Source organism: Luteibacter sp. TLI7-4A, assembly GCF_056754745.1.
This window is the reverse complement of the sequence record NZ_JBPGWO010000001.1, coordinates 1,880,936-1,936,999: the sequence shown is the minus strand read 5'-3', so window position 1 is coordinate 1,936,999 and position 56,064 is coordinate 1,880,936. Positions and strand designations below refer to the sequence as shown.

Genomic DNA, 56,064 nt, shown 5'->3' with positions numbered 1-56,064 from the left:
GGAACCAACTCGCCACGACCCGCAATGCCATGCGCATGCCGCGGTACTTCGATGGCTGGTGACGAGCCACGATCACGCTGGTCAGCGCCACCACGAGGCCGACGGCGAGCGAAAGAGCCGCTAGCGACGCGTGCATCCCGTTCATGCCCTGGCGGCCTGCATGATGAAATGCGCACCCGTCACGGCGATGCCGATGCCGATAGCGCGCAATGCCAGCATGCCCCGCGGCCATCGCGCGGCCACGCCGAGCCCGATGCCCAGGATGTGCAGCGAGCCCGTCGCCAGTACGAACCCCGTGCTGTAGCCGATCGGGTCCGCCGCTGAAGGCAGTTCCTTGCCATGTGCGTACCCATGGAAGAGGCCGAACACGGCGACGACGATCATCGCCATGCCCACGCCGGGCCGGAGTGCGCAGGCGATGCAAAGGCCGAGCGCGCACACCGAAAGCGCGATGCCCCATTCCACCGGTGGCAACGGCACGCCGGCCATGCCGAGCATCGCACCCAGCACCATCACGCCGGGAAAGACCATCGGCAACAGGTACACCAGAGGTTCGCCGAGCACGGCGCCCCATAGTCCCACCGACACCATGGCGAGCAGGTGATCCATGCCGCCGAAGGGGTGCGCGAAACCGGCACCGAAGCCGCCCGCCAAGCCGGTGCCGGCATGCGCGATGGCGGGGTTGGCGTACGACAACGTCGACACCGCCATGCAGACGAGGACGACGAACGAAGCGCGCGGGTCATTCATGGTAGTCGGCCGCGGCGCTCGATGCCGTGGTGGGTGCGGCGTGCGCGGGACGGGCGTCGGCTGCCGCTGCGAGGAACGGGAATCGCGTCGTGGAATGGGTGCGATCGTCGCGATGGACGCCGTCGTCGATGCGGCCGAGGTCGCCCGCCGCGAGCAATGACCGGTAGATGTTCGACGCATCGTAGTTCGGCGTACGGCCGCCGCAGTCGGCGGCGAGATCGTGGCGACCGGAGAGCCGGGCCAACTCCACGGCGAAGAGTGTCGTGCACCTCGTCGACGCGCTGTTCACCCATAACCGATCGTCGGCCAGCAACGTCGCCAACCGGCGATAGCGCAGCCCCGGCGCCGCGTGCATGTCCGCGAGCCACTGATTACCGCGCACGCCGTCGTAGCCATCGTAGAGGCCGAGCGTGCGCTGGATGTCTCCGATGAATTGCGCGGCGCGTGCCGGTTCGGCGCGGTTGTAACGTTCCTTGAGGCGGTCGCCCCGGGCTTCGTCGAGTGGCGACAGCAAGGCGTTGCCTGTGAGCGGGCGGCCTGCGCGGTCGATGCGGCCGTGCGGCGATGCGGTCTCTCCCCACACCGCGAGCAGCGGGCCGCCACCGTTCACCAGTCCGAGATCCACTGTCACGACGATGCATGCAGGTATCCATCCCGCGAGGAAGTTCTGGCCCGGGCCACCGTCGGTCTGGTGCCACTCCTTGCGGATCGACGCCACCGTGGCGGCGTCGAACTGCGGAAATCCGTCGGCGTCGACGGGCGTTCCGTGTTCGAGCGCACGCGCCGCCACGTCGAACGCGCTCCGGGAACCCTTCACGTTGTTGAAGAAGGGATCGTCGCGGCGGCCTGCGAATACCCTGAGGCGCCCGCTATGGGACGCGAAGCCATCCGTCGAGTCGACCAGGCCTCCGGCGTGCTCGTCGGCGACGCTGCATTCGCCGACATACGAGGCACTGAAGCGACAGGTCACATCGGTGGTCCTGGTCGTGGCGCCGAAGGCCTTGCCGCTGTCGACGTGGAAGGTGTAGCCGATGGCGTCGGAGAAGCTATGGCCGACGATCGTCATGACCAGGTTCAGGTGATGGCCGTCCGAGGATGTCCAGGCGTAGATGTCGCCGATGTCCGCGCGCGGATCGGCGGCGACCGTGGGTGTATCGAGGTGGTCCGAGGCGTAGGCGCTGGAGGCCTGCACGAGGGAAATGGTCGCCGCGACGAGCGACACGATGGCGAGGGGAAGACGCAGGTTTCGCATGGGAGCCGTACCAGAATGGACTGGTGGCAGTACACCCGAACCCGTTATCGGCGGCTGTCGGAATCTTTAGCGATCCGCACGGCGTGGTCTGGTCCTCGGACTTCCTTCTGAAGACGCATGGCACGACATATCCACACGCCGTGTGGATACTCGATGCATAACCGTGTGGACAAGTCCGATTCGCCCATGCGTGGCGACCACTTGCGTCGTGCTGATCACTTCGTGACCACGCACGCCGGAAGCGCATCGCGATATCCACAGCGTGTGTGGATACTCACTGCATAAGCATGTGGACAACTCCATTCCGTCCTTTGGTGGCATGGACTTGCGTTGCGCTGCTCAAGAACTGACCAGGGCGATGGTCATCCGTGACTGCGACGATATCCACAGCTGGTGTGGGTAATCGCTGCATAACCGTGTGGATAACTGCGCTTGCCCCTTGCGTGGCGTGCACTTGCGTCGCGCTGGTCAAACCTTGGCCGCCGTTATCACCGCATGTCGCCCGGGTGCGCTAACCTTGCGATCGTTCGATCGCCCACCGCGTGCATGATTTTCGACAATCGCCCCCTTGCCGTCTTCCTGATGGGCCCGACCGCATCGGGCAAGACGGCACTCGCCTGCGCGCTGGCGGATCGCTTTCCCGTCGGGTTGGTGAGTGTCGATTCGGCGCTGGTCTATCGCGGCCTGGATATCGGTTCGGCGAAGCCCGATGCCGCCACGCTCGCTCGCTACCCGCATGCCCTGGTCGACATCCGCGATCCCGCGCAACCTTATTCGGCGGCGGACTTCCGTGAGGACGCGTTGGCGGCGATGCAGCGCATCACCGGCGAGGGGAGGGTGCCGCTTCTGGTCGGCGGGACCGGGCTTTACTTCCGCGCCCTTCAGCGTGGCTTGTCCGACCTGCCCGAGGCCGATCCGGCGTTGCGTGAACGGCTCGCGGCCGAGGCCGGGTCCATCGGTTGGGCGGCCATGCACGCCCGCATGGCCGCCCTCGATCCGGTGGCGGGTGCGCGGATTCGGCCAGGCGACGCGCAACGGATCCAGCGCGCGCTGGAGGTCATGGCACTCAGCGGGCGCCCCCTGAGCGAGTTGCAACAGGGCGGCACGGCGATCCGCTTTCCCTGGAGGGTCCTCAAGCTCGCGTTGCTGCCGGTGGACCGGAAGCCCTTGCACGAGCGCATCGCGCTCCGCTTCGATGCCATGCTGGCCGAGGGCTTCCTCGACGAGGTTCGCCGCCTGAGGGCCCGTGGCGACCTCCATCCGGACCTGCCGGCGATCCGCGCGGTCGGCTACCGGCAGGCCTGGGAGTACCTGGATGGCCAGGGGGATGCCACGGACTTCCGCAACCGTGGTATCTATGCCACTCGTCAACTCGCCAAACGCCAGATCACCTGGCTGCGTGGCGAGTTCGACGCGCGTACGTTCGACCCGGACCGGGGGGATCCGTTGCCCGAGGCCGCGCGTGCGGTGGAACAGTTCGTCGGAATGCCGAGATCGTCACGATCTTAAGCTACCAGCGGGCGTTTAAAAGCAGTTAAGATTCAAGACACTTGGGCTGGGGCGTCGCAAGGCGTTTTTTACCCGGACCCGTACGAGAGGCGTAGGGGAGAAGAAGAATGTCCAAAGGGCAATCGTTGCAGGATCCGTTTCTGAATGCGCTGCGGCGCGAGCGCGTGCCGGTCGCCATTTACCTGGTGAACGGCATCAAGCTGCAAGGCACGATCGAGTCGTTCGACCAGTTCGTGGTGCTCCTGCGCAACCAGGTGAGCCAGATGGTGTACAAGCACGCCATTTCGACGGTGGTGCCGAGCCGGAACGTCCGGGTCGGCGGGCACGAGAACCACGGCGATGCGGCATCGGGTGACGGCGAGGGTTGAGGGGCCCTGGCTTTGTCCCATATAGGAGTGAGTGGGTGCGCGTATGCTTCCGGCTGCGTGCGCCCCTTCTTTTTCCATGAGGTGATTCCCCTAAGTGTTCGATAGACAAAAGAAAGGCGATCGGGCCATCCTGGTGCTGCCGCATTCGCGGGGCGAGGGCGACGCGATCCGCCGTGGCGAGGAATTCGCCGAACTGGTCGCTTCGGCCGGTGCCGAGATCCTCGCCAGCATTTCGGCCCGCGTCGTCGTGCCGAATCCCCGTTTCTACATCGGTAGTGGCAAGGCGGAGGAAGTCGCCGAAGCCGTTCGTGCGCTCGAGGCCGACCTCGTCCTGGTCGACCACGTGCTCAGCCCGGTGCAGGAGCGCAACCTCGAAAAGCACCTCAAGACCCGGGTGGTGGATCGCGCCGGACTGATCCTGGACATCTTCGCCCAGCGCGCTCGCTCGCACGAAGGCAAGCTCGAGGTCGAACTCGCCCAGCTGAAGCACCTGGCCACGCGCCTGGTGCGCGGCTGGACCCACCTGGACGCCCAGCGCGGCGGTGCCATCGGCAACCGCGGCCCGGGCGAAACCCAGCTGGAAACCGACCGTCGCTTGCTCGCCGAGCGCGTGAAGATGCTGACCAAGCGTCTGGATAAGGTACAGGTCCAGCGCGATCAGCAGCGCCGCGCGCGCCTGCGCAACACCGTGCCGCGCGTGGCCCTGGTCGGCTACACCAACGCGGGCAAGAGCACCCTTTTCAATGCCCTGACCACCGGCGGCGTCTACGCGGCCGACCAGCTGTTCGCCACCCTGGACCCCACCGTGCGCAAGGTCGACGGCCTGTCCTGTGGCCCGGCGGTGATCGCCGACACCGTGGGTTTCATCCGCGAGCTTCCCCATGACCTGGTCGCGGCCTTCCGCGCGACCCTGGCCGAGGCGCGCGACGCCGACCTCCTGATCCACGTCAGCGACGCCGCGGACGAGGAGCGCGAGCTGCTGGCCCGGGTGGTGAACGAGGTACTGGAGGAAATCGGTGCCGGCGACGTGCCCCAGCTGTCGGTGATGAACAAGGTCGACCTCGTCGACATGGCGCCGCGGATCGATCGTGGCGACGACGGCAAGCCGCGCCAGGTCTGGCTTTCGGCCGCCACGGGTGCCGGCGTGGACGGCTTGCGCGAGGCGCTGGGCGAATTGCTCGGTGGCGACCGCATCCGGGCGGGTCTTGAGCTTCCTCTCAGCGCCGGACGCCTGCATGCGCGGCTCAAGGCGGCGGGAGCGATCGCGGGTGAGGCCGTGGACGAGCACGGTTGGCACCTCGACATCGACGCGCCGCGATCCGTGCTGGCGCCCCTGTTGGGCGACGACGTGCACGCGGGCTCCCTGCGCGCACTGATCGATCCACCCCACGCCCGTTACTGATCGAGCACTCATCGGTACCCATCTGATAGAATTCACAGCGTTTGCGTGCCCTATCGGCGCGGCGAAGGGCGCTTGTGCGTCCGACGTCCATCCCCCGCCGCGGCGGGTCCACCTCAAGGCTTGCCAGCCGCCCACCCTCCGGTCCCCGAAGGAGACTGTCGCCCATGGCTTGGAACGAACCCGGTAACGGCCAGAAGGATCCCTGGAACCGCAACCGGTCGAGCGGGCGCAAGCCCGACATCGACGCGGCGATCAAGAGCCTCAGGGCCCGGTTGGGCAAGTTCGGCGCGGGCAGCGGCGGTGTCTTCGCCATCGTGCTGGTCTTCATCGTGGCCTGGCTGCTGGTCTCCAGCTACACGGTCATCGATGCCCGCCAGGTCGGCGTGGTGCTGCGCTTCGGCCAGTTTTCGCGCATCCTGCCGCCGGGTTTCCATCTCAAGGCGCCCAGCCCGGTAGAGACCGTGACCAAGGTCGAAACGACCCAGGTGCGCTCGGTCTCGGACAACGTCTCGATGCTCACCCGCGACGAGAACATCATCGCGATCGACTTCAACGTGCAGTACCAGGTGTCCGACGCCCGGAAGTTCCTCTACTCGAACGCCGACCGCGAAGAGAACACCATCCACAACGCGGCCGAGGCCGCGGTGCGCTCGGTGGTCGGCGCGAACATCATGGACAACATCCTCACCACGCCGGGCGTCGACACGCCGGCGCCGGACCAGGCGCCCGTCACCGGCGTCGCGCCGGCGGCGAAGGAAACCCTGCAGCAGCAGACGCGCGACATTCTCCAGGCCACGCTCGACAAGTACGATGCAGGCATCCTGGTCACCGGCGTCAGCTTCCAGAACGTGTCGCCGCCGAAGGAAGTGAAAGACGCCTTCGACGACGTCAACGCCGCCCGCGAGGACAAGCAGAGCGAAGAGAACAAGGCCCGCGCCTACGAGAGCCAGGTGGTGCCGGTGGCACGTGGCGAAGCCGCGCGCATCGCCGCCGAGGCGGAGGCCGATCGCGTCGAGCGCATCGCCCGCGCCAATGGCGACGTCGAGCGCTTCAACCTGCTGCTCAAGCAATACCGCGCCGCGCCGGATGTCACCCGCCGGCGCCTCTGGCTGGAAACCGTGGAGGAAGTGATGGCCGGCAATCCGAAGGTCGTCGATGGCAGCAACGGCAAGAACATCATCCAGTTGCCGGTCGAGACGAACAACGGCGCGGTACGCAACGTCCCGGGCGTGGGCACGGTCATCCAGTCCGCGACGACGACCGACGCCACTCCGAATCCGTCGCAGGGGAACGCCCAGTGAAGATCGTTTCCGGCCTCATCGTCGTCGCCCTTGTCCTCCTGGGCTTCAACAGCGCCTTCGTCGTGAAGGAAGGCGAGAACGCGCTGCTGCTGCAGTTCGGCCGTATCGTGCGTGCCGATTACCAGCCCGGCCTGCATTTCAAGATTCCGGTGGTCCAGCAGGTGATGCGTTTCGACAATCGCATCCTCGGCCTGGACGCGCAGCCCGAGCGCTATTTCACGCTGGAGAAGAAGAGCGTCAACGTCGACTTCTACGTGAAATGGCGGATCGCCGATAACGCGTCGTACTACCGCGCGACCTCCGGCGAACAAGTGCAGGCGATCCAGCGCCTCACCCCGATCGTGAAGGATGCGCTGCGCTATGAATTCAACGCGCGTCCGCTCGAAGACCTGATCGCCGGTGGCCGCAAGGACATCACCGAGCGCGTGCGCCAGCAGACCGACTCGGTGGCCCGCAAGAACCTCGGCATCGCCATCGTCGACGTGCGGATCAAGCGCATCGACCTGCCCGACGAGGTGAGCGGTTCGGTGTACAAGCGCATGCGTGCCGAGCGCCTGCAACTGGCCAACGAATTGCGTTACACCGGGCAGGAGAGTGCCGAGACGATCCGCGCGGACGCCGATCGCCAGAAGCTGGTGCTGCTGGCCGACGCCAACCGCGAGGCGACCAAGGTCAAGGGCGACGGCGACGCGCAGGCCGCCGCCATCTATGCCCAGGCATACAGCCAGGACCCGGAATTCTTCGCCTTCTACCGCAGCCTCGCGGCCTACCGGAAGGCCTTTGCCGACGGCAAGGGCACCTTCGTGCTGAAGCCCGATTCCGAATTCCTGCGCTACCTCAACGATGGCCCCGGCCGTCCGCGCTGAACCCGATCCACATCGCCCGGCAGGGCACCGCAACTAAAGAGAAGCATCAACATGGGTAAGTCAGTCGTCATTCTCGGCGCGCAATGGGGCGACGAGGGCAAGGGCAAGATCGTCGATCTCCTCACCGAACGTGTCGGCGCCGTCGCGCGTTTCCAGGGTGGCCACAACGCCGGCCATACGCTGGTGATCAAGGGCAAGAAGACCGTCCTGCACCTCATCCCGTCGGGCATCCTGCGCGACGACGCGCTCTGCCTGATCGGCAACGGCGTCGTGCTCTCGCCGGCCGCCTTGATGAGCGAGATCGCCGAACTGGAAGAGCAGGGCGTCGACGTGCGTCCGCGCCTGAAGATCTCGCCGGCCACGCCGCTGATCATGCCGTACCACATCGCCGTCGATAAGGCGCGCGAAGTGGCTTCCGGCGCCAAGGCCATCGGCACCACCGGTCGCGGCATCGGTCCGGCCTACGAGGACAAGGTCGCCCGCCGTTCCATCCGCGTGGCCGACCTCATGTATCCGCACGAGCTGCCGGAGAAGGTCCAGGCCGCCGTGGAATACCACAACTTCGTGCTCACCCAGTGGTTGAAGGCCGAGCCGGTCGACTACCAGACCGTGCTCGACGAAGCGCTCACCTGGGGCGAGTACCTGCGTCCGATGGTCGACGACGTCGCGACCATCCTCCACGACGTCCGTCGCGAGGGTGGCAATATTCTTTATGAAGGCGCGCAGGGCGCGTTGCTCGACATCGACCACGGTACCTATCCCTATGTCACCTCGTCGAACACCACGGTGGGCGGCGCGTTGGCCGGCACCGGCGTCGGTGCGCGTGACATCGACTACGTGCTGGGCATCTGCAAGGCGTACGCCACGCGCGTCGGTGGCGGTCCGTTCCCGACCGAGCTCAACGACGAGATGGGCGAACTCCTGCGCAAGAAGGGCAACGAATTCGGCGCCAGCACGGGCCGTCCGCGCCGCTGCGGCTGGATCGACCTGGTGGCGCTGAAGCGCGCGGTGCAGATCAACGGCATCGACGGCCTCGCCATCACCAAGCTCGACGTCCTCGACGGGCTGGAAAGCATCAAGGTCTGCATCGCGTACGAATACCGCGGCAAGCGTCGTGAACTGGCGCCGCTGGACGCCGACGGCTGGGCCGAGTGCAAGCCGGTCTATCTGGAGTTCCCGGGTTGGGAGGAGTCCACCGCGGGCATCCGCGACTGGAACAAGCTGCCGCCGGCCGCCCGTGCCTACCTGCGCGCGGTGGAAGAGCTCTCGGGCTGCAAGCTGGCCCTGGTCGCCACGGGCGCCGACCGTGACGACACCATCGTCCTGGACGACCCGTTCGGCGGTGACGACAACTGCTGATTTTTTTCGGCATTCGCCCGGGAAAGGATGCCTGTGGGAGCCGACCCTGTCGGCGATCCCGCGGCAGCGGGCCCGGTTGCATGCACGGCTCGGCTTCGCCCTCGCATTGGGCTTGTGCGTGGCGGGGGAGCTGCCGGGCGCCACCCTCGGCGCGACGGTAGTCGCCGTCCCTTGGGCAAGGAAAGCCGCTGGCGCGGCCGTGTTTGATGGCTGCGCCCCTTCGGGCTCGGACGGTCGGGCGGGGGTTTCCGATTCGCCTTCCTGGCTCAGCGGAAACGGCCGGCCATCCCTGGCCGGCCCCCTGCGGGCCTTCTCCGCCCGTCCGTCCTCGGCTCCTAATGTCGCGCCGAGGGTGGCGCCCGGCAGCTCTCTCGACCCTGGGGTGGGTTGGTGGGAAGAGCACCGCTCGCCACGTGTCGCGTGCCGCACCCGGGTGGGAAGCGGGCTGGCCCGCGATTCGCCACCCTAATTTCGAGCGAATGAGGCCATGCATCGCCACCGAGCGAGCGGTGACAAGCCTCGCCCGATCAGTGCAAGGCCTCCTTCGCCACCGGAGGGATTGAGGACTCGCGGGCCAGCCCGCTTCCCACCCGCGTGAGGGCGTTTCACCCGAAGACGGCATCCACCCAGGGACGGCATCCCCCAAGTAGGCGACGTTGCTTTGCTTTTGTCGCACAACACCTCAGTGCTCGGAAGAGCCGTCGGCCGCCACCCTCGGCGCGACTTGTGGAACCGAGGAGCGACGGGCGAAAAGGCCCGTCAGGGGGCCGGCCTGGACGGCCGGCCGTTTCCGCCGAGCCATGGAAGGCGAGTCGGAAACCCCGCCCGGCGCGACGGGCGCGACGGGGCGCCAGCCATAGAACATGGCCGCGCAGCGGCTTCCCTTCCCGAGCGACGGTGTAACCGGAGCGACGAGGGTGGCGGCCGACGGCTCTGCCCCACCACCCCAACCGCGAGGGCGAAGCCGAGCCCGATATCGAACGAAATCAGGAGCGCGCGGAGAACGAAAACGTCAGCTTAGGCGCCGCTTCTGCTCGGCGATGGGTGCTCGCCAAGCCGCCCATCCTCCAACGCATGAAGGTCGATCTCCTTCACCGACACCGGCCGGTAATCCGTGCCGAAGGCGACCTCGCCCAGCCGCCAGCCCGCCTTGCACGTGACCGCGCCCCAGAAGCGGCGAAACGCCGCCCAATGCAGGCCCGTCAGCCCTTTCTCGTTGTCCGCATCCACCATGGGATCGCCCACGCCCGTCGGCCGGATCGGCTCACCATGCAGAGCGGTACCGAACAGGGAATCCCAGATCGAGAAGACCTGGCCGAAGTTGCAGTTGTGCAGCGTGGGGCGATCCGGGTCCATCAGCATGTGATGAAGACGGTGGAACACCGGCGAAACGAACAGGCGATCGAGGACCGGCCCGAAGCGTATACGCACGTTCGCGTGCGAAAAGTTCTGTACCAGTTCTCCCAACAGCATCAACCACGCGAATTCCGTGGGCGCGACGCCGATCAACAGGCCGACGCCCGCCAACACCATCGATTGCAGGAAGCCGTCGACGAGGCTGCCACGGTCGTTGGTCCAGCAACTCATCTGTCGCGTGCTGTGATGCATGCTGTGCAGCGCCCACCACCACGGCAGCGCGTGTTGCAGGCGGTGCATCCAGTAATAGACCAGGTCGTAGATGACGTAGTAGACCAGGAACAGCGCAAGCGGATGGCTGTTCAATGCAGGCACCCAGTGCACGATGCCCAACGGTGAATCGTCGTTGCCTTCCGCGCCGGTCCCACCGAAGGCGTTGCCTATCGGCGTCAGGACCAGGTAGCTGAACATCGGGAAGATCCCGAGCAGCATCATCAGAGTGTATTGCCAATCCACGCGCGTGAGCCTGCGGTCCGCCCACGTCTCGGCGGGGATCACCGATTCGAGCGGGCGGAACACCAAGGCGATGATCGCCACCTGGAGGATCGAGATGAGGATCGCCCCCGCGATTTCACGCGGATCGCCGGCCAGGCCGGACAGGTGGAGCAGGGCGAGGAACGGGACGATGGCATGGGCACTCGTCCAGTCGACAAGATGGGACCATCCCGCGAACATGCTGGCTACCTTCGCAAGACCGTGCAGGTGCGCGCGGTCGACACTGCGATTAAGCTGCACGCCTCTTTCGTTGGGCTTTCCGCATGCGCCACATTCCAGGGATCGACGTACGCACTTACGTGGGCAAGGACATCCTGCCCGTGGCCGAGGAATTGTCCGGACTGCGCCAGGCGGTGTTTCGCGACTGGCCTTACCTCTACGACGGCGACCGCTCCTACGAACGGGACTACCTGGCCGCGTATGCCGCGTCGCCGCGCAGCGTGTGTGTCGTCGCGCGCGACGATGCGGGACGCGCGGTGGGTGCTTCCACCGGCATGCCCCTTGCCGACGAAGGCGAGACCTTCCGCAGGCCCTTCGAAGAGCACGGGATAGCACCGGACGACGTGTTCTATTTCGGCGAATCGGTGCTGCTCACGCCGTGGCGTGGACGCGGCATCGGGCATGTCTTCTTCGATGCACGGGAAGCGCACGCGCGCGACGCCGGGGCCTTCCGCTGGACGGCCTTCTGCTCGGTGCGGCGGGAGCCCGGCGATCCACGCAAGCCGGCGACCTACCATCGGAACGACGCGTTCTGGCTCGGGCGGGGCTACAAGCCGGCGATCGACCTGAGTTGCACCTTGTCGTGGAAGGAGGTCGGCACCGACACCGCCACGCCGCACACGCTCGATTTCTGGATGCGTGAACTGGACCGGGAATCCGCATGACGCGCACGCTGGCCGAGTGGCTCGCTTACCAGGAGCGCACGCATCCGCGCGACATCGCGCTGGGCCTGGAGCGCGTGCGCGCGGTTTGGGAGGCGATGGGCGCGCCGCGTCCGGCACCCATCGTGATCACCATCGGCGGTACCAACGGCAAGGGGTCCACGGTGGCCTTGCTGGAGGGCATGCTGCGCGCGGCGGGCTACCGCACGGGGTGTTACACCTCGCCGCACCTCCTTCGATACAACGAGCGTATCCGGATCGATGGCGAGGATGCCGGTGACGACGCGTTGGTCGCTTCGTTCGAAAGGATCGAGGCGGCGCGCGGCGACATCCCGCAGACCTACTTCGAATTCGGCACGTTGGCCGCCATCGACCTGATGGCGCGCGCGTCGCTCGACGTGGCGATCCTCGAGGTGGGACTGGGTGGCCGGCTCGATGCGGTGAACATCGTCGATGCCGATGTCGCGGTCATCACCACGGTCGACCTCGATCACCAGGACTGGCTCGGCGGCGACCGCGACAGCATCGGTCGAGAGAAGGCGGGCATCGCCCGTGCGGGCCGGCCCGCCATCGTCGGTGACCCGGCGCCCCCGGCCGGCCTGCTGCAAGCCCTGCGCGACATCGGCGCCCATGTCGTCCGCGCCGGCGAGGCCTTCACCGTCACCACAAGGGCGGCTACCACGGATTGGCGTTGGACCCACCGGGACGGCACGGCGCTGGACCTGCTCCGGCCGGCCCTCGATGCCCCGGTGCAGGTCGCCAACGCGGCGACGGCCATCGCCGCCATCCACGCCCTCGGCTCCCGGGTGGATGTCTCGTCCGAAGCCATCCGGCATGCCCTCGAACACGTGCATGTGGCTGGTCGCCTCCAGCGGATCGCCGAGCGCCCGCGCACCCTCGTGGATGTCGGGCACAACCCGCAGGCGGCGCGTGCCTTGGCGGCATGGCTTGACGCCGAACCTTCGGCAGGCCGTGTCTTCGCCGTATACGGCGCCCTCGCGGACAAGGACGTGGCGGGTGTCGTCGAGGCCCTGGGGCGTCGGGTCGATGGGTGGTTCCTGGCGGGCCTGGAGCGCGATACGCCGCGCGGCTTGCCTGCCGATGCGATCGCGGCCACCCTCGCCGCCGTGCTCCCGGGTGCTGTCGCACAGGCGTTTCCGGACGTCGCCCGGGCCTGGGCGGCCGCGCGCGACGCCGCTGGCGACGAGGACACCGTGCTGCTTTTCGGCTCCTTCTTCGTCGCAGGCGCCGCCTTGTCCACGGCCACGTGAACGCCGGCACGGCCAAGGCGTCGGGGCAGGTCCATTGCCGGTTATAATCGCCGCGATTCGCTTTGCACCGGTCGTATGGAGCCTTCCTTGAAAACACGCATGCTGGGTGCCGCCGTCCTGATCGCCCTGGCGGTCCTGTTCCTGCCGATGTTGTTCTCAAGCACGCCGCCCAAGTCCGACGCCGACCAGACCGTCAGCCTGGCGATTCCGCCGGCACCGGACCGCGAACTGCAGACGCGCACGCTCGACGTGGCCCCGAACGGTTCGCCGGCGACGGCGAATGGCCCGCAGGCGGCGGGCGCGCCCGCCGGTGCGGCACCACAGCAGCCCGCGCCCGCCGTTTCGGCGCCTGCCGCGAACGTCACCCCGGGCGGCGGCGGCCGCCTCGCCTCGGTGGACATCGCCTCGCGCAAGCCGGCCGACGCCCTGCCGGAAGATTTCGCCAATGCGCCTGCCGCCAGCAAGCCGGCGGCGACCCCGGTGAAGCCGGCAGCCAAGCCTGCCACCACGCCCGTCGTCTCGGCACCGCCGTCCACGCCGGCCGCGGCACCGGCGCTGCCGCCGGGCACCGCCGCTCGGGGCAGCTACAGCATCAACCTCAGTGCCTACGCGGACCGCTCCAAGGCCGACGCCCTCGTGCAGAAGGTGAAGGCGTTGGGCTATCCGGTGAGCACCGCCTCGACCACGCAGGCCGGCAAGTCGCTCACCCGCGTCACCGCCGGGCCGTTCGAATCGCGCGCCGCCGCCGAGACCGCCCGCCTGAAGATCGTCGCCGCGGTGCCCGGCGCCCCGGCCAGCCTGTCGACCAGGGCCGAGACGCAGACCGCCGATACCCCGGCACCGCCGCGGCCGGCCGCCGCCACGCCGGCGCCCGCCGCGGCCACGCCCAGCGTGCCCGCCGCCGCGCCGCGCGCGGGGGGATTCGCCGTCCAGGTCGCCGCGGTCAGCAGCGAGACCGAAGCCACGCGCCTGCGCGACAAGCTGCGCGGCGCGGGCATCCCGGGCTATGTGGATAGCATCGCCTCCAGCGGCGGCGCCAAGTTGTGGCGTGTCCGCGCGGGGCCGCAGACGCAGCGTGACGACGCGGTGCGCCTGAAGGACCAGATCAAGGCCAAGGTGGGCCTCGATGGGGTCGTCGTCCCGGCGCCCTGACGGGCCGGACCGACTCCCATCGTGAATTCGAGGAGCGTCACGTGAATTGGGCCGACTACGTCATCCTTGCCGTACTGTTCATTTCGGTCTTGATCGGCCTCGCCCGCGGCCTCATCTCCGAAGTGCTTTCACTGGTGATCTGGGTGGCCGCGTTCTGGATCGCGTGGTTGTTCGGGCCGGTGGTCGCGCGTTACTTCGAGAGCAGCGTATCGCTGCCGTCGGCGCGGATCGCCATCGGCTACGGCCTGTGCTTCATCTCGGTGTTGCTGGTCGGTGCCGTGTTCCGGTTCCTGATTTCGCGCCTGGTCTCGGGAACCGGGCTGGGTGGCATGGACCGTCTGCTCGGGATGATCTTCGGTCTGGCGCGCGGCGTACTTATCGTGAGCGGCGTGGTGTTCCTGCTGGGCTTCACGCCGTTGCCGAACGAACCGATGTGGCGTGAATCCGCGATGCTGCCGCAGTTCGCCGCGCCGGCCGCATGGCTTGGCCAGCAGGTGCCTGCGAACGTGCGCGAATACATGCACCCGCCGGCGGCGCTGCAGAACATGAAGATGCCGGACGTGAAACTGCCCAGCCGGGAAGAATTGATGAAACTGCGCGACCTGACGATCCCCGCGCAGCCTCCGAAAGATTCGAATGCTCACCCTGCCGCCGCGACCACGGCGGCCTCTTCGTAGAAGGCAACACCCATGTGCGGAATCATCGGCATCGTCGGTACCACGGAAGTGGCATCGGCCCTGTATGACGGCCTGACCGTCCTGCAACATCGCGGGCAGGATGCCGCCGGCATCGCCACGGTGGATGGCGCGCGCTTGCGCCTGCACAAGGGCAACGGCCTGGTTCGCGACGTCTTCAATTCCGCGGGCGTCAGCAAGCTGCGCGGACGCATCGGCATCGGTCATTGCCGCTATCCCACGGCAGGCTCCGAAGGTACCGAGGAGGCGCAGCCGTTCTACGTCAACTCGCCGTATGGCATCGCCTTCGCGCACAACGGCAACCTCGTGAACACCGAGACCCTGCGCAAGGAGATGTTCGAGGACGACCGCCGGCACATCGACACCGATTCCGATTCCGAGGTGCTGCTCAACGTGCTCGCGCACGAACTGCAGGTGGACGATCGCGGCGACCTCACGCCGGAGCACGTCTTCAAGGCGATCTCGCGCGTGCATGCGCGTGCCCGTGGCGGTTATGCCTGCATCGCGCTGGTGCTCGGTTATGGCCTGATCGCCTTCCGCGACCCCAATGGCATTCGTCCGCTCGTGCTCGGCGAGCGCGTCACGCCGGAAGGCCGCGAATATGCGATCGCCTCCGAATCGGTGGCCCTCGACGTGCTCGGTTTCAAGCGCCTGCGCGATATCGCGCCGGGTGAAGCGGTGATCGTCACCGACGGTGGCGAGCTACACGCGCGACATTGCGCGGAAGGCGCCGTCCACGCGCCGTGCATCTTCGAGTACGTCTATCTCGCGCGTCCCGATTCGATGATCGAAGATGTCTCGGTGTACAAGGCGCGCCTGCGCATGGGCGAGAAGCTGGCCGAGAAGATCCTCCGCGAACGCGGTCCCGACCATGGCATCGACGCGGTCATTCCCATTCCCGATACCTCGCGCACGGCGGCAAGCTCGCTGGCGCAGGCCCTGGGCGTGCCCATGCGCGAGGGGCTGGTGAAGAACCGCTATATCGGCCGTACCTTCATCATGCCGGGGCAGGGCGAACGGGTGAAATCGGTGCGCCGCAAGCTCAATGCCATCGACCTCGAATTCCGCAAGAAGAACGTCCTGCTGGTGGATGACTCCATCGTTCGTGGCACCACGTCGCGCCAGATCATCCAGATGGCCCGCGACGCCGGTGCGAAGAATGTGTACTTCGCCTCGGCCGCGCCGCCGGTGCGTTATCCGAATATCTACGGCATCGACATGCCCGCCGCCTCCGAACTGGTCGCGGCCGGGCGTACCGTGGAAGAGGTGGAGAAGGCGCTCGGTGCGGACTGGTTGATCTACCAGGACCTCGACGACCTCGTCTGGGCCGTCGCCGACGGCAACGAAGCGCTCACCCATTTCGACACCTCGTGCTTCTCCGGCGAGTACGTCACGGGTGTCGAGGCCGGCTTCCTCGAGCAGCAGGAAGCACTGCGCTCCGACGCGGCCAAGAACGAGCGCCGCAGTGCCTGAGCACCGGGCGGCGCGGATGACGAATCGCGCCGCCAGCGATCCATGAACGATCTGCACGCCGCCGCCCGACGTTGCCTCGATGCCGCCGATCCGACCGAGAAGGTCCGGCTCAGCTTCGAGGCCTGGGCGGCCTTGCAGGCGGGCGAGCTGGCGCCGGATCCGTCATCGCCGCCGGCGCGTCCCATCGCCCTTCCGGGCCGTCCCGAACGTCCTCGCCTGGTCCCTTCCCGTGAGGTGGCACAGCGTGGCCTGGGTACGGCGGAAGGCCGCGCCGCGCTCGTGCATGCCATCGCGCACATCGAATTCAACGCCATCGACCTGGCCTGGGACGCGGTCTACCGTTTCCGCGGGAAGCCGTTGGCGTATTACCGGGACTGGGCCTCGTGCGCCAACGACGAGGCACGCCATTTCACGATGCTGTCCGCCCGCCTTGCCGAACTCGGCCATGCCTACGGCGACTTCGACGCGCATAACGGCCTATGGGAAATGGCGGAGAAGACCGCGCACAGCGATACGGCACGCATGGCCCTCGTGCCCCGGGTGCTGGAAGCGCGCGGACTGGATGTCACCCCCGGCATGATGGAGCGGCTGCGTCGCCAGGGCGACGAGCGCACCGTCGCGATCCTCGAGGTGATCCTGCGCGAGGAAGTGGCCCACGTGGCGGCGGGAACGCGATGGTTCCACTGGTGCTGCGAGCGCGACGGGATCGAGCCCGAGGCCACCTTCGCGCAGCTGCTCGCCGATTACATGAATGGTTCGCTGCGAGGGCCGTTCAACCTGGACGCGCGCCGCGAGGCGGGGTTTTCGGAGAGCGAGTTGGCCTGGTTGGGCACCCTGGGCTGAGCCTGCCGTGCCGCATGAATTCGCCCGGTGGGAGCCGACCTTGTCGGCGATCCCGCGGCAGCGGGCCAGGTTGTGGCAAGCACCCATCGCCGGCGGAGCCGGCTCCCACACAGAGCTTGGCTCCCATCATCATGGGTCCCACTGTTGTCAGGTGAGCGACAGGCCGCGCAGGTCGATGGATGTGTTGTCGATCGACAAGACCGAGCCGTGGTCGTACCAGTCGCCCAACACGATTCGTTGCGCAGGCGCGCCGTCGAATTCGAAATCGTGGATGGCGGGGCGGTGCGTGTGCCCATGCACGAGGCGACGGACCCCCGCGCGGCGCATGGCGTCTTCGACCGCGCCCTGGTTCACGTCCATGATCGTCTCGTCGATGCGGCCGGTGCGCGATTTGCTGTCGCTGCGTGCCTGCGCGGCGAAGGCGCGGCGGGCCTCCAGGGGCATCGAGAGGACCTGGGCCTTCCAGGCGTCCGTGCGGACCTGGGCGCGAACGGCCTGGTATTCGACGTCGTCGGTACAGAGCACGTCACCGTGCATCAGCAGGGTGGGCACGCCTTCGATGTCGTGCACGGTGCCGTCGTCGAGCAGGGTCATGCCCGCGCGTTCGGCGAATGCGGGGCCGAGCAGGAAATCGCGGTTGCCGACCATGAAGTAGACGGGAACACCGGCATCGCTCAGGCCGCGCGTCGCCTGGGCGATCCGTGCCGGCAGTTGCGCATCGTCGTCGTCGCCGATCCACGCTTCGACGAGGTCGCCGAGAATGTAGAAGGCGTTTGCCGAGCGCGCTTCGTCCGAAGCGAGGAACTGTTCGAACAACAGCGTGATATCGGGCCGCGCCTCGTCGAGGTGCAGGTCGGCGATGAACAGCGTGCTCATGCGGCCTTCGGCGTCGGGTTTTTCTTCTCGCCCTTCTTGGGCGTGGCCGGCGCGGTCGCGGGCTTCGCTGGTGCGCTGGCGGGGGCCGTGGCGGAGGAAGAGGGAGCCGGTGCCGCCTTCTCCTCACCGACCACGCTGGCCGACTCGATGACGACCAGCGGATTCGGCACGTCGCCGACGAACGGACCCTGCGCGCGCGTGGGCAAGGCGGCGATCTTGTCGATCGTGTCCATGCCGGTGACGACCTTGCCGAACACGGCGAAACCCCAGGTGAGGCCGCTCTGGTTGCTCACGTAGTCGAGCCGGCGGTTGTCGACGAGGTTGACGAAGAACTGCGCCGTGCCCGAGTTCGGGTCGGTTCCGCGCGCCACCGCGACGGTGCCGCGCAGGTTCGAGAGCCCGTTGTCCGCCTCGCTGGGGATCGCCGCGCGCGTGCGCCGCTGCGTCAGGTCGCGACTGTAGAGGCCGCCCTGGACCATGTAGCCATTGACCACGCGGTGGAACACCGTGCCGTCGTAGAAGCCGTCGCGCACGTATTGCAGAAAATTGGCGACGCTCTTTGGCGCTTTTTCCGGGAACAGCTCCAGGGTGAAGTCGCCCTGGGTGGTGTGCATCGTCACGCGGGGATGCTCGGCGGGGCCGGGCGCCGGTGCCGCCGGCTTGGTCGTCTGCGCGAATGCGAGGACGGGCAGGGCGAGAAGGACGCTGGCGAATACGGCTTTGAGCATGGGTGACCGGTCGTGACGGTGGAACATTCCCGGCATGATACCCCCCTTTGCCGGGCGGATCGCGGTCATTCGGTCACGATCTCCAGTTCGAGGCCCAGCTCGGCCAGCGGCTCGCGTTCCTGCTCAAGGTCGGCCTCGGTCAGCGGATGCTGGTCGAGCCAGTCCGCGGGAAGGGCCAGGCGGAGACGCTGGCGCGTGGCCACGGCACGGATGCGCGGCAGTGCCTCGGCCCGGCGCGCACGACGAAACAGCACGCCCAGGCGCAGGATCGCCGTGATATGGCGGGCCAGCATGCGATAGCGCACGGGTAAGGCGGAGATGACCGATTTCTCGGGCTTGCGCCGGTGGCACTCGACGATGGCCGCGAGCAGTTGCTGCTCTTGCCGGGAAAAACCCGCCATGTCGGCGTTGCGCAGGATGTACGCGCCATGGCGCTGGTGCTGGCTATGCGCGATGGCGAGGCCGAGTTCGTGTACGCGCGAGGCCCAGGAAAGCCATTCGCGCGCATCGTCGTCGAGCTTCCAGGCCTTGGCCAACTGGTCGAACAAGGCCAGCGCCGTGGTCTCCACGCGGCGGGCCTGGGCCCGGTCGACGCCGTAGCGGCTGGCCAGCGAATCGATGCTGGCCATGCGCGGATCGGTGCCGGCGGAGCGGCCGATCAGGTCCCAGAGAAGGCCCTCGCGCATGGAACTCTCGGAAACGCGCAGGCGATCGATGCCGAGGGCGTCGAACGCGGCCTCGAAGATCGCCACGCCGCCCGCGAACACCTCGGCACGGTCGTCGGCAAGGCCTGGCAGCTTCAGCGTGGCGGAGGACCCCTGCTCGATGAGTGCTTCGCGGACCGCCGCGAGCGATTCCGGCGTGATGCCGTCGTCGGACAATTTCATGGCCCGGACCACCGAGCCGATGGCTTTCGCGGTGCCCGACGAGCCATAGGCATCGGCCCAGCCGGCTTCGCGGTAATCCTCGGAAAATTGCTGGAGCAGCACGCCTATCTCGCGGCGTGCCCGCAACCAGCGCTTGCGGGTGATCTTTCCACCGGGGAAGAAGCGCAGCGTCGAGGCGATGCAACCCACCTGCACGCTCTCGGTGAGGAGGGGCGAGGTGCCACGGCCGACGATGAATTCGGTGCTGCCGCCGCCGATGTCGATCACCAGGCGATGATCGCGCGAGGCGGGCAGGTCGTGCGCCGCGCCCAGGAAGATCAGGCGGCCCTCCTCGCGCCCGGAGACGATTTCCACCGGATGGCCCAACGCCGCCTCGGCCGCGGAGAGGAAGGCATGTGGCGAAGCCAGCCGGCGCACGGTATTGGTCGCCACGGCGCGCACGTGCAGGGCGGGAATGCCGGCGATGCGCTGGCCGAAACGTGCGAGGCTGGCGAGCGCGGCGGCGCGATGGTTGGCATCCAGCGTGCCGTCGGCGCGCAGGCCCACGGCCATGCGCACGGAATCACGCAGGCGGTCGATCACGCGGGGTTCGCCGTGTTCGTAGCGGGCGACGACCATATGGAAGCTGTTGGAGCCGAGGTCGACGGCGGCGAGCAACTCGCCTTCGTTGATCTGCGATTTACCTGTCGATGCCAAGGTGGAATGTCCGCAGCGGCGTGTCGGTGGATTCTGGCATGGTGCCGGGTCTTGCGTGCAAGCACATGAATCGTGTGTGCGCGGGTGGAGAGGTCACGAGGAATGGCTCCGGGTGCCTGCTTCTGGCCGCCGCGGCGGCTTCGGCAGCGCCGAGAGAACGAACAACACGATGCAGAGGAAACCGAACACCCAGTAGTCGCTGGGTGCCGGCCCCCACCAATGACGATGCCAGGGCACGTCGACCGGATTGAAGCGCTCCACGCCGAACGCCGGGTTCAGCACGAACCACAGGCCGTCCTCCGCGACCCAGAACAGCATCACGCAGGCGATCGCGCGAACTTGTGCCCGCCAGCTCCAGAAGCCACGAAACACCATCGGAAAATGGAAAAACAAGGCGATGAAAGGAAAGACCCAGGCGTGGTAGCCGGTCATGGGCCGCCCGCCCCAGAGCAGGTCGAGCAGCCAGTGGTGATCGACGCGCCAGGTCGGCAGGCTGGTGGCCCAGCCGTTGGGGCCTTCGATCTCGATCTCCACGTGGGCGAACATGAAGGCGAGCAGCAAGGTGAAGAGGGCGGTCGATATCACGGCAGTGACCCGGCGACGCGGCGAATGACTCATGTACCGTCCAGGTCGGCGAGCACGGTGTCGATCACCTCGCGAGCCGCGTGCGGGCGGCCGATCGCGCGCGCGTTGGCGGCCATGGCGGCGAGACGCGGGGGATCGGCTTGGAGTTCACCGATCCGCCAGGCCAGGGCCACGGCATCGATCGCTTTCCATGCCGCGCCCATTTCGAGCAGGTAATCCGCATTGCGTTCTTCCTGTCCGGGAATCGGTGCGTTGACGATCATCGGCAGGCCCATGGCCAGGCATTCGGACGTGGTGAGGCCGCCGGGCTTGGTGATGGCGAGGTCGCAGCAGGCCATCAGGCGTTCGACATGGCGGGTGAATCCGTGCGGAAACAGGCGTCCGGCGTGCCGCGTGGCCGCGAGCGCACGCAGGCGTTCCAGCATCGCGGCGTTGCGCCCCGCGAGGACCACCAGCTGGAAGTCCCCGCCACTGGAGAGCAGCGTGTCGGCCAGCTCGTCCAGCGCACCGACGCCCGCGCCACCGCCCATCACCAGGTAAGCGGGACGGTCGGGGTCCATGCCGAACGCTCCGGCAAGGGCGCGGCGATCCTGCGGCTCCGCGAACGCCGGCATCACCGGGATGCCCGTGGTATGCACGCGCGACGCGGGCAGTCCGACCGCACGCATGCGTTGCGCGATCTCCGGGCTGGCGGCGAAATAGCCGGTCATCTCCGGGATCACCCACATGCGGTGCAGGTCGAAGTCGGTGACCTGCAGCCATACGGGCACCGTGATGCGGCCCTTGCGGATCTGCCGCATCAACATTTCGGCGGGCAGGAAATGCGTGCAGACGATCGCGTCCGGGGCGAACTGCGCGATCGCCGCACGCAGGCGGCGCGTATGCAGCCGCTCGATCGTGCGGCGCATGCGCTGGGTCACCGCCTCGGGCCGTGTGTCGTCGGTGATGCGATAGAGCATGCCCCACAGTTGTGGGTGCCGCGTGATCAGGCGCAGGTAGAAATCCGCGTAGATGCGCCGGAAACTCGAGGGTACATAGTCCATGACGTCGAGGTGTTTCGCCTCGATCGCCTGTCCCTCCGCCGCCAGCGTGGCCACCGTCGCCTCGAGCGCTTCGGCGGCGCGCACATGGCCCGCGCCCGCGGATACCGACAGGAGGAGGATGCGCCGTTTCACCCGCTATAGGCCGCGAGCAGCGCCTGCTGGGCGCTGTAGGGCGCCTCGCCCTTGGCGGGATGGCTGCGCGTGTAGCGCCCGTCCTTGCCCAGCAACCACGCCTGCGTGTTGTCGCGCAGGTAATTGGCCAGTGTCTCGTCGTACACGCGGCGCGCCAGCGTCGGCTCGAGGATGGGCACGCCGACCTCGATGCGGCGCATGAGGTTGCGCTCCATCCAGTCGGCGCTGGCGCAATACAGTTCCGGCGCGCCGTCGTTGCCGAACCAGTAGACGCGGCTGTGTTCGAGGAAGCGGCCGATGATCGAGCGCACGCGGATGTTCTCGGAGATGCCGGGGATGCCCGGCCGCAGCGTGCACGCGCCGCGGATGATGAGATCGATCTGCACGCCGGCCATCGACGCGCGGTACAAGGCCTCGACCACGTGCGCTTCGTTCAGCGCGTTGAGCTTGGCGACGATGCGGCCGGGCCGGCCGTCGCGCGCATGCTCGATCTCGCGTTCGATCTTGCCCATCACGCTGCTGTACAAGGTGAAAGGGGAGTGCAACAGGCGCTTGAGCTGGATCATCGGGCCGAGACCCGACAGCTGCTGGAAGACCTTGTGGATGTCCTCGCCGATTTCCGGGTCGGCGGTCATGAGGCCGATGTCCGTATAGCCGCGGCTGTTGCCCTGGTGATAGTTGCCGGTGGACAGGTGGACATAGCGGCGCAATACGCCGCCGCCCTCGCGGCGCACGATCAGCAGCATCTTCGCGTGCGTCTTGTAGCCGACCACGCCGTAGACCACCTGCACGCCGGCTTCCTGCAGGCGGTTGGCCAGTCCGATGTTGGCCTCTTCGTCGAAGCGGGCGCGCAACTCGATCACCACGGTGACGTCCTTGCCGTTGCGCGCCGCCTCCACCAGGAGGTCGACCAGGGGCGAGTCCTTGCCCGCGCGATAGAGCGTCTGCTTGATCGCCAGCACGCCGGGGTCCTGCGCGGCCCGGCGCAGCAATTCGACCACCGAGGCGAACGATTCATACGGGTGGTGCAGCAGCACGTCGCGCGTGCCGAGCACGTCGAACTCGTTCACCCCCTTCTCGAAGGCGGGGGAGAGGCGCGGCGTGAAACGGGGGAACTTCAGCTCGGGGCGGTCGACCTGGTCGTAGATCAGGCCGGCACGAATGATGTTGACCGGCCCGTCGCACCGATAGACGTCGGCTTCCTCTAGCTGGAAGTTGGCGATCAGCATTTCGGTGATGGCGCGCGGGCAATCGGCGCCCACTTCGAGGCGCACCGGACGCGCATAGCCACGGCCGGCGAGTTCCTCGCTCAGCGCGCGGGCGAGGTTCTCCACCTCGGCTTCCTCGACCACCAGTTCGCTGTTGCGGGTGACACGGAACTGGTACGAGGAACAGACCTGGAATCCCGGGAAGATCTCGTCGGCGAAGGCTTGCAGTACTTCCGCCAGGAAGACGAAATCCCCGTCGCCGTCCGAGACCTCGGAGGGCAGGTGGATGATCCGGGGCAGGGAGCGCGGCGCGCGCACGAGGGCCATATGGCCTTCGCGGCCGAAGGCGTCGCGACCCTTGAGCACCACGGCGAGGTTGAGCGTCTTGTTGAGGATGCGTGGGAACGGGTGCGCGGGGTCGAGCCCCAGCGGCGACAGCACGGGCATGATTTCGTTCTGGAAATAGCCCAGCAGCCAGCGGCGCTGCTTGTCGCTCCAGTCGTCGCGGGTGAGGAAGCGGATGCCTTCGGCGGCCAGCGCCGGCAGCAGTTCGTCACGCCAGGTGCCATACAACTCGGTGACCAGCTCCAACGTGCGCTCACGGATGCGCGTGAGGATCTCGCTGGACGATAGTCCGTCCGCTCCCGGAATCGCCGCGCCGAGCGCGTGCTTGTGCTTGAGCACCGCCACGCGCACCTCGAAGTACTCGTCGAGGTTGTTGCTGACGATGGTCAGGTAGCGCAACCGCTCCAGCGCGGGCACGTCCGGGTCGCGGGCCTGAGCGAGCACGCGGAAATTGAATTCCAGTGCCGCCAGTTCGCGGTTGATGTACAGCTCGGGGGCGCCGAGGTCGACAGGCTCGCTCATTCGTTCCGCTGGTCTTTTCACGACAGCCGATGTTGGCTCATCGTCGATCATGCCGGAAAGCGGCAACGCAGCAAGCCCCGGGCGCGTTCACGGGCATGGCTCAAGGGTGCGACCCGGCCGCTTCCTGCAGCCGCGCTCCGTCGAGGAGGCGGTCGCTGCCGAAAACGCAGGCGAAGGTGGAACCCTTGCCGGGCTCGCTTTCGATCGAGAGGCGCGCCTGGTGCAGGTTCAGCACGTGCTTCACGATCGACAGGCCCAGGCCGGTACCGCCCGAATCGCGCGAGCGGCTGGACGACACGCGATAAAAGCGTTCCGTGAGCCGGGCGATATGGGCGGCGGGGATGCCGAACCCGGAATCCTGCACCGAGAACCTGGCGCCGCCCTCGGCCTCGGCCCAGCGGATGGCGATGCGGCCACCGGTCGGCGTATAGCGCACGGCGTTGCTCACCAGGTTGGAGAAGGCGCTGTGCAGGTCCTTCGGCGAGCCGAGCAGGTCGTAAGACGTGGCGATATCGAGCGATACCGTATGCCTGCCCTGGCTGAGCGCCTCGGCTTCCTTGCGCAGGCTGGCCAGCAGGGGCGCCATCTGCACGTGCTCGTCCGCCACGTGATCCTGGGTTTCCAGGCGCGAAAGGGTGAGCAGGTCTTCCACGATCTGGCCCATGCGCTTGGACTGCGCGCGCATCTCGTCCAGCACGGGCGCGAGTTCCGGTACGTCTTCCGGGTCGAGCAATTCGAGGTAGCCGTGGATCACGGTCAGCGGCGTGCGCAATTCGTGCGAGACGTTGGCGACGAAGTCGCGGCGAATCTGTTCCAGCCGGGTGAGATGGCTGGTGTCGCGTGCCAGGAGCAGCCGCTGGCGGCTGCCGAAAGGCAGCAGGGTGGCGGTCACGTGGCGGTTGGGATGGCCTGGCGAGGTGACGTCGTTCAGCGGTTCCCGCGCACCGTCCGTGAGCCAGTCCGCCAGTTCGCTGTTGCGCAGCAGTTCGGCGATCGACCGGCCGCGGTCGCGCGGGCGCTTCAGGCCGAGCAGTTCCTCCGCCGCGTGGTTGAACCAGCGAACGTGCAACGAGTGGTCCAGCAGGACCACCGCGTCGGGCAGCGTTCCAGCCGCGCTGCGCAGGTCGCGCAGGCGGGATGCGATACGGCGGGTGCGGGTCATCAGACGGTCATACTCAGGGGGGCGCGTGGCGGACGATTGCAACATTGGCCCCGGCTTGTGACGGAACAGCGACAGCAGTACGACGATTTCCGCCAGCGCGACCACGGTCACGCCGATCGGCGCGGCACCCGCGAACGCGCCCGCGGCGCCGCCCGCGACGAGCAGGGCGGCACACGTGACGGGCAGTCGCCAACTGGAAACGAAACGAACGGGCATGCGTCGAGCCGATGACGGTCTGGTGGAACGCACCATAGCGCGGCTGGCCCGCGAAAACCTAGGTATTCGACGAGAACCGGTAACCCGCGCCACGAACCGTCTGGACCATGTCGTCGAGCTTCCACGGTTCGAGGGTCTTGCGCAGGCGGCGGATGTGCACGTCCACCGTGCGTTCCTCGACGTAGACGCTGCCGCCCCACACGTGGTCGAGCAGCTGGGCGCGCGAGTACACCCGCTCGGGATGGGTCATGAAGAAGAACAGCAGGCGGTATTCCGTGGGGCCGATAGGCACCGCGTCCTCACCCGCGAACACCCGGTGCGCCGGGCCGTCGATGCGCAAGCCACCCAGTTCGACCACGCCGGAACCATCGTCGCCCTGGCTGCGGCGGAGCACCGCCTTGATCCGGGCGATCAGTTCGCGGGTGGAAAAGGGCTTGATGACATAGTCGTCGACACCGGCCTCCAGGCCGTTCACGCGATCCATTTCCTCACCGCGGGCGGTGAGCATGATGATGGGGATTTCCCGCGAGAGTTCCTCGCGGCGCAGGCGGCGGGCCAGCTCCAGCCCGCTCGTGCCGGGCAGCATCCAGTCGAGCAGGATGAGGTCCGGAACACGCTCGGAAATGGCCATCTGGGCGGCGCGGGCGTCCGCGGCGTGAGCCGCGTCCATACCCGCCTTGCGAAGCGCGAAGGCGACCATGTCGCGAATCGAAGCTTCGTCTTCCACGATAAGGATGCGTTTATGCACGCTGGGACCGCTCGTTGGCTGTGACGGTCATATTGCAGCCGTGCCGTGTTACACGGCAATGACAATCGTAACAATCGGGTTACTGGCTGCGCCCGTCGGGGTTGTCGTCGGTGGTGATCCGGCGCTTGCGCAGCTCCAGGAGGAGGGGCGTGAGGTCGCTGATCCGGGCCTGGATCCGCGAACGCTGGTAATAGTCCAGGTCGTCGCGCTTGAGCAGGCGGCGCAGCTGTTCCATGGCGTCGAACGGGCGCCCGGAGAGGTAGGCGCTGTCGGCATAGGCCTCGGCGGCGCGGATCGTATCGCCGGAGCGCTCGCTGGCGCGGGCGAAGGTGCGGAAGATCTCCGGATCGTCGCTGTCGTCGAGCATCGGCCGCAACATGGCCGAGGCCGCGCGGGCGTCGTCGGCACGGCCGCTGTCGGCCAGGGCCCGTGCATAGCCCAGGGCCACGGCGCGGTTGCGCGGCGAGTTGTCGTGCAGGGCCTTGTAGATCGCCATGGCGTCGCCGTGGCGGCCGGCGTTTTCATAGGCGTCGGCCATGGCCAGGCGAAGGATGACATTCCCGGGCTGGTCGGCCAACAAGGGCTGGAGCTGGTCCACCGCCTGCGCACCATGCCCGGTGCGGAGCAGGGTCAGTGCATAGCCGTAGCGGTTGGCGGCGGTGTCGAAATCCTTGCGCTTCAGGTTCGTGGCGTAATAGGAGGAAAGGCGCTGGGCATCGCCGGAGAGTACCCGTACGCGTTCCCGCATCAACGCGTAGGTATCGCTGGCGCTTTCCGGAACGACCTTGCCCGTGGCGTTGACCAGGGCGGTCGGGTCCTTCACGAAGAGGACCGGTGCCGTGCTCTTTTCCCAGGTGGCCTTGTCGAGCGTGGACAGGCGCGGCTTGTTCGCCTGCTTCTCCTCGATCACCCGGGCCCGGGCCTTGGCATCGCTGATGCGCGCCAGTGTCACCGGGTGGGTCTGGAGCAGGGCGGGCAGGGCTTCCTCGCCTTCGCCCACGCGCAAGGTGTCCTGCATGCGGCCGAAGAACTCGGCCATGGCCTCGGGGTCGTAGCCCGCGTTGGCGAGGGTCTGGATGCCGACCCGGTCCGCCTCGATCTCGTCCTTGCGGGTGAAATTGATCTGTCGCTGCATGAGCAGCCCCTGGCCGCCCATGAGTACCGCCGGCGCGGCGTCGCCGGCGCCACCGCCAGCACCGGCGGCGATGGCGCCCAGCAGCACCAGGGCCATCAGCGGGGCGTTCTTCTTCGAGTCCTCGAAGGCCCGGTAGAGGTGGTTCTGGGTGATGTGGCCGATTTCGTGGGCGATGACGCCGGCCAGCTCGCTTTCGCTGCTGGTGATGTTGATCAGGCCGGCGTTGACGCCGATGTATCCGCCCGGGGCGGCGAAGGCGTTGATCTGGGTGTCCTTGACGATGAAGAACGAGAAGTGGTCCTTCGGCCGGTCGCTGGAGGCGACGAGACGGTAGCCCAGGTCGTTGATGTACTGGTCGACCAGGGCGTCGTCGACGGTCAGGTCGAGCGCGTGCATCTGGCGCAGCATCATCGCGCCGTATTCGTCGGCTTCGCGGGGGCTGATCAGGGCGTTGGCCGAACTGCCGAGGTCGGGCAGGCGGACGTTGTCCTGGGCGCCCGCGGCGAAGGTCGCGAGGGCGGTGGCGGCAAGGATGGAGAGGCGGTAAAGGGACGGGCGCATAGGTCGAACGACGATACCATCACCTAACGATCAGGCACCGTCCACGGTCGCGGCGGTGGGATGGATTTCGACCGCGCCGTGGCGGCCAGGTTCGCCCGTCCTTGCAAAATTCGCTCCCGATCGCCATCTTGCGGCCATTCCGGTTCGGAGAATCCCTCCATGTCCAGCCCCGACATCACCATCTATTCCACCGCCGTCTGCCCCTATTGCGTGGCCGCCAAGAACCTTCTGAAGGCCAAGGGACTTTCCTGGAACGAGGTTCGCATCGATACCGACCCCACACAGCGCGACGCGATGCTGGAAAAGAGCGGTGGCCGTCGCACCGTGCCGCAGATCTTCATCAACGGCACCCACGTGGGTGGCTTCGACGACCTCGCCGCGGCGGACCGCAGCGGCAGGTTGGCCGAGATCATCGAGGCGGCGCACTGATGGCCGGCGATCGCGTGGAGGAATTCACCGCGTTCCGCAAGCGGATGAACGAACGCATCCTGTCGGAGGACAACCAGGTGGTGCGGCGGTTCTTCGCCCTGGACACCCAGACGTACCGCGAGGGCGCCCTGGACGTGAAGACCAAGGAAATGCTCGGCCTGGTGGCATCGATGGTGCTGCGCTGTGACGACTGCATCAGTTATCACGTGGCGCAATGCAAGGAAGCGGGCGTGAACCGCGACGAATTCTTCGAGGTGTTCAGCGTGGGCCTCGTGGTGGGCGGCTCGATCGTCATCCCGCACCTGCGCCGCGCGGTCGATTTCCTCGACTCGCTGGAAACCGAGGCGCCGGCCGATGCGGCTGCCTGCGCGGATCATTCCGCCGCCTGAACAGGCATGACGGGCGCCCCGCAAAGGGCGCCAAACTTGAAGGAAGCGGGCCGGATCGCCGATAATTGGGTGATTTTTCTCCCCGCGCGCGGCAACCGCGCGCCCTGCGTCCGCTTTCCTTCAGGAGTTACCCCCATGAGCAAGACCATTGCCGTGATCCCCGGCGACGGCATCGGCCCCGAGATCATGGACGCGACCATCCGCGTCCTCGACGCCCTGGACTGCGGCCTCGCCTACGATTTCGTGGACGCGGGCGTGGTCGCGCTCGAAAAGCACGGCGACCTGCTGCCGCAGGCCACGCTGGACAAGATCGCCGAGCACAAGGTCGCCCTCAAGGGCCCGCTGACCACGCCGATCGGCGGCGGCTTCACCTCGATCAACGTCACCCTGCGCCGCAAGTTCGACCTCTACGCGAACGTGCGTCCGGCGATCAGCTTCCCGGGCACGAAGGCGCGCTTCGAGAACATCGACATCATCACCGTGCGCGAAAACACCGAGGGCGCCTACCTCGCCGAAGGCCAGACCCAGACGGGCGAAGGTGACAACGAAGTCGCCATCTCGATGATCCGCAACACCCGCCCCGGCATGCAGCGCATCTGCAAGTACGCCTTCGAGATGGCCCGCCAGAAGGGTCGCAAGAAGGTCACGGCGGTGCACAAGGCCAACATCATGAAGACCTCGTCGGGCCTGTTCCTGACGGTGGCGCGTGAGGTGGCGAAGGATTACCCGGACATCGAGTTCAACGAGATGATCGTGGACAACGCCTGCATGCAGCTGGTGATGAATCCGTACCAGTTCGACGTGATCGTCACCACGAACCTGTTCGGCGACATCCTTTCCGATCTCTGCGCCGGTCTCGTCGGCGGCCTCGGCCTCGCACCGGGCGCCAACATCGGCAAGGACGCGGCGATCTTCGAAGCCGTGCACGGTTCGGCGCCGGACATCGCGGGCCAGAAGAAGGCCAACCCCTGCGCCCTGCTGCTCGCGGCGGCCGACATGCTCGACCATCTCGACATGGTCGCCAAGGCCACCCGCCTGCGCAGCGCCATCCGCGACGTGATGGAAGCCCGCGACCGCACCACGCCGGACGTTGGCGGCACCGGCACCACGGACACCTTCGGCGACGCCATCGTCGAACGCATCCGCGCCACCGCGTAACAGCCCGGCAAGGCGACATCGAAAGCCCCGCACATGCGGGGCTTTTTCTTTGCACTCCCGGTGGGAGCCGACCCTGTCGGCGATCCCGCGGCAGCGGGCCGGCGTGGGGCAGAGCCGTCGGCCGCCACCCTCGTCGCTCCGGTTACACCGTCGCTCGGGAAAGGGTGCCGCTGCGCGGCCGTGTTCTATGGCTGGCGCCCCGTCGCGCCCGTCGCGCCGGGCGGGGTTTCCGACTCGCCTTCCATGGCTCGGCGGAAACGGCCGGCCATCCAGGCCGGCCCCCTGGCGGGCCTTTTCGCCCGGCGCTCCTCGGTTCCACAAGTCGCGACGAGGGTGGCGGCCGACGGCTCTTCCGAGCACTGAGGTGTTGTGCGACAAAAGCAAAGCAACGTCGCCTACTTGGGGGATGCCGTTCCCGGACGAATGCCGTCTTCGGGTGAGATCCCCACCCGGGTGCGGCAAGTGGCACGCGGCACGGCGAGCGGTGCTCTTCCCACCAGCCCACCTCCGTGTCGAGAGAGCTGCCGAGTGCCACCCTCGGCGCGACATTAGGAGCCGAGGACGGGCGGGCGGAGAAGGCCCGCCAGGGGGCCGGCCAGGGATGGCCGGCCGTTTCCGCTGAGCCAGGAGGGCGAATCGGAAACCCCCGCCCGACCGTCCGAGCCCGCCGGGGCGCAGCCATCGGACACGGCCGCGCCAGCGGCTTTCCTTGCCCAAGGGACGGCGACTACCGTCGCGCCGAGGGTGGCGCCCGGCAGCTCCCCCGCCACGCACACGACGAACGCGAGGGCGAAGCCGAGCCGTAGACGAAGCCGGTCTGCCGCTACCGCTGACCCGAGCGGCACACATCCGCCTGGGCCGGGTAGCGCTCCACGCACCATGCCACCCATTTGCGCATGCTCTGCTTGCGCTGGCTGGGGAGCAGGTGGCCATTCTGGGGGCCCATGGTGAAACCGGTCAGTTCCGTCAGCACGGCTTCGAGGCCGTCATGCACGTACCAGGGTTTGTACTGGCGTTCCGCACGTCCGCCCGAGCGGTGAATCCAAATCGACTGTTCCGGCAGACGGCGATCGTCGCCGAGGTGCGCAATGATGTAAGGGACGCCGGCCCTGCCGAGTCGCAACAACTGGTTGAAGGCACGATCTTCGCTCGCCGCGTCTTTCGTCGTGTCGTCGACGAGGCGGGCGACACGAGGCGCGAGGTCTTCCGCCGGCCCAGGCCCGGCATCTTCCGCCGAGGCGATGGACGTCGCGACGAGTAGAACCAGCGCGAGTGCGAAGGGCTTCATGGCATCAGGCGTCGCCGCGGAAGAAAGGGTAGGGCGCCAGGAAGATCAGCCAGATCATCAGCACGATGCCAATGTACTTCACCACGCGGAACAGCTTCGGATTGGCCTTCTTGAACTTGCGCGTGCGTTCGCGGCCACGCTGGTTGAGCGCGAACATGCGATTGACGAAGCCCACCTGTTCCTTGCCGTCGTCGCTGTTGGGCGAGGCGGTGATCGAACCCATGAAGGCGCCGACGCGCTTGTTGATCGCGGTCATGAGGCCGCTCTTCAGCGGGCGCTCCACGTCGGCGAAGAGGATGACGCGGGTCTGGTCCGTGCGGTTCTCCGCCCAGTGCACATAAGTCTCGTCGAAGACCACGTCCTTGCCATCGCGCCATGCATGCATTTCGCCATCGACGAAGATGCGGCACTCGTCGGAGTTCGGTGTGATGAGGCCGAGGTGGTAGCGCAGCGAACCGGCGAACGGATCGCGGTGCGGGTTGAGCTTGCTGCCCGGCGGAAGCAGGGCGAACATCGCCGCCTTCACGCTCGGGATGGAATTCAGCAGTTTCACCGTTTCCGGGCACAGCGCCTCGGCGGAGGCGAGCGGTTCGCCATACCATTTCAGGTAGAAGCGCTTCCAGCCCTGCTTGAAGAAGGAATTGAAGGAAGCGTCGTTGTGCTTTTCCGCCGAACGGATGAAGCCTTCGTCGAACAAGTGCATCGCTTCCTGGCGGATCGTCTGCCAGTTGGCCTGCAGCAGGTCGAGTTGGGGGAATCCGCGGCGATCGAGGATCGGTCGTGCGGGCACGGCGGAGAAGGCGTACATCAACAGGTTGTATGGCGCGAAAATCGCCGAGTGATCCACCAGCTGGCGGTCGAAGCGCAGGCGCGAGCGGCCGCGCAGGTGCACCAGCAGCACGCAGAGCGTGAACAGGATCAGCACGTACAGGACGATGAAGCGGGGCCCGAGGAAATTCATGGGTTGGACTCGAGGGGGACGGGCGATACATACGGCCCCAAAGGGCCCGTATCAACGCCGCTAGGATACTCCGGGCTCAGTGCCCGAGCACGTGGGTCGCGCCGCCGCCCGGCCGCCAGGCCCGCTGGAAGGCCTTGTCCAGCCAGGCGATGGCGATACGCACGGCGGCATGCGGCGATTTGCCCTTGGCCAGCTCGGCGGCCACCGCGGAGGCCAGGGTGCAGCCACTGCCATGCCCTTCGAAAGGCAGGCGCGGATGGCGGATCTCGATCACGCCATCGGCATCGTAGTAACGATCGACGATCTCGCGCCCCTTGGCGTGGCCGCCCTTGAGCAATACGCCTCGTGCGCCCAGGGCAAGCAGGTCGGCGCCCGCTGCGTCGATGTCGCGGCCGAGCGGGCGTCCGAGCAGGGTTTCGGCTTCGGGCAGGTTGGGCGTGAGTACGTCGGCCAGCGGGATCAGCCGGCCGGTCAGCGCGTCGAGCGCATCGTCATCGAGCAGCCGGGCGCCGCTGGTGGCCAGCATGACCGGATCGACGACGAGCCATGCCGGTTTGCGCCGGCGTATTTCCGTCGCCACGAGACGGGTCATCGCGGCGCTGCCGAGCATCCCGGTCTTGACCGCCGCGATGGGGAAGTCGTCGAAGACGGCGTCGATCTGGCTGCGGACGTGGGCGAGAGGAAGCGTGTGGACGGCGCTCACGCCACGCGTGTTCTGCGAGGTGACGGCGGTGATGGCGGTGAGGCCATGGGTGCCGCGTGCGCGGAAGGTTTTCAGGTCGGCCTGGATGCCGGCACCGCCGCCGGAATCCGAGCCGGCGATGGTGAGCGTGTTGGGGATGGGAGTGCGCATGGGTTGAGGATAAGGGCGCGGGCGGCATGCCCGCGCCCTTTAGGTGCGACCTACAACGCCTCGGAAGCGAAGTCGGCCAGTCTCGAGCGCTCGCCACGCTTCAGCGTGATGTGCCCCGAATGCGCCCACATCTTGAAACGATCCACGGCATAGGTGAGGCCGGACGTCGTCTCGGTGAGGTAGGGCGTGTCGATCTGCTCCACGTTACCCAGGCAGACGATCTTGGTTCCCGGGCCGGCACGGGTGATCAGGGTCTTCATCTGCTTCGGCGTGAGGTTTTGCGCCTCGTCGATGATGAGATAGCGGCTGAGGAACGTACGCCCGCGCATGAAGTTCAAGGAACGGATCTTCACGCGGGAGGCGAGCAGGTCGTTCGTGGCCTGGCGGCCCCATGAGCCACCTTCCTCCGGGTTGGCGAGCACTTCCAGGTTGTCCGTCAGCGCCCCCATCCACGGTGTCATCTTCTCTTCCTCCGTACCGGGCAGGAAGCCGATGTCCTCGCCGACCGATACCGTGGCGCGCGTCATGATGATCTCGCGGTAACGCTGCTGGTCCATCACCTGGGCGAGTCCCGCGGCGAGGGCGAGCAGCGTCTTGCCCGTGCCCGCGGTGCCGAGCAGGGTGACGAAGTCGACGTCCGGGTCCATCAGCAGGTTGAGCGCGAAGTTCTGCTCGCGATTGCGCGCGGCGATCCCCCATACGCCATGCGCGGCGTGGGTATGGTCGTCGAGCAACACGAGCCGGGCCTTGCGCGCATCCTCGTCGCCGGATAGTTCGAGCACGCGCAGCTCGACGTCGTTCTCGCCGGGCATGTACAGGCACTGGTTCGGATACCACAGCTCGTCGTCGCGGACACTCACCTCGTAGAAGGTGCGACCGCGCTCGTTCCACGAGCGCAGTTCCGGGTGACGCTCCCAGAAGTTCTCCGGCAGTTCGTCGGAGCCGGTGAAGAGCAGGGCGAAATCGTCGAGGGCGCGATCGTTCTCGTAATCCTCGGCGGTGATGCCGTAGATCGAGGCCTTGATGCGGAGATTGATGTCCTTGGTGACGAGGATCACCGGACGGTCGGGGTACTGGTCGCGAAGGTCGACGACCGAGGCGAGGATCTGGTTGTCGGCCTTGCCGTTGCCGTGGCTCGCGCGCTGCTGGAAGAACAGCCTTCCCACCGCGCCGCGCTTGAGCTTGATGCCTTGCGGATTGACCAGTTCCAGGCCGTCGCGAAGACCCTGGCCACCGCCGCCGCGCTCGATCAATTCGTTGAGGAAACGGCTTACCTGGCGGCCGTTGCGCGATACTTCGGAGCCACCTTTCTTCTTGTCGTCCAGTTCCTCCAGCACCGTCATCGGTATGAAGACATCGTGTTCCTCGAAGCGGAACAACGACGTCGGATCGTGCAGCAGCACGTTGGTGTCGAGGGCGTAGATGCGCTTGCTTCCGGTCATGCGGAAGTGACCTCATGCAGAGGTTGCGAGAACCGGCCGCACGGCGACGGCCGGGGGGAGGTGCCGCATGACGCGGTATTCGTCACGCGGTGGGAACACTCTCAAGCACGGCCTGTGCGTGGCCGGGAACCTTCACCCCGCGCCATTCCGTGTGGATCCTGCCGTCGGGATCGATGAGGAAGGTGCTGCGTACGACACCCATGTGGCGCTTGCCGTAGAGCACTTTCTCGTGGATGACGTCGAAGGCCTGGCACCAGGCTTCGTCGGCGTCGGAAACGAGCGGGAAGGGCAATTGATGCTTGGCGGCGAAATTCGCATGCGAGCGCACCGAATCGCGGGAGACACCGATCACTTCGGCATTCAGGGCCTGGAACCGGGCGTGGAGATCGCGGAAATCCTTCGCCTCGTTCGTGCAACCGGGCGTGTTGTCCTTCGGATAGAAGAACACCACCACCCACTGTCCCTTGAGCGAAGAAAGGGACAGCGTCGAACCATCGCCGAGCGTGCCTTCGAGTTTGGGGAGCTTCTTGCCCTTGGAGATCATGCGTACGTCTGCTGCTCCTTCCGGATCAGAATTTCACGGGGTCCATGATGGCGTCGAGGTTGAGGCCATCGCACAGTTCGAGGAAATCGTCGCGCAAGGCGGCGATGTGCGTTTCCGAGGGAATGCCGATCGTGATCTGCGCCTGGAACATCTCGGCGCCGGTCTGCATCGCCTGGTAACGCATGGATGAGAGTTGTTCCACGCTGATGTCGCGCCGCGAGAAGAATTCGATGATCTTCACGAGGATGCCTGGCCGGTCGGCGGCGATCACCTCGACCAGGTAGGGCAGCAGGTGGGCGGTGGGTTCGCGCGGCGTGGTGCGGTAGTGGACGATCGGCAGTTCCTCGTCCCGGGCCAGCTTGCCCAGCGAGGTCTCCAGCTTGGCCACGGCGTCCCAGGCGCCGCTGGCCAGGAGCATCACCGAAGTGTCGTTGCCGATCGTGGAGACGCGGGCATCGGCGAGGTTGCAACCAGAGTCCGCTATCCGCTTGGCCAGGGCCAGGATCGGCGCGCGATGCGCCGGCGACAGCGTCGAGATGAGGAGCTGGTTGTCCGTGGTGGCGCTGCGTACTGCGGAACGATTCAAGGCGGGAACTACCTATGGCGCGTCCCGCGGGGCGCGGAACCAACGCTTTGGGGCCAGCTTACTTGGCCGCGTCGCACGCTAGCAAGACACGCGACGCCCATGGGCCGGAAAGTTGCCGAATGGACTCGCCGGAAACGCCCCGGTAACATGCGAATGGCTGATTAGACAACGGGTTTCACCTTGGACATCTCCGGAAGCATCACCGCGTTGGCGACGCCCTTCGCCGCGGACGGCTCCCTCGACCTGGACGCCTTCGGCCGGCTGCTCGACCAGCAGCTCGCTGGCGGCACCCAGGCGGTGGTCGTGGCCGGTTCCACGGGCGAATCGCATTTCCTCGAACACGACGAATACGAGCGCCTGCTCGCGTTCGCGGTGAAGCACGTGGACAAACGCGTTCCGGTCATCGCCGGCACCGGCGAAGCGGGCACGGCGAAGACCATCGCCACCACGCGGCGGGCCCGGGCGCTCGGCGCCGATGCCGCGCTGGTGGTGGCCCCCTTCTACGTGCGTCCCACACAGGAAGGCCTGCGCAGGCACTTCCTCGCGGTGGCCGACGAGGGTGGCCTGCCCGTGATCCTCTACAACGTGCCGCCGCGCACTGGTTGCGATATCGCCCCGGAAACCGTGGCCTTGCTGCGCGACCATCCCGGTATCGTCGGCATCAAGGAGGCGCGCGGCGATGCCGGGCGGATCCATGCACTCGCGGAACTTATCCGTGCCGATTTCGTCTACCTCAGCGGTGACGACGGCTCGGCTCACGAGGCGATGCTGGCGGGCGCCGCGGGAACGATCTCCGTCGTGGCCAATCTCGTGCCGGAAGCCTTCCGCGCGCTGTGCGATGCCGCCCGTTCGGGCGACACCGCGCGGACCGCGAGGGAAACCGCGCGGTTGGCCCCGCTGATCGACGCCTTGAACTGCGCGCCGAATCCGATCCCGGTGAAGGCCGGCCTGGCCGCCCTGGGGCTCGGTTCTGCCGCCCCGAGGCTGCCGCTGGTCGAACTGGAATCCGGTCCGGCATTGGCGAAGCTGCGCGAAACGCTCGCCGCTCTGGCACCATTGGCGTCTGCCGCCTGAAGCAACCTTCTCAACGGAACCCTAAGTTCATGAAGAAAACCTCGTACGCGCTGGTCGTCCCGGCACTGCTCCTGTCCGTCCTGGTCGTCTCCGGTTGCGGCGCGTTCCGCTCCACGAAGGATTGGGAAAGGGCCCAGCAGGAAGCCCCGCTGGAAATCCCGCCGGGTCTCGATACGCCGTCCACCAGCGCCGCCCTGGTCATTCCCGATGTCGGCTCGGGCGCTGCCGGTGCCGCCGCGGACCAGGGTGCCGCGCCCGTCTCGGACGGCTTCATCCTCACCGACGATCCGGATGCCGCCTATCGCCGCATCGGTGAACTGATCAGCGTGGGTGACCTCGGCACTGTCCTTTCGCACGACGACACGGCGCGCTCGTACCAGATCGCCGCGAGCCGTGGTAAGCCGGAAAGCCGCCCGGGCCTGTTCCGCCGCATGTTCGGCGGCGGCAAGAGCGCCGACCAGGATGCCAAGGACGCGCCGGCCTCGGCCAAGGGCGCCAACCGTATCGTCGTGCTGGCGATCACCCCGAGCGGCACCGGCAGCGAAGTCCGCGCGCAGGGCGACGCCGATGGCGTCCGTCGCGTGATCGATGCATTGAAGTCGCGGATGGGTAGCAAGTAAGCCTTTCGGCTCGCCTGCGTGAACGCCGCCTTCGGGCGGCGTTTTTTTTAGCAAGAAAAGCGCTCGGTGGAAGCCGAGCCTCTGGTGGAATCCGCCCTCGTGGGAGCCGACCCTGTCGGCGATGGGTGCTTGCCTCAACCGGCCCGCTGCCGCGGGATCGCCGACAGGGTCGGTTCCCACCAGGGCACATGCCTCCCACCGGGATGCTGTTGGCCTGGAATTACGCTTCGGGATTCATCATCCTGCCGCACTGGAGCAGGCCATTCCGTAAAACGGGCGGGGGCTCAGCGCTGGAGTTGTTCCAGCTTGCCGGGCTTGTTCTCCCAGTCTTTCGCATCGGGGAGGCCGTCCTTGCGCTCGGTGATCACCGGCCACTCCTTCGACAGCTCGGCGTTGAGCGCCACGAAGCCCTCTTGCCCCGCCGGGACGTCGTCCTCGGGATAGATGGCGTTGATCGGGCATTCCGGCTCGCAGAGGGTGCAGTCGATGCACTCGTCCGGATTGATCACGAGGAAGTTCGGGCCTTCGTGGAAGGCGTCGACGGGACAAACCTCGACGCAGTCCGTGTACTTGCACTTGATGCAGTTGTCGGTGACGACAAAGGTCATGCGAACAGTTCGGCGCCGGAAGGAAAGTGGCGCTCCCTACGAGGTTCGAACTCGTGTTCCCGCCTTGAGAGGGCGGTGTCCTGGACCACTAGACGAAGGGAGCGGGTCGTACCGGGGGTACGAAGCGCGCTAGTATATCCAAATTACGGCGTCCGGCAACGACTTTATGGCCGCTCGTCGAACTGGGTCGAATTCGTTACATTGGGCCCATTCATCCCGACACCGGCCGCCGGTGGGGGCAGCTACTTGAACGGGCGCCGGAGCGCTCGCCAGGACCTCGATCGCTTGAATTCTGAAACCAGGAGTGACGTTTCGCCGGTACTGCGCATCATTCCGCGCGACCAGCACTCCATTTCCCGCAAGAACATCAGCAAGGCCGCGCTGCGCGTGCTGTATCGCCTGCACGACGCCGGTTTTGCCGCGTACCTCGTCGGCGGCGCCGTCCGCGACCTGCTGCTGGGCGGGCACCCGAAGGACTTCGACGTCGCCACCAACGCCACGCCGGAGGAGGTGAAGGGGCTGTTCCGCAACTGCCGCCTGATCGGCCGACGCTTCCGGCTGGCCCACGTGGTGTTCGGGCCGGAGATCATCGAGGTGGCGACCTTCCGCGGCACGGGCGAAGAGGGCGGCGAAGGCGACCGTCACATCGTCGATGGACGGATCGTTCGCGACAATATCTGGGGATCGATCGAGGAAGACGCGGTCCGCCGCGATTTCCGGGTCAACGCCCTTTACTACGATATCGCCGATTTCAGCGTGCGCGACTACGTCGGCGGCATGCGCGACCTCGAAGACCGCTCGATGCGCCTCATCGGCGATCCGGAGCAACGCTATCGCGAGGACCCCGTTCGCATGCTGCGGGCGGCGCGGCTGGCCGCCAAGCTCGATTTCAACATCGATCCCGCGGCGTCGGCGCCGTTCGCGACCTTGGGCAATCTTTTGGGCGAAGCCGCCCCGGCGCGGCTGTTCGACGAGTCGTTGAAACTGTTCCTCGCCGGGCACGGCTTGAAGAGCTTCAAGATGCTCGAGGCCTGCGGCTTGTTGAAGTTCCTGTTTCCGGCCACGGCGCGCGCCCTGGAACGTGGCGACCACGCGCTTCGCGCGCTCGTGGAACAGGGCCTCGCCAACACCGATGCGCGCATCGCCGAGGGCAAGTCGGTCACTCCCGCCTTCCTGTACGCGGTGCTGCTGTGGGGCGAGGTGCGCGACCAGGCCAATGGCTGGATCGCCCAGGGCTACGACGCCAACGAGGCATGGCAGCGCGCCGCCGTGCATGTCGTCGGCGAACAGTGCCAGCGCGTGGCGATCCCACGCCGCTTCACCTTCACGATGGAGGAGATCTGGGCGTTGCAGCCGCGCTTCGAACAGATCCACCGCAAGCGCGTGTTCCGCCTGATGTCGCATCCACGGTTCCGCGCCGCTTTCGATTTCCTGCTGCTGCGCGCCCACGAGTCGGCGGGCATGCGTGAACTCGGCGAGTGGTGGGCCCACGCCCAGCAGTTGCCGCCGGAAATGCTTGCGGCCGCCCTGGGCGGCGGTGGCGTTCCGTCCCATGAGGCGACGGCCGCCTCCACGGCACCCGCCCGCAAGCGTCGCCGCAGGCGCAAGCCGGTGGGACGCGGTAAAGGCGATTCGGGCGGGGCGTGAGCGTTCGCGCCTCGATCGGCCTGGGCGGCAATCTCGGCGATGTCCGGCAGCGGCTCGAAGCGGCCATCGCGCGGCTCGCCAGCGAGCCAGGCCTCGCGCTTGCTGGCCGCTCCCGGTTCTACCGGACGCCGCCGTGGGGGCCGGTCCCCCAGGCCGACTTCGTCAACGCGGCCATCGCGGTGGATACCACGTTGTCGCCGCATGCGTTGCTGGATGTCCTGCTGGAGACCGAGCGGGCGTTCGGCCGCGTGCGCGACGGTGAGCGCTGGGGCCCGCGGACGCTGGATCTCGACCTGCTTCTCTACGCGGACCGGGTGCTCGACGACGACCGGCTGAGCCTGCCGCATCCACGGATCGCCGAGCGCGCTTTCGTCCTTTTGCCGCTGGCCGACCTCGACCCCGGGCAGGTCGTGCCCGGACATGGACGCGTGGCGGACCTGCTCCGGGCGGTGGACACGAAGGATTGCGTCGCGCTTCCCTAGGTTCCGGCGCGGAGGGTACTATCGACGATGCCAGGACAGGCATCCCGTGGAGCGTTTATGGACGAACGTGACGGCAAGACGATCTTCGTGCAGATCCCTGCGTACAGGGACCCCGAATTGATCCCCACCCTCATCGACATGATCGACCGGGCTCGTCGTCCCGGCCGCCTGCATGTGACCGTCTGTTGGCAGCACGAGGAGGGCGAGCGTAGCGACGTGTTCGCGGAAGCGGGCTTCCTCGTTCGGACCAGCGTGTTCGAAGGCCGCCTGCGGCACCGGTTGAGCCGCGGTGGAACCGTGGTCGACGTACTCGACTATTCGATGGACGAGTCGCGCGGTTGCGGTTGGGCACGGGCGATGGCGCAGCGGGGCTTCGACGGCGAGGACTACACCTTGCAACTGGATTCCCACCACCGTTTCGCCCGGCATTGGGACAGCGAGCTCATCGACCTGCTGGAGAGTGTTCGTTCCAGGCGGCGCCCGCATCCCGTCCTGGTGGCCCACCCGCCAGCCTACGTGCCGGGCGAGCCCGTCGCCGAAGCATGCGACGAGGGTTACCAGATCGACTTCCTGGGCTTCGGCGGACTCGGCGTGATACGTACGATATCGACCCTCATCGATTCTCCCGCGGGAAAAAAGGGACCCGTTCCGGCGCGCTTTTTCAGTGGCGGCTTCGCTTTCACCGATGGCAGCTTCGTGCGGGATGTCCCCGCCGACCCCGACCATTATTTCAATACCGAGGAGATCACGCTGGCGGTCCGGGCATATACGCATGGCTACGACTTGTTCCACCCGCACCGGCACGTGGTGTGGCATTACTACGAACGGGCCGATGCGCCCAAGGTATGGAACGACCAGTACATGGCGTTGAAGCGGGGCGAGACCGCGCTGGATGGGGCGACCCTGGGCAGGCGCTCGATGAAGGCGGCCGAAGCCGCTTTCGGCATGCACGGGATGCCGGCCACGTCGCCCCCTGCCTGGCTGGGTGGGCGGCGCAGCCTCGCGGACTACGAACGCTATGCCGGTATTTCCTTTGCGCTGTGCAAGGCCACCCCGGAGGCCCTGGCGGGGGTGGAGCCCTCGGAGGCGGATCTGCACCTCGACGAGATGGCATGGCGGGCGCGTCTGCTCCCCGCGCCCATGATTCCTTGAGATACCGCTCACGTAGGCGGACAATTCCGCTTTCACCCAACAAGGCGACAAGAGCGTGTACGTGGAAAAAACGAGCGCACCGGCACGCAAGCCGGTGACCGTGCCGGGCCTCAAGACGATGAAAGCCGAAGGCCGGAAGATCGTGATGCTCACCGCCTACGACGCGAGTTTCGCCGCGCAACTGGAATCCGCCGGGGTCGACGTGGCCCTGGTCGGCGATTCGCTGGGCATGGTGGTGCAGGGCCGGTCGAGTACCTTGCCCGTCACGGTCGACGAGATGGTCTATCACACCGCGGCGGTCGCACGTGGCCTGTCGTCGACCCTGCTGGTCGCCGACCTGCCGTTCATGAGCGACCGCGACCTTCCCTCGGCGATGGAGGCCTCGACCCGGCTCGTCGCGCAGGGCGGCGCGGCCATGGTCAAGATCGAGGGCGCCGGACGCATCTGCGAGGTGATCGCCGCGCTGGCCGAGCGTGACATTCCGGTGTGCGCGCACCTTGGCCTCACCCCGCAGTCGGTGAACAAGTTCGGCGGCTACAAGGTCCAGGGCAAGACGCAGGATGCCGCCGACAAGCTGCTGGCCGATGCGAAGGCCGTGGAGGCCGCGGGTGCCGACCTGCTTGTGCTCGAGTGCGTGCCGGCCGCCTTGGCGGCGCGGATCACCGCAGGGCTTTCGATTCCCACCATCGGGATCGGGGCGGGCGTGGATTGCGACGGCCAGGTGCTGGTGGTGTACGACATGCTCGGCCTCACGCCGGGCAAGCGGCCCCGTTTTTCAAAGGATTTCCTCGCGGGACGCGATTCCATCCAGGGCGCCATCGGCGCCTACGTCGAGGATGTGCGCGAGAAGCGTTTCCCCGGCGTCGAGCACAGCTTCACCTGAGGACACCACCATGCAGACCGTCACCGATGCGGCGGCCATCCGCGCCGCGATCCGCGGCTGGCGCGCCGCCGGCCAGAACGTCGGCTTCGTGCCGACCATGGGCAACCTGCACGCGGGCCACCATTCGCTGCTGAAGCTCGCCCGCGCGCGCGCCGACCGGGTAGTCGCCAGCGTTTTCGTGAATCCGACCCAGTTCGGCCCCGGCGAGGACTTCGAACGCTACCCGCGCACCCTGGCCCAGGACCAGGCGGGGTTGGCGGAAGCCGGCTGCGACATCCTCTTCGCCCCGGAGGTGGCCACCATGTATCCCTTCGGCCCCGCGGCGAGCGTCAGCATCCACGTCCCGGTCATCACCGACACCCTGGAAGGTGCCCACCGCCCGGGCCACTTCGATGGCGTGGCGACCGTGGTCGCCAAGCTGTTCAGCCTGGTCCAGCCGGACATCGCGGTGTTCGGCCAGAAGGATTTCCAGCAGCTGAAAGTCATCGAGCGGATGGTCGCCGACCTCTCGCTCTCGGTGAAGGTGATGTCCGCGCCGACCCTGCGCGACGACGACGGGCTGGCCATGAGTTCACGCAACCAGTACCTGTCCCCCCAGGAACGTGCGAGGGCGCCGCAGATCCATGCCACGCTCGTGCAGATGCGTGAACTCTTTCGCCAGGGGCATGCCTGGCAGGCGCTGGAGCAGGCGGCGAAGGCGCGCCTGGAGCGGGCGGGCTTCGTGCCCGACTACGTGGCCATCCGCCGCGCCGAGGACCTGGCCGAACCCGGTCCCGACGAGCGGGAGGGCCTGGTGGCGCTGGTCGCCGCCCGGCTCGGCGCCACCCGCTTGATCGACAACCTGCCTTTCGACTGAATCCTTTCACAAACGGGGACTTGCGTTTCCGCGCCCGCTCCCCCATAAAGCGCACCGACAGAGGAAGCCCTTACGACGGACGGGCAACCCTCCGTTACAATGGGCGTTTTTGTAATCGACGAACCCCAGAGACCGCCATGCACCTCAACATGCTCAAGTGCAAGATCCACCGGGCCACGGTGACTCACGCAGAGCTGAACTACGAAGGTTCCATCGCCATCGATGGCAACCTGCTCGATGCCGCGGGGATCCGTGAGTACGAGCAGATCCATGCGTGGAACATCAACAACGGTGAGCGCTTCGTCACCTACGCGCTGCGGGCGGAAGAGGGCTCGGGCATCATCTCGGTGAACGGAAGCGCGGCGCGCCGCGTTTCGACGGGCGACCTGGTGATCATCGCCGCCTTCGTCGGACTGTCCGAAGCGGAAATGGCCAAGTACCAGCCGGACCTCGTCTACGTCGATGCGAACAATCGCATCACGCATACGAACCACTCGATTCCCAAGCAGGCCGCCTGAGGCCAGCCTGCCATCGCCGACAGGGTCGGCTCCCACCAGGTCACGACCGTCGTGCTGGTCACGGTTGCCCAACCAGGTCACCGCTATCCCTGCAGGTCACGACGTTCCTGCTGGTCGCGGTAGCCCCTGTGGGAGCCGCCTGTGCCGGCGATGCTCTTTGCCCCTGGTGGGAGCCGACCCTGTCGGCGATGCTCTCCCACCCGTCGCCGCCCCACCGCGCAACATCCATACAATCCACTTACGCTGCACTGCGGTAACATCGCCGCTTCCCCCCTCCGTTGCAGCCAAGTGGAAGCCATGGAATCAAAGCACGCACCGTTGCCCTCGTTCGAGGAGCACGCCTCCCGTCTCGCTAAGACCACCCTCCGCGATCTCGTCCAGGACGAAGCCCGCGGTGAGCGCCTGCGCCGTCGCATGGGCCCGATCCTCCTCGACGTGTCGCGGCAGAAGCTCGACATCGCCGCGCTCGACGCCGTGGGCGAATACATCGAGAGCACCGGCTGGAAAGCCGCCCGCGACGCCATGTTCGCCGGCAAGCACATCAATACCTCCGAGGACCGCGCGGTCCTGCACACCGCCCTGCGCGGTGGTGCATCGCGCCATCCGGCGGCACCGGCCGCGGTCCGCAAGGACGTCGCCGACGCGCTCGACAAGATGGAGCTCCTCGTCAATGCCGTGCACAAGGGCGAGGGTGAATCGGTCGGCCTGATCGGCCGCGTCACCGATGTGGTGAACATCGGCATCGGTGGGTCGGACCTGGGTCCGCGGCTGGCCGTGCACGCGCTGGAGCAGTTCCACGTCAAGGGCATCACCAGCCACTTCCTCACCAACGTGGACGGCCAGGCCGCGTACGACCTGATGAAGAAGCTCGATCCCGCGCACACGCTGGTGATCCTCGTTTCCAAGAGCTTCAACACGCAGGAAACGCTGCTGAACGGCGGTGTCTTCCGCAACTGGATACTGAAGGCCAACGGCGGTGACGAGGCGAAGACCTCGAAGCATTTCATCGCCGTGAGTTCCAACGACGAGGCCGTGCACAAGTGGGGCGCTTCGCAGGTCCTGCCCATGTGGGACTACGTCGGCGGCCGCTTCTCGCTGTGGTCGGCCGTGGGCGCCTCGATCGCGTTCGCCATCGGCATGAAGGGCTTCCGCGAATTGCTCGCCGGTGCCGCCGAGGCCGACGATCATTTCCTCACGGCGGAGTGGAAGGACAACCTTCCGGTCCTGCTAGCCATCGCCGAATTCTGGAACCGCAACATCCTCGGCCGCAGTAGCCGCGCGGTGGTTCCGTACGTCGACTCGCTGGCCGACCTGCCGTCGTACCTCCAGCAGCTGGAGATGGAAAGCCTCGGCAAGCACGTGCATCCGGACGACGGCAGCGAAGTGCGCGAGTCGACCGTGCCGGTCGTCTGGGGCAGCATCGGCACGAATGCGCAACATGCGTATTTCCAGGCCTTGCACCAGGGCACGGACACGGTGCCACTGGAGTTCATCGGCCTGGTGAAGCCGGCGCATCCGCTGCGCGAGAACCACGACGTGCTGCTGTCCAACCTGCTTGCGCAGGCGGCCGCGCTGTCGCTGGGCAAGACCTTCGAGGAGGCCCTGGCGGAAGCGAAAACCGGAACCGAGGAAGAGCGCCGTGCGCTGGCCGCGCAGCGTACGTTCAAGGGCGACCGCCCGAGCACCGTGTTCATGCTCGATTCGCTCACCCCGCACTCGCTGGGTGCGCTGATCGCGCTGTACGAGCACAAGGTGTTCCTGCTGGGCCACCTGTGGGGCATCAACGCGTTCGACCAGTGGGGCGTGGAACTGGGCAAGGTGATCGCCAAGCAGATCTATCCGTCGCTGAGCAACGATAAGGACGCTGGCGACCTGAACCAGTTCGACGGCGCCACGCGTGCGTTGATTTCCGCGATCCGCAGCCGCCGCTAAGACAAGGAGCGTCGCCGACAAGGTCGGCTCCCGCCAGAGCCTGGCAGGGCCGGCTTCCACCAGAACCGTAGAGGTCGCTGTCGGGTTTCGCCCGGCCGTGCTTGGTGGGAGCCGACCCTGTCGGCGATGGGTGTTTGCCGTAATCTGGCCCGCTGCCGCGGGATCGCCGACAAGGTCGGCTCCCACCAGACTTCCGACCTCGGACCTCGGACCTCGGACCTCAGACCTCGAGCGTCGCCAGGTCGCCCTTGTCTTCCAGCCACTGTTTGCGATCGCCCGCACGCTTCTTGGCCAGCAGCATGTCCATCAGCTTCTGCGTGCCGTCATCGGTCTCGACCGTGAGCTGCACGAGGCGGCGCGTGTCGGGATGGATGGTGGATTCACGCAGCTGCGCGGGATTCATCTCGCCCAGGCCCTTGAAGCGCGTGACGCTGACGGCGCCCTTCATCTTTTCGCGCTCGACCTTTTCCAGCATCAGGCGCTTCTCTTCCTCGTCGAGGCAATAGAACACCTGCTTGCCCACGTCGACGCGAAACAGCGGCGGCATGGCGACGAACACGTGGCCTTCGCGGACCAGCGAGGGAAAGTGACGAAGGAACAGCGCCGAGAGCAGGGTGGCGATGTGCAGGCCGTCGGAGTCGGCATCGGCGAGGATCACCACCTTGCCGTAGCGCAGGCCGGAGAGGTCGTCCTTGCCGGGATCGCAACCGATCGCCACGGCGAGGTCGTGCACTTCCTGCGAAGCCAGCACCGCGCCCGACTCGACTTCCCAGGTATTGAGGATCTTGCCGCGCAGCGGAAGGATCGCCTGGAAATCCTTGTCGCGCGCCTGCTTGGCCGAGCCTCCCGCCGAGTCTCCCTCGACGAGGAAGAGTTCGGTACGGGTGAGGTCGGTGGCCGCGCAGTCGGCCAGCTTGCCGGGCAGGGCGGGACCCTGGGTGATCTTCTTGCGCACCACTTGCTTGGCCGCCTTGAGGCGCGCGCTGGCCCGTTCGATGGCGAGCTGGGCGATCTTCTCGCCGGTGTCGACGTGCTGGTTGAGCCAGAGGCTGAAAGCGTCGTGCACCACGCCTTCCACGATGGCGGCCGCGCTGCGCGAGGAAAGGCGCTCCTTGGTCTGGCCGGCGAACTGCGCGTCCTGCAACTTCACGCTGAGGACGAAGGCCAGCCGCTCCCATACGTCTTCCGGCGCCAGCTTCACGCCACGTGGCAGCAGGTTGCGCAGGTCGCAGAATTCGCGAATGGCATTGGTGAGGCCCGAGCGCAGGCCATTCACGTGGGTGCCGCCCTGGGCGGTGGGGATCAGGTTGACGTAGCTTTCCTGGACCAGCTCGCCTTCCGGCAGCCAGGCAAGGGCGACGTCGAGCGCATCGGTTTCGCGCGAGAAATGCTTCACGAACAACTCGGCCGGCAAGGCCTCGGCGCCCTGGAGTTCGCCGCGCAGGTAATCCGGCAGGCCATCCTCGAAGTACCACTCCGTGGTTTCGCCCGAGGATTCGTCGAGCAGGCGCACGGTAAGCCCCGCGCAAAGCACAGCCTTGGCGCGAAGCAGGTGCTTCAGTTTCGAGACGAGGATGCGCGGAGTATCGAAATACTTCGGATCGGGCCAGAAGCGCAGCGTGGTGCCGGTCTTCTTCTTCGGGACGCTGCCGATCACCTCGAGGTCGCTCGCACGATCGCCGTTGGCGAAGCTCATCCGGTATTCCTGGGCATCGCGGCGGATGGTGACGTCAACGCGCGTGGACAGCGCGTTGACCACCGAGACGCCCACGCCGTGCAGGCCGCCGGAGAAGGCGTAGTTCTTGTTGGAGAACTTGCCGCCGGCATGCAGGCGCGTGAGGATCAGCTCGACGCCCGGGACCTTCTCTTCCGGATGGATGTCCACCGGCATGCCGCGGCCATCGTCGGTGACCTCGACCGACCCGTCGTTGAAGACGGTGACCTCGATGGTCTTCGCATGACCCGCGAGCGCCTCGTCGACGGAGTTGTCGATGACTTCCTGGGCGAGGTGGTTCGGTCGCGAGGTGTCCGTGTACATGCCGGGGCGGCGCTTGACGGGGTCAAGACCGCTGAGGACTTCGATGTCTGAGGCGTTGTAGCGAGTATTCATGGTCTTCGCGGGTGTGACGTAGCCGGGCAGGATGGGGTCAGGTCCCCAGGATGGTCAAGCCTGAAGAGTGCCTGTGTCAGCCCGTGAGATTGGCGATCAGCCATTCCCGGTGCGGTGCATCCGATGGCGAACCCGGGTGGGACTAGCGGACCTTTCGGTACGCCACCCTTGTGGGAGCCGACTCTGTCGGCGATCCCGCGGCAGCGGGCAAGGTCGGGGCAAGCACCCGTCGCCGACAGAGTCGGCTCCCACAAGGGGCTGCTCGGCGCCGGGCCAGGCCGGGCGGGGCGTGCTAGAGCGGTGCGCAGTGCCACTCCAGCCATTGGCGGTCGGCACCATCGAGCAGCGGGGACAGCGCGGCGCGGACGGTGGCGTGGTAATCGTCCAGCCACGCGCGTTCCGAAGGCTCCAGCAGGCGCGGCTCCAGGCCTCGGCGGTCGAAGGGGCACAGCGTCAGCGTCTCGAAGGCGAGGAACTCGCCGAATTCCGTCGAGTCGGCCTGGGTCACCACGGCGAGGTTCTCGTGGCGGATGCCGTGGCGGCCCGGCTTGTAGAGGCCGGGCTCGATCGAGGTGATCATCCCGGTTTCGAGCGGCACCAGCGCGCCGCCTGCGACGGGCGGACGGATGCCGTGCGGACCTTCATGGACGTTGAGGAAGTAGCCCACGCCATGGCCGGTGCCATGGCCGAAATCCATGCCGGCGGCCCAGAGTGGCGCACGGGCGAGGGCGTCCAGCTGCGGTCCGCTCGCCCCCTTGGGGAATCGCGCGCGCGACAGCGCGATCATGCCCTTCAGTACGAGGGTCGAGTCTCGGCGCTGTTCGTCGGTGACCGGACCCAGCGCGAGCACCCGCGTGATATCGGTGGTGCCCCCGAGGTATTGGCCGCCGGAATCGACCAGCAGCAGCCCCTTGGCGGCGAGGGGACTGAACGACGCTTCCGTGGCGCGGTAATGCGGCAGGGCGCCGTTGGCCTGGTAGCCGGCGATGGTGGAGAAGCTCTCGCCCACGAAACCGGCCTGGGCCTCGCGCGCCGCGCGCACGATCGTGTCCACGTCCAGTTCCGTCAGCGCCTGGCCGGCGGCGAGCGCCGCCTCGATGTGCCGGAACGCACGGGCCAGCGCGGCACCGTCGCGGCGCATCACGTCGCGGATATGGTCCAGTTCCTCCACGGTCTTGCGCGCCTTCTGCGCGGTCGACGGATGCGGCGCGCGCACGTGCTTCACGCTCGCGGGCAGGCCTTCCAACACGGAAACGACGACGCGACCGGCGTCGTACATCAGCACCGCGTCGTCCGGCAGCGCGGCGATCGCCGAGGCAACGGTGCCGTAGTCGGCCAGGGCGATGCCATCGGCGGCCAGCGCGACCTTCAGTCCGGCCGGCACCTTGGCGGCGTCGATGAAAAGCGTCGCCCGCGCTTCCTCGATCAGGAGGTGGGCCAGGAAGACGGGGTTGTATTCGACGTCGGCGCCGCGAAGGTTCATCAGCCAGGCGATGTCATCGAGGCTGGAAAGCAGGTGATGCGTGGCCCCGGCCCGGCGCATCGCCGTGCGTACGTGGCGCAGCTTGTCGGCGCGCTCGACCGTGGCGAACGGGGCCGCGTGGGCGTAGACGGGGGCCTCGGGCCGTGGCGGCCGGTCGCTCCAGATGGCGGCGGGCAGGTCCAGGTCGGTGCGCAGGCGGGCGCCGACGGTTTCCAGGCGCCTCGACAGGCTTTCGGCACCGGCGACGGACACGCTGTCGCCGGCCACGGCGACGACATCGCCGGCGCCGAGTCGTTCCGCCAGCCAGGCCACGTGTTCCGGCGTGTGCGCGACGTTCAGTTTCATCAGGGGCAGGCCGCTACCTGCCAGTTCGCTTTCGGCCTGAGCGAAGTAACGGGAGTCGGTCCACAGCCCGCCGCCGGTGGCGGTGACCACCAGGGTGCCGGCCGACCCGGTGAAACCGGACAGCCATTGGCGAGCCTGCCAGCGTGGCGGCAGGTACTCGGACAGGTGGGGATCGGCCGTGGGAACGACGACGGCGGCGACGCCTTCGCGGACCATGGCGGCGCGAAGAGCCTGGAGGCGGGCGGGAATCAGGGAGGCATTCATCCGCACATGGTATCGGGAGAAGCGCCGGTAGGAAGCGCGCTTCCCACCTGGAGCGTTTGGGAGCAGGGGGCGAACAGGAGGCGCTTCGGCTTTCTATTCAGGTACCACTCGCGAGCGGGGGCCCGCTTAGGTAAAATACAAATTTCCAGCACTGGCTGCTCGCATGACTCCCCTGATTTTCGTCACCGGCGGTGTGGTGTCTTCCCTTGGGAAAGGCATCGCAGCGGCGTCGCTTGCCTCGATCCTCGAGGCCCGCGGTCTCTCCGTGACCATGATGAAGCTCGATCCGTACATCAACGTGGATCCGGGCACCATGAGCCCCTTCCAGCACGGTGAGGTCTACGTCACCGACGATGGCGCGGAAACCGATCTCGATCTCGGCCACTACGAGCGCTTCGTCCGCACCCGTTTGACCGGCAAGAATTCGATCACCGCCGGCAAGATCTACGAATCGGTGATCCGCAAGGAGCGCCGCGGCGATTACCTCGGTGCCACCGTGCAGGTGATCCCGCACATCACCGATGAGATCAAGCATTCCATCCACGAGGCCACCCGCGGCTTCGACGTGGCCCTGGTCGAGATCGGCGGCACCGTCGGCGATATCGAATCGCTGCCGTTCCTGGAAGCGATCCGCCAGTTGCGCATCGAACACGGGCCGGAGAAGTGCATGTTCGTGCACCTCACCCTGGTGCCGTATATCAAGGCGGCCGGCGAGATCAAGACCAAGCCGACCCAGCATTCGGTGAAGGAACTGCGCTCGATCGGTATCCAGCCCGACGTGCTGCTGTGCCGTTGCGAAGAGCCGCTGCCCGATGGCGAGCGGCACAAGATCGCGCTTTTCACCAACGTGCCCAAGAACGCCGTCATCAGCACGATCGACGTCGACGTCATCTACAAGCTGCCGATGTGGCTGCACGAGCAGGGCCTGGACGACCTGGTCATCAAGCGCCTCGGCCTCGACGCCGGCCCGGCCGACCTGTCCAGCTGGGAGCGCACGGTCGAGGCCGTCGAGCATCCGCGTGATGAAGTCACCGTGGCCATCGTCGGCAAGTACGTGGAGCACAAGGACGCCTACAAGTCCCTGGGCGAGGCGTTGCGCCACGGCGGCATCAACCAGTCGACGCGGGTGAACCTGCGCTGGGTGGATTCCGAAGACGTGGAGGCGCGCGGCGCGCGGGCGGTGCTTGGCGACGCCGACGCCATCCTGGTGCCCGGTGGCTTCGGCAAGCGTGGCTTCGAGGGCAAGATCCTCGCCGCCCAGTTCGCTCGCGAAACCGGCATCCCGTACTTCGGCATCTGCTACGGCATGCATGCCGCGGTGGTCGAATTCGCCCGCAACACGGCAGGCCTGACCCAGGCCGATTCCAGCGAAAACGATCGCAACACCCCGGACCCCGTCATCGCCCTCATCACCGAATGGACCACCGCCACCGGTGAAACCGAACAGCGCAGCGAGCGCTCCGACCTCGGCGGCACCATGCGCCTGGGTGCGCAGGAATGCCGTCTCAAGGTCGGCACCCTGGCGCGCGAACTGTACGGCGAGGACGTGGTGCGCGAGCGCCATCGCCACCGCTACGAGTTCAACAACCGTTACCGCCAGTCGTTCGAGGACCTCGGCCTGGTGATCTCGGGCAAGTCGATGGACGACCTGCTGGTGGAGATCGTCGAGCTGCCGCGCCAGGTCCATCCGTGGTTCCTGGGTTGCCAGGCCCATCCGGAATTCACCTCGACGCCGCGCGAGGGCCACCCGCTGTTCATCGGCTTCGTCCGTGCCGCGCGCGAATACAAGGCCGTCCGCGACGGCGACAAGCTCGCCATCCGTTCCGAGGAGTCCGCCGCATGAAGCTTTGTGGTTTCGAGGCTGGTCTCGACCAGCCGCTGTTCCTGATCGCCGGTCCCTGCGTCATCGAGTCGATGCAACTGCAGCTCGACGTCGCCGGCAAGCTCAAGGAAATCACGGACCGTCTCGGCATCAACTTCATCTTCAAGTCCAGCTTCGACAAGGCCAACCGCTCGTCGGGCGCGAGCTTTCGCGGCCCGGGCCTCGAAGAGGGCCTGAAAGTGCTCGAGGCGGTGAAGCGGCAGATCGGCGTGCCGGTCATCACCGACGTGCACGAGTACACCCCGATGAACGAGGTCGCCGCCGTCGTCGACGTGTTGCAGACCCCGGCCTTCCTTTGTCGCCAGACCGACTTCATCCAGAACGTGGCCCGCGCCGGCAAGCCGGTGAACATCAAGAAGGGCCAGTTCCTCGCGCCGTGGGACATGAAGAACGTGGTGCAGAAGGCCTTCGACGTGGGCAACCACGACATCCTCGTCTGCGAGCGTGGCGCGAGCTTCGGCTACAACAACCTGGTGTCCGACATGCGTTCGCTCGCGGTGATGCGTGAGACGAACTGCCCGGTGGTCTTCGACGCCACCCATTCGGTGCAGCTGCCGGGTGGCCAGGGCACCAGCTCCGGCGGCCAGCGCGAGTTCGTGCCGGTGCTGGCGCGCGCGGCGGTGGCCGTCGGCGTGGCCGGCTTGTTCGCCGAAACCCATCCGGAACCGGCGAAGGCCTTGAGCGATGGCCCGAACGCCTGGCCGCTCGACCAGATGGAAGAATTGCTCGAGACCCTGATGGAGCTCGATGGCGCCGTGAAGCGCCGCGGATTCAAGAACCACGCTTGATCGTTCCTCCGGAACGGTATGATTGACGGAATCCGGCGCACCATGCGCCGGCATTCCAACGGCGGGACCGCAAGGGCCCCGGGGAGGCAGGCTGGATGACTGAGGACAACGCGATCCACGACGCCGGCGAACCTCGCCAGCGTGCGGCACGCATGCCGCAGTCGGGTCACGGCATCGCCTCGTTCGTCATCGGCCTGGTATCCGGTGTCGTCGTCCTGGCCGGCATCGTTTTTTCCGCGCTGATGGTCGCATCGGGCGATCCGGAACAGCACCTGCCGGTCTTCGGCTTCATCGGCCTCGTCATCTGCGCCTTTCTCGTCCTTTCCCTCGTCGGGCTGGTGCTGGGCTTCATCGCCCTGCGCCGGCAGGACCGCCGCCGCACGTTCGGCGCGATCGGGCTCGGACTGAACGCACTCATTCTGGTCGGTACCGTCAGCCTCGCGCTGGTCGGTACCTTCTTTAGTCATTCCAACTCGTAACGGGAACCGCATGACCACGTCCATCACGAAGATCCACGCCCGCGAAATCCTCGATTCCCGCGGCAATCCCACCCTCGAAGCCGAGGTCACCCTGGCCGATGGTTCCTTCGGCCGTGCCGCGGTGCCGAGCGGCGCCTCCACCGGCACGCGCGAAGCGGTCGAACTGCGCGACGGCGACAAGGGCCGTTACGGCGGCAAGGGCGTGAAGCAGGCCGTGGCCAACGTCAACACCACGATCGCCTCCGCGCTGAAGGGTTACGACGCCGCGGACCAGAAGGGCCTCGACGGCAAGCTCATCGCGCTGGATGGCACCGAGAACAAGGGCAAGCTTGGCGCGAACGCCTTGCTCGGCGTCTCGATGGCCGCCGCGCACGCCGTGGCCGCTTCGAAGAAGCAGGCCCTCTGGCAGTACCTGATGGTCGACGGTGGCGGTTCGCTGCCGGTGCCGATGATGAACATCATCAATGGCGGCGCGCATGCGGACAACAACGTCGACGTGCAGGAGTTCATGGTGCTGCCGGTGGGCGCGCCGAATTTCGCCGAGGCGCTCCGCTACGGCGCCGAGATCTTCCACGCGCTGAAGTCGGTGCTGAAGGGACGTGGCCTCAATACCTCGGTGGGCGACGAAGGCGGTTTCGCGCCGAACCTCAAGTCCAACGTGGAAGCGCTGGACACGATCCTGGAAGCGGTGGCCAAGGCCGGCTACAAGGTCGGTAGCGACATCCTGCTCGGCCTCGACGTGGCCAGCTCGGAATTCTTCAAGGACGGCAAGTACGACCTGGAAGGCGAGGGCAAGGTGTTCACCCCGGAACAATGGGTGGACACGCTGGCGTCGTGGTCGAAGCAGTACCCCATCGTCACCATCGAGGACGGCATGGCCGAAGGCGACTGGACCGGCTGGGCGCACCTCACCAAGGCCATCGGCGAAGGTATCCAGCTGGTCGGTGACGACCTCTTCGTGACCAACCCGAAGATCTTCCAGGAAGGCATCGACAAGAAGATCGCCAATGCCATCCTGATCAAGGTCAACCAGATCGGCACGCTGTCCGAAACGCTCGAGGCCATCGCCATGGCCGATCGTGCGAAATACGCGGCGATCGTCTCGCACCGCTCCGGTGAAACCGAGGACACCACGATCTCCGACATCGCGGTGGCCACCACCGCCACGCAGATCAAGACCGGTTCGCTCTGCCGTACCGACCGCGTGGCGAAGTACAACCAGTTGCTGCGGATCGAGGAAGCGCTCGGTGCCAAGGCGACGTACGCCGGCCGCAACGCCTTCCCGAGCCTGTCGAAGCTGCCCGGCTGAGTCGTGCCTTGAGTAACGCGGCAATCCTGCGCTGGATCGGCCTGATCCTCGTCATCGTCCTCATCGCGCTGCAGCTGAAACTGTGGGTCGGCGGTGGGGGCATGGCGGAGGTCGATTCGCTGCGCGAGTCGGTCAAGAAGCAGACCGAGGAAAACGCCAGCTTGCAGAAGCGCAACCAGGCGCTCGCCGCGGACGTGGAAGACCTGAAGCACGGCGAACAGGCCACCGAGGCGCGCGCGCGCCAGGAGCTGGGCCTGGTCAAGCCGGGTGAGACGTTCTACCAGGTGGTGGAGCCGGGGGCCGCGACCAGCGCGCCACCGCCTCCGCCGCCCATCGCCCCCGGCGGCCAGTGATGGACGCGCTCTGGTGCGTGGTTCCGGCCGCCGGAAAGGGTGTCCGGGCCGGTGGCGACCGGCCGAAGCAATACCAGTGGCTGGCCGGCCGGCCACTCATCGATCACACGCTGGAACGGCTCGCCGCCCATCCACGTATCGCCGGGTTGGTGGTGGCCATCGCGGCCGACGATACGCATTTCGCGTCCACCGATACCATCGGCGGCAAGCCGCTGTTCGTCACTGTCGGAGGCGGCGAGCGCAGCGCTTCGGTCCTGGCCGGCCTGCATGCGCTGCCCGCCAGCGTGGCGGATGACGAATTCGTGCTGGTGCATGACGCCGCGCGGCCATGCGTGCGCGCCGGCGACATCGAACGCCTGGTCGAACTGGCGGAAAGGGGGGAGGGCGGCCTGCTCGGGGCGCCCCTGCGCGATACCCTGAAACGCGCCGACGCGGGGTGTCACAGCATCGCCACCGAATCGCGCGATGGCCGCTGGCGTGCCTTCACGCCGCAGATGTTCCGCCGCGCCGCGTTGGCGCATGCACTTCGCCTTGCCGCCGAGGCGGGTATCGTGGTGAGCGACGAGGCGATGGCCATGGAGCGTATCGGCGTATCGCCCCTGCTGGTGGAAGGATCGGAAGACAATATCAAGGTGACGACGCCGGCCGATTTCGCGCTGGCTGAGTTCCTTCTAGGGAGGACACGGTAATGCGCATCGGCCAGGGATTCGACGTCCACGCGTTCGGCGAAGGCGACCACGTGATGCTGGGTGGCGTGCGCGTGCCGCATGGGCAAGGCGTGCTGGCGCATTCCGACGGTGACGTGGTGCTGCACGCGCTTTGCGACGCCTTGCTCGGTGCCTTGGCGCTGGGCGATATCGGCAAGCACTTTCCACCCTCGGACGATCGCTGGCGCGGTGCCGACAGCCGCAGCTTCGTCCGTGCCGTGGCAGCCATGTTGTCCGAGCGCGGCTATGTGCTCGGCAACGCGGACATGACGATCATCTGCGAAGCGCCCAAGGTGGGCCCGCACGCCCAGGGCATGCGCGAAATCATCGCCGCCGACCTCGGCGTGGATATCGATCGCATCAGCATCAAGGCGACCACCACCGAGACGCTCGGCTTCACCGGCCGCCGCGAGGGCATCGCCGCGCTGGCGACGGTGCTGGTGCTGCGCGCATGAGCGAGAACGAGCCGCGCGCCTCCACGCCTCGCCTGCACGACAGGCTGGAGACGATCGTCGACCTCCTGCGTCGCCGCGAAGGCCTGCTCGCGTTCGCGGGAGCCGCGCCGGACGGTGACGAGGCCGCGCTGGAAGCCGCCGATGCGGAACTCCAGGCACGGCTCGACGACCTGCATCCGGCCGATCTGGCGGACGTGCTGGAATCGTTGCCACTGGAAGACCGCCTCGCGGTCTGGCAGCGCGTGCGTTCCGATCGCGACGGCGACATCCTGCTCGAGGTATCCGACTCGGTTCGCGAATCCCTGATCGCGGACATGGACGACAGCGAAATCCTCGCCGCCGTCGAACCGCTGGATGCCGACGAACTCGCCGACCTCGTCGACGACCTGCCGACCGAGGTACTGCCCGAGCTGATGGCCAGCCTCGACGCGCAGGAGCGCGAGCGCGTGCAGGCCGCCATGTCGTACGAGGACGACCAGGTCGGCGCGTTGATGGATTTCGACATGGTCACCATCCGCGAGGACATCAGCCTCGAGGTGGTGCTGCGTTACCTGCGCCGCTTCGATGAACTGCCCGCGCAGACCGACAAG

Annotated in this window: 54 protein-coding genes and 1 tRNA gene (2 of these 55 only partly in view); 32 read left to right on the top strand and 23 right to left on the bottom strand. The window is 67.0% G+C overall.

The window, feature by feature from the left end:
* The 3 genes in view from ACR9Y6_RS08530 to ACR9Y6_RS08520 are tightly spaced (each overlapping or abutting the next) and all read right to left on the bottom strand, a layout consistent with a single transcriptional unit that may run on beyond the window.
* On the bottom strand, positions 1–145 hold the 5' portion of the coding sequence (locus ACR9Y6_RS08530) for a hypothetical protein (RefSeq protein WP_481280898.1). It extends 77 nt beyond the left edge of the window; the window shows 145 of its 222 coding nt (coding positions 1–145); its start codon is at positions 143–145; its stop codon lies off the left edge, out of view.
* Positions 142–750, bottom strand: a complete 609-nt coding sequence (locus ACR9Y6_RS08525) for a HupE/UreJ family protein (protein ID WP_481280897.1) — start codon at positions 748–750, stop codon at positions 142–144. The genes ACR9Y6_RS08530 and ACR9Y6_RS08525 overlap by 4 nt, the downstream gene beginning before the upstream one ends.
* The gene (locus tag ACR9Y6_RS08520; protein WP_481280896.1) at positions 743–2,002 is read right to left on the bottom strand and encodes a hypothetical protein; all 1,260 of its coding nucleotides are present in this window, start codon (positions 2,000–2,002) and stop codon (positions 743–745) included. The genes ACR9Y6_RS08525 and ACR9Y6_RS08520 overlap by 8 nt, the downstream gene beginning before the upstream one ends.
* A 546-nt stretch (positions 2,003–2,548) precedes the next feature.
* On the opposite strand from ACR9Y6_RS08520, the gene miaA reads away from it, so the two are divergent.
* From miaA to ACR9Y6_RS08490, 6 genes are all read left to right on the top strand, one after another.
* The gene (miaA, locus tag ACR9Y6_RS08515) at positions 2,549–3,511 is read left to right on the top strand and encodes a tRNA (adenosine(37)-N6)-dimethylallyltransferase MiaA (RefSeq protein WP_481280895.1); all 963 of its coding nucleotides are present in this window, start codon (positions 2,549–2,551) and stop codon (positions 3,509–3,511) included.
* Positions 3,512–3,618: 107 nt separating this feature from the next.
* The gene (hfq, locus tag ACR9Y6_RS08510) at positions 3,619–3,879 is read left to right on the top strand and encodes an RNA chaperone Hfq (protein ID WP_167023080.1); all 261 of its coding nucleotides are present in this window, start codon (positions 3,619–3,621) and stop codon (positions 3,877–3,879) included.
* A 94-nt stretch (positions 3,880–3,973) separates the two neighbouring features.
* Complete coding sequence (gene hflX, locus ACR9Y6_RS08505; RefSeq protein ID WP_481280894.1) at positions 3,974–5,281, top strand: ribosome rescue GTPase HflX; 1,308 nt, start codon at positions 3,974–3,976, stop codon at positions 5,279–5,281.
* Between the two features lie 164 nt (positions 5,282–5,445).
* Positions 5,446–6,582 carry an FtsH protease activity modulator HflK gene (hflK, locus tag ACR9Y6_RS08500; RefSeq protein WP_481280893.1) on the top strand — a complete coding sequence of 379 codons (1,137 nt, stop codon included), beginning with the start codon at positions 5,446–5,448 and terminating at the stop codon, positions 6,580–6,582.
* Positions 6,579–7,448, top strand: coding sequence for a protease modulator HflC (gene hflC / locus ACR9Y6_RS08495; RefSeq protein ID WP_371024762.1), 870 nt, complete (start codon positions 6,579–6,581; stop codon positions 7,446–7,448). Before hflK ends, hflC begins: the two co-directional genes overlap by 4 nt.
* Positions 7,449–7,499: 51 nt before the next feature.
* Positions 7,500–8,807, top strand: a complete 1,308-nt coding sequence (locus ACR9Y6_RS08490) for an adenylosuccinate synthase (protein WP_426287335.1) — start codon at positions 7,500–7,502, stop codon at positions 8,805–8,807.
* Between the two features lie 1,017 nt (positions 8,808–9,824).
* On the opposite strand, the gene ACR9Y6_RS08485 is transcribed toward ACR9Y6_RS08490, so the two are convergent.
* Entirely contained in the window at positions 9,825–10,898 is a 1,074-nt protein-coding gene (locus ACR9Y6_RS08485) for a sterol desaturase family protein (protein WP_481282707.1), read from the bottom strand.
* An 83-nt stretch (positions 10,899–10,981) separates the two neighbouring features.
* Between ACR9Y6_RS08485 and ACR9Y6_RS08480 the strand changes: the two genes are divergently transcribed.
* The 6 genes from ACR9Y6_RS08480 (at position 10,982) to ACR9Y6_RS08455 (ending at position 17,033) form a co-directional block, all read left to right on the top strand.
* Positions 10,982–11,602 carry a GNAT family N-acetyltransferase gene (locus ACR9Y6_RS08480; protein WP_481280892.1) on the top strand — a complete coding sequence of 207 codons (621 nt, stop codon included), beginning with the start codon at positions 10,982–10,984 and terminating at the stop codon, positions 11,600–11,602.
* Positions 11,599–12,870, top strand: coding sequence for a bifunctional tetrahydrofolate synthase/dihydrofolate synthase (folC, locus tag ACR9Y6_RS08475; RefSeq protein WP_481280891.1), 1,272 nt, complete (start codon positions 11,599–11,601; stop codon positions 12,868–12,870). Before ACR9Y6_RS08480 ends, folC begins: the two co-directional genes overlap by 4 nt.
* Positions 12,871–12,957: 87 nt before the next feature.
* Positions 12,958–14,022 carry an SPOR domain-containing protein gene (locus ACR9Y6_RS08470; RefSeq protein ID WP_481280890.1) on the top strand — a complete coding sequence of 355 codons (1,065 nt, stop codon included), beginning with the start codon at positions 12,958–12,960 and terminating at the stop codon, positions 14,020–14,022.
* Positions 14,023–14,063: 41 nt separating this feature from the next.
* Positions 14,064–14,699 (top strand): CvpA family protein, encoded by a 636-nt coding sequence (locus tag ACR9Y6_RS08465; RefSeq protein WP_481280889.1) that lies wholly within the window; start codon positions 14,064–14,066, stop codon positions 14,697–14,699.
* 12 nt (positions 14,700–14,711) lie between these two features.
* Positions 14,712–16,190, top strand: a complete 1,479-nt coding sequence (gene purF, locus ACR9Y6_RS08460; protein WP_481280888.1) for an amidophosphoribosyltransferase — start codon at positions 14,712–14,714, stop codon at positions 16,188–16,190.
* 42 nt (positions 16,191–16,232) lie between these two features.
* Positions 16,233–17,033: a ferritin-like domain-containing protein gene (locus ACR9Y6_RS08455; protein WP_481280887.1), complete on the top strand. Its 801-nt coding sequence runs from the start codon at positions 16,233–16,235 to the stop codon at positions 17,031–17,033.
* A gap of 147 nt (positions 17,034–17,180) precedes the next feature.
* Here the strand turns inward: ACR9Y6_RS08455 and ACR9Y6_RS08450 are convergent, their stop codons facing one another.
* The 9 genes from ACR9Y6_RS08450 to ACR9Y6_RS08410 all read right to left on the bottom strand — a co-directional run bounded on the left by ACR9Y6_RS08450 (position 17,181) and on the right by ACR9Y6_RS08410 (position 27,877).
* On the bottom strand, positions 17,181–17,909 hold the full coding sequence (locus ACR9Y6_RS08450) for a UDP-2,3-diacylglucosamine diphosphatase (protein WP_481280886.1): 729 nt from the start codon (positions 17,907–17,909) through the stop codon (positions 17,181–17,183).
* Complete coding sequence (locus tag ACR9Y6_RS08445) at positions 17,906–18,637, bottom strand: peptidylprolyl isomerase (RefSeq protein ID WP_481280885.1); 732 nt, start codon at positions 18,635–18,637, stop codon at positions 17,906–17,908. Before ACR9Y6_RS08445 ends, ACR9Y6_RS08450 begins: the two co-directional genes overlap by 4 nt.
* 65 nt (positions 18,638–18,702) lie before the next feature.
* A complete protein-coding gene (locus tag ACR9Y6_RS08440; RefSeq protein WP_481280884.1) occupies positions 18,703–20,220 on the bottom strand; it encodes a Ppx/GppA phosphatase family protein in 1,518 nt (505 codons plus the stop codon).
* Positions 20,221–20,313: 93 nt separating this feature from the next.
* On the bottom strand, positions 20,314–20,838 hold the full coding sequence (locus ACR9Y6_RS08435; protein ID WP_481280883.1) for a hypothetical protein: 525 nt from the start codon (positions 20,836–20,838) through the stop codon (positions 20,314–20,316).
* Positions 20,835–21,980, bottom strand: coding sequence for an MGDG synthase family glycosyltransferase (locus ACR9Y6_RS08430; protein ID WP_481280882.1), 1,146 nt, complete (start codon positions 21,978–21,980; stop codon positions 20,835–20,837). Before ACR9Y6_RS08430 ends, ACR9Y6_RS08435 begins: the two co-directional genes overlap by 4 nt.
* The gene (gene ppk1 / locus ACR9Y6_RS08425) at positions 21,977–24,055 is read right to left on the bottom strand and encodes a polyphosphate kinase 1 (protein WP_481280881.1); all 2,079 of its coding nucleotides are present in this window, start codon (positions 24,053–24,055) and stop codon (positions 21,977–21,979) included. Before ppk1 ends, ACR9Y6_RS08430 begins: the two co-directional genes overlap by 4 nt.
* A gap of 100 nt (positions 24,056–24,155) precedes the next feature.
* The gene (gene phoR / locus ACR9Y6_RS08420; RefSeq protein WP_481280880.1) at positions 24,156–25,433 is read right to left on the bottom strand and encodes a phosphate regulon sensor histidine kinase PhoR; all 1,278 of its coding nucleotides are present in this window, start codon (positions 25,431–25,433) and stop codon (positions 24,156–24,158) included.
* Positions 25,434–25,491: 58 nt separating this feature from the next.
* Positions 25,492–26,181 (bottom strand): phosphate regulon transcriptional regulator PhoB, encoded by a 690-nt coding sequence (gene phoB / locus ACR9Y6_RS08415; RefSeq protein ID WP_166698972.1) that lies wholly within the window; start codon positions 26,179–26,181, stop codon positions 25,492–25,494.
* A gap of 79 nt (positions 26,182–26,260) precedes the next feature.
* A complete protein-coding gene (locus tag ACR9Y6_RS08410; RefSeq protein ID WP_481280879.1) occupies positions 26,261–27,877 on the bottom strand; it encodes a M48 family metalloprotease in 1,617 nt (538 codons plus the stop codon).
* 159 nt (positions 27,878–28,036) lie between these two features.
* On the opposite strand from ACR9Y6_RS08410, the gene grxC reads away from it, so the two are divergent.
* The 3 genes from grxC to ACR9Y6_RS08395 all read left to right on the top strand — a co-directional run bounded on the left by grxC (position 28,037) and on the right by ACR9Y6_RS08395 (position 29,853).
* A complete protein-coding gene (gene grxC, locus ACR9Y6_RS08405; protein ID WP_481280878.1) occupies positions 28,037–28,306 on the top strand; it encodes a glutaredoxin 3 in 270 nt (89 codons plus the stop codon).
* A complete protein-coding gene (locus tag ACR9Y6_RS08400; RefSeq protein ID WP_371024778.1) occupies positions 28,306–28,695 on the top strand; it encodes a carboxymuconolactone decarboxylase family protein in 390 nt (129 codons plus the stop codon). Before grxC ends, ACR9Y6_RS08400 begins: the two co-directional genes overlap by 1 nt.
* 135 nt (positions 28,696–28,830) lie before the next feature.
* A complete protein-coding gene (locus ACR9Y6_RS08395; RefSeq protein WP_371024779.1) occupies positions 28,831–29,853 on the top strand; it encodes an isocitrate dehydrogenase in 1,023 nt (340 codons plus the stop codon).
* A gap of 823 nt (positions 29,854–30,676) precedes the next feature.
* Here ACR9Y6_RS08395 and ACR9Y6_RS08390 read toward each other — a convergent pair.
* The 6 genes from ACR9Y6_RS08390 to ACR9Y6_RS08365 form a co-directional block, all read right to left on the bottom strand.
* Complete coding sequence (locus ACR9Y6_RS08390; protein WP_481280877.1) at positions 30,677–31,141, bottom strand: hypothetical protein; 465 nt, start codon at positions 31,139–31,141, stop codon at positions 30,677–30,679.
* Positions 31,142–31,145: 4 nt separating this feature from the next.
* A complete protein-coding gene (locus tag ACR9Y6_RS08385) occupies positions 31,146–32,102 on the bottom strand; it encodes an aspartyl/asparaginyl beta-hydroxylase domain-containing protein (RefSeq protein ID WP_481280876.1) in 957 nt (318 codons plus the stop codon).
* Between the two features lie 76 nt (positions 32,103–32,178).
* Complete coding sequence (gene thiD / locus ACR9Y6_RS08380) at positions 32,179–32,955, bottom strand: bifunctional hydroxymethylpyrimidine kinase/phosphomethylpyrimidine kinase (protein WP_481280875.1); 777 nt, start codon at positions 32,953–32,955, stop codon at positions 32,179–32,181.
* Positions 32,956–33,005: 50 nt separating this feature from the next.
* Positions 33,006–34,397: a PhoH family protein gene (locus ACR9Y6_RS08375; RefSeq protein WP_481280874.1), complete on the bottom strand. Its 1,392-nt coding sequence runs from the start codon at positions 34,395–34,397 to the stop codon at positions 33,006–33,008.
* An 82-nt stretch (positions 34,398–34,479) separates the two neighbouring features.
* Positions 34,480–34,941 (bottom strand): peroxiredoxin, encoded by a 462-nt coding sequence (locus ACR9Y6_RS08370; RefSeq protein ID WP_481280873.1) that lies wholly within the window; start codon positions 34,939–34,941, stop codon positions 34,480–34,482.
* Between the two features lie 25 nt (positions 34,942–34,966).
* Positions 34,967–35,527, bottom strand: a complete 561-nt coding sequence (locus ACR9Y6_RS08365; protein WP_306847788.1) for a glycine cleavage system transcriptional repressor — start codon at positions 35,525–35,527, stop codon at positions 34,967–34,969.
* Between the two features lie 180 nt (positions 35,528–35,707).
* Here ACR9Y6_RS08365 and dapA point away from each other — a divergent pair, with 180 nt between their 5' ends.
* Both dapA and ACR9Y6_RS08355 read left to right on the top strand, forming a co-directional pair.
* The gene (gene dapA / locus ACR9Y6_RS08360; protein ID WP_481280872.1) at positions 35,708–36,601 is read left to right on the top strand and encodes a 4-hydroxy-tetrahydrodipicolinate synthase; all 894 of its coding nucleotides are present in this window, start codon (positions 35,708–35,710) and stop codon (positions 36,599–36,601) included.
* A gap of 29 nt (positions 36,602–36,630) precedes the next feature.
* Entirely contained in the window at positions 36,631–37,221 is a 591-nt protein-coding gene (locus tag ACR9Y6_RS08355) for a hypothetical protein (protein ID WP_481280871.1), read from the top strand.
* Between the two features lie 284 nt (positions 37,222–37,505).
* On the opposite strand, the gene fdxA is transcribed toward ACR9Y6_RS08355, so the two are convergent.
* Together fdxA and ACR9Y6_RS08345 are read right to left on the bottom strand one after the other, a co-directional pair.
* Positions 37,506–37,829, bottom strand: coding sequence for a ferredoxin FdxA (gene fdxA, locus ACR9Y6_RS08350; RefSeq protein ID WP_481280870.1), 324 nt, complete (start codon positions 37,827–37,829; stop codon positions 37,506–37,508).
* A 27-nt stretch (positions 37,830–37,856) separates the two neighbouring features.
* Positions 37,857–37,932, bottom strand: a tRNA-Glu gene (locus tag ACR9Y6_RS08345).
* Positions 37,933–38,114: 182 nt separating this feature from the next.
* Between ACR9Y6_RS08345 and pcnB the strand changes: the two genes are divergently transcribed.
* The 7 genes from pcnB (at position 38,115) to pgi (ending at position 45,299) form a co-directional block, all read left to right on the top strand.
* Positions 38,115–39,476, top strand: coding sequence for a polynucleotide adenylyltransferase PcnB (gene pcnB / locus ACR9Y6_RS08340; protein ID WP_481280869.1), 1,362 nt, complete (start codon positions 38,115–38,117; stop codon positions 39,474–39,476).
* Complete coding sequence (gene folK / locus ACR9Y6_RS08335; RefSeq protein WP_481280868.1) at positions 39,473–39,958, top strand: 2-amino-4-hydroxy-6-hydroxymethyldihydropteridine diphosphokinase; 486 nt, start codon at positions 39,473–39,475, stop codon at positions 39,956–39,958. The genes pcnB and folK overlap by 4 nt, the downstream gene beginning before the upstream one ends.
* 57 nt (positions 39,959–40,015) lie before the next feature.
* Positions 40,016–41,110 carry a GlcNAc-transferase family protein gene (locus tag ACR9Y6_RS08330; protein WP_481280867.1) on the top strand — a complete coding sequence of 365 codons (1,095 nt, stop codon included), beginning with the start codon at positions 40,016–40,018 and terminating at the stop codon, positions 41,108–41,110.
* Positions 41,111–41,165: 55 nt separating this feature from the next.
* Positions 41,166–41,993, top strand: a complete 828-nt coding sequence (gene panB, locus ACR9Y6_RS08325; protein ID WP_481280866.1) for a 3-methyl-2-oxobutanoate hydroxymethyltransferase — start codon at positions 41,166–41,168, stop codon at positions 41,991–41,993.
* 10 nt (positions 41,994–42,003) lie between these two features.
* Complete coding sequence (gene panC, locus ACR9Y6_RS08320) at positions 42,004–42,849, top strand: pantoate--beta-alanine ligase (protein WP_481280865.1); 846 nt, start codon at positions 42,004–42,006, stop codon at positions 42,847–42,849.
* Between the two features lie 137 nt (positions 42,850–42,986).
* Positions 42,987–43,367 (top strand): aspartate 1-decarboxylase, encoded by a 381-nt coding sequence (gene panD / locus ACR9Y6_RS08315; RefSeq protein ID WP_426287366.1) that lies wholly within the window; start codon positions 42,987–42,989, stop codon positions 43,365–43,367.
* Positions 43,368–43,664: 297 nt separating this feature from the next.
* The gene (gene pgi, locus ACR9Y6_RS08310; RefSeq protein WP_481280864.1) at positions 43,665–45,299 is read left to right on the top strand and encodes a glucose-6-phosphate isomerase; all 1,635 of its coding nucleotides are present in this window, start codon (positions 43,665–43,667) and stop codon (positions 45,297–45,299) included.
* A gap of 220 nt (positions 45,300–45,519) precedes the next feature.
* Here pgi and parE read toward each other — a convergent pair whose 3' ends face one another.
* Complete coding sequence (parE, locus tag ACR9Y6_RS08305) at positions 45,520–47,409, bottom strand: DNA topoisomerase IV subunit B (protein ID WP_481280863.1); 1,890 nt, start codon at positions 47,407–47,409, stop codon at positions 45,520–45,522.
* 292 nt (positions 47,410–47,701) lie between these two features.
* Entirely contained in the window at positions 47,702–49,501 is a 1,800-nt protein-coding gene (locus ACR9Y6_RS08300) for an aminopeptidase P family protein (protein ID WP_481280862.1), read from the bottom strand.
* Positions 49,502–49,664: 163 nt separating this feature from the next.
* Here ACR9Y6_RS08300 and ACR9Y6_RS08295 point away from each other — a divergent pair, with 163 nt between their 5' ends.
* The 8 genes from ACR9Y6_RS08295 to mgtE form a co-directional block, all read left to right on the top strand.
* A complete protein-coding gene (locus ACR9Y6_RS08295) occupies positions 49,665–51,344 on the top strand; it encodes a CTP synthase (RefSeq protein WP_481280861.1) in 1,680 nt (559 codons plus the stop codon).
* Positions 51,341–52,171, top strand: a complete 831-nt coding sequence (gene kdsA, locus ACR9Y6_RS08290) for a 3-deoxy-8-phosphooctulonate synthase (RefSeq protein WP_481280860.1) — start codon at positions 51,341–51,343, stop codon at positions 52,169–52,171. The genes ACR9Y6_RS08295 and kdsA overlap by 4 nt, the downstream gene beginning before the upstream one ends.
* Positions 52,172–52,266: 95 nt before the next feature.
* Positions 52,267–52,650 carry a hypothetical protein gene (locus tag ACR9Y6_RS08285; protein ID WP_481280859.1) on the top strand — a complete coding sequence of 128 codons (384 nt, stop codon included), beginning with the start codon at positions 52,267–52,269 and terminating at the stop codon, positions 52,648–52,650.
* A gap of 10 nt (positions 52,651–52,660) precedes the next feature.
* Positions 52,661–53,959: a phosphopyruvate hydratase gene (eno, locus tag ACR9Y6_RS08280; protein ID WP_481280858.1), complete on the top strand. Its 1,299-nt coding sequence runs from the start codon at positions 52,661–52,663 to the stop codon at positions 53,957–53,959.
* 23 nt (positions 53,960–53,982) lie between these two features.
* Positions 53,983–54,312: a cell division protein FtsB gene (gene ftsB / locus ACR9Y6_RS08275; RefSeq protein ID WP_371024707.1), complete on the top strand. Its 330-nt coding sequence runs from the start codon at positions 53,983–53,985 to the stop codon at positions 54,310–54,312.
* Entirely contained in the window at positions 54,312–55,001 is a 690-nt protein-coding gene (ispD, locus tag ACR9Y6_RS08270; protein WP_481280857.1) for a 2-C-methyl-D-erythritol 4-phosphate cytidylyltransferase, read from the top strand. The genes ftsB and ispD overlap by 1 nt, the downstream gene beginning before the upstream one ends.
* Positions 55,001–55,474, top strand: coding sequence for a 2-C-methyl-D-erythritol 2,4-cyclodiphosphate synthase (gene ispF / locus ACR9Y6_RS08265; RefSeq protein WP_426287375.1), 474 nt, complete (start codon positions 55,001–55,003; stop codon positions 55,472–55,474). Before ispD ends, ispF begins: the two co-directional genes overlap by 1 nt.
* Positions 55,471–56,064, top strand: the 5' end (the start) of a protein-coding gene (mgtE, locus tag ACR9Y6_RS08260) for a magnesium transporter (protein WP_481280856.1). 834 nt of this gene lie beyond the right edge of the window; only the first 594 of its 1,428 coding nucleotides appear in the window; the start codon lies at positions 55,471–55,473; its stop codon lies off the right edge, out of view. Before ispF ends, mgtE begins: the two co-directional genes overlap by 4 nt.

Coding starts and splice junctions, on each gene's coding strand:
- ACR9Y6_RS08525 (WP_481280897.1), bottom strand. CDS start 750: ATGAATGACCCGCGCGCTTCGTTCGTCGTCCTCGTCTGCATGGCGGTG.
- ACR9Y6_RS08520 (WP_481280896.1), bottom strand. CDS start 2,002: ATGCGAAACCTGCGTCTTCCCCTCGCCATCGTGTCGCTCGTCGCGGCG.
- miaA (WP_481280895.1), top strand. CDS start 2,549: ATGATTTTCGACAATCGCCCCCTTGCCGTCTTCCTGATGGGCCCGACC.
- hfq (WP_167023080.1), top strand. CDS start 3,619: ATGTCCAAAGGGCAATCGTTGCAGGATCCGTTTCTGAATGCGCTGCGG.
- hflK (WP_481280893.1), top strand. CDS start 5,446: ATGGCTTGGAACGAACCCGGTAACGGCCAGAAGGATCCCTGGAACCGC.
- ACR9Y6_RS08490 (WP_426287335.1), top strand. CDS start 7,500: ATGGGTAAGTCAGTCGTCATTCTCGGCGCGCAATGGGGCGACGAGGGC.
- ACR9Y6_RS08485 (WP_481282707.1), bottom strand. CDS start 10,898: ATGTTCGCGGGATGGTCCCATCTTGTCGACTGGACGAGTGCCCATGCC.
- ACR9Y6_RS08480 (WP_481280892.1), top strand. CDS start 10,982: ATGCGCCACATTCCAGGGATCGACGTACGCACTTACGTGGGCAAGGAC.
- folC (WP_481280891.1), top strand. CDS start 11,599: ATGACGCGCACGCTGGCCGAGTGGCTCGCTTACCAGGAGCGCACGCAT.
- purF (WP_481280888.1), top strand. CDS start 14,712: ATGTGCGGAATCATCGGCATCGTCGGTACCACGGAAGTGGCATCGGCC.
- ACR9Y6_RS08455 (WP_481280887.1), top strand. CDS start 16,233: ATGAACGATCTGCACGCCGCCGCCCGACGTTGCCTCGATGCCGCCGAT.
- ACR9Y6_RS08450 (WP_481280886.1), bottom strand. CDS start 17,909: ATGAGCACGCTGTTCATCGCCGACCTGCACCTCGACGAGGCGCGGCCC.
- ACR9Y6_RS08445 (WP_481280885.1), bottom strand. CDS start 18,637: ATGCTCAAAGCCGTATTCGCCAGCGTCCTTCTCGCCCTGCCCGTCCTC.
- ACR9Y6_RS08435 (WP_481280883.1), bottom strand. CDS start 20,838: ATGAGTCATTCGCCGCGTCGCCGGGTCACTGCCGTGATATCGACCGCC.
- ppk1 (WP_481280881.1), bottom strand. CDS start 24,055: ATGAGCGAGCCTGTCGACCTCGGCGCCCCCGAGCTGTACATCAACCGC.
- phoR (WP_481280880.1), bottom strand. CDS start 25,433: ATGCCCGTTCGTTTCGTTTCCAGTTGGCGACTGCCCGTCACGTGTGCC.
- ACR9Y6_RS08410 (WP_481280879.1), bottom strand. CDS start 27,877: ATGCGCCCGTCCCTTTACCGCCTCTCCATCCTTGCCGCCACCGCCCTC.
- grxC (WP_481280878.1), top strand. CDS start 28,037: ATGTCCAGCCCCGACATCACCATCTATTCCACCGCCGTCTGCCCCTAT.
- ACR9Y6_RS08400 (WP_371024778.1), top strand. CDS start 28,306: ATGGCCGGCGATCGCGTGGAGGAATTCACCGCGTTCCGCAAGCGGATG.
- ACR9Y6_RS08395 (WP_371024779.1), top strand. CDS start 28,831: ATGAGCAAGACCATTGCCGTGATCCCCGGCGACGGCATCGGCCCCGAG.
- ACR9Y6_RS08390 (WP_481280877.1), bottom strand. CDS start 31,141: ATGAAGCCCTTCGCACTCGCGCTGGTTCTACTCGTCGCGACGTCCATC.
- ACR9Y6_RS08385 (WP_481280876.1), bottom strand. CDS start 32,102: ATGAATTTCCTCGGGCCCCGCTTCATCGTCCTGTACGTGCTGATCCTG.
- thiD (WP_481280875.1), bottom strand. CDS start 32,955: ATGCGCACTCCCATCCCCAACACGCTCACCATCGCCGGCTCGGATTCC.
- ACR9Y6_RS08375 (WP_481280874.1), bottom strand. CDS start 34,397: ATGACCGGAAGCAAGCGCATCTACGCCCTCGACACCAACGTGCTGCTG.
- ACR9Y6_RS08370 (WP_481280873.1), bottom strand. CDS start 34,941: ATGATCTCCAAGGGCAAGAAGCTCCCCAAACTCGAAGGCACGCTCGGC.
- ACR9Y6_RS08355 (WP_481280871.1), top strand. CDS start 36,631: ATGAAGAAAACCTCGTACGCGCTGGTCGTCCCGGCACTGCTCCTGTCC.
- fdxA (WP_481280870.1), bottom strand. CDS start 37,829: ATGACCTTTGTCGTCACCGACAACTGCATCAAGTGCAAGTACACGGAC.
- ACR9Y6_RS08330 (WP_481280867.1), top strand. CDS start 40,016: ATGGACGAACGTGACGGCAAGACGATCTTCGTGCAGATCCCTGCGTAC.
- panC (WP_481280865.1), top strand. CDS start 42,004: ATGCAGACCGTCACCGATGCGGCGGCCATCCGCGCCGCGATCCGCGGC.
- panD (WP_426287366.1), top strand. CDS start 42,987: ATGCACCTCAACATGCTCAAGTGCAAGATCCACCGGGCCACGGTGACT.
- pgi (WP_481280864.1), top strand. CDS start 43,665: ATGGAATCAAAGCACGCACCGTTGCCCTCGTTCGAGGAGCACGCCTCC.
- parE (WP_481280863.1), bottom strand. CDS start 47,409: ATGAATACTCGCTACAACGCCTCAGACATCGAAGTCCTCAGCGGTCTT.
- ACR9Y6_RS08300 (WP_481280862.1), bottom strand. CDS start 49,501: ATGAATGCCTCCCTGATTCCCGCCCGCCTCCAGGCTCTTCGCGCCGCC.
- ACR9Y6_RS08295 (WP_481280861.1), top strand. CDS start 49,665: ATGACTCCCCTGATTTTCGTCACCGGCGGTGTGGTGTCTTCCCTTGGG.
- kdsA (WP_481280860.1), top strand. CDS start 51,341: ATGAAGCTTTGTGGTTTCGAGGCTGGTCTCGACCAGCCGCTGTTCCTG.
- ACR9Y6_RS08285 (WP_481280859.1), top strand. CDS start 52,267: ATGACTGAGGACAACGCGATCCACGACGCCGGCGAACCTCGCCAGCGT.
- eno (WP_481280858.1), top strand. CDS start 52,661: ATGACCACGTCCATCACGAAGATCCACGCCCGCGAAATCCTCGATTCC.
- ispD (WP_481280857.1), top strand. CDS start 54,312: ATGGACGCGCTCTGGTGCGTGGTTCCGGCCGCCGGAAAGGGTGTCCGG.
- ispF (WP_426287375.1), top strand. CDS start 55,001: ATGCGCATCGGCCAGGGATTCGACGTCCACGCGTTCGGCGAAGGCGAC.